The sequence below is a fragment of the Bacillota bacterium genome, assembly GCA_013178045.1.
Lineage (GTDB): Bacteria > Bacillota > Ch66 > Ch66 > Ch66 > Ch66.
Genome location: JABLXP010000002.1, coordinates 1 through 57,671 on the forward strand (window position 1 = coordinate 1; position 57,671 = coordinate 57,671).

Annotated in this window: 61 protein-coding genes, 3 pseudogenes and 1 riboswitch (1 of these 65 running past the window's edge); all 64 genes and pseudogenes read left to right on the forward strand. The window is 52.7% G+C overall.

Features of this window, described 5'->3' with window-relative positions; genetic code table 11:
• The first annotated feature begins 117 nt into the window (after positions 1-117).
• On the forward strand, positions 118-789 hold the full coding sequence (locus HPY81_01710) for an epoxyqueuosine reductase (protein NPV26177.1): 672 nt from the start codon (positions 118-120) through the stop codon (positions 787-789).
• A 47-nt stretch (positions 790-836) separates the two neighbouring features.
• On the forward strand, positions 837-1,376 hold the full coding sequence (locus tag HPY81_01715; GenBank protein NPV26178.1) for a YqeG family HAD IIIA-type phosphatase: 540 nt from the start codon (positions 837-839) through the stop codon (positions 1,374-1,376).
• A 62-nt stretch (positions 1,377-1,438) separates the two neighbouring features.
• A complete protein-coding gene (locus HPY81_01720; GenBank protein NPV26179.1) occupies positions 1,439-2,338 on the forward strand; it encodes a shikimate dehydrogenase in 900 nt (299 codons plus the stop codon).
• Positions 2,339-2,470: 132 nt separating this feature from the next.
• The gene (locus tag HPY81_01725) at positions 2,471-3,037 is read left to right on the forward strand and encodes a MerR family transcriptional regulator (GenBank protein NPV26180.1); all 567 of its coding nucleotides are present in this window, start codon (positions 2,471-2,473) and stop codon (positions 3,035-3,037) included.
• 18 nt (positions 3,038-3,055) lie between these two features.
• The gene (locus HPY81_01730; protein NPV26181.1) at positions 3,056-3,523 is read left to right on the forward strand and encodes a type II transport protein; all 468 of its coding nucleotides are present in this window, start codon (positions 3,056-3,058) and stop codon (positions 3,521-3,523) included.
• Positions 3,524-3,628: 105 nt separating this feature from the next.
• Positions 3,629-4,786, forward strand: coding sequence for a chorismate synthase (gene aroC / locus HPY81_01735; GenBank protein ID NPV26182.1), 1,158 nt, complete (start codon positions 3,629-3,631; stop codon positions 4,784-4,786).
• Between the two features lie 3 nt (positions 4,787-4,789).
• Positions 4,790-5,326 carry a shikimate kinase gene (locus tag HPY81_01740; GenBank protein NPV26183.1) on the forward strand — a complete coding sequence of 179 codons (537 nt, stop codon included), beginning with the start codon at positions 4,790-4,792 and terminating at the stop codon, positions 5,324-5,326.
• Complete coding sequence (locus HPY81_01745) at positions 5,307-6,401, forward strand: 3-dehydroquinate synthase (GenBank protein ID NPV26184.1); 1,095 nt, start codon at positions 5,307-5,309, stop codon at positions 6,399-6,401. Before HPY81_01740 ends, HPY81_01745 begins: the two co-directional genes overlap by 20 nt.
• A 62-nt stretch (positions 6,402-6,463) precedes the next feature.
• Positions 6,464-8,176: a type II secretion system ATPase GspE gene (gspE, locus tag HPY81_01750; protein NPV26185.1), complete on the forward strand. Its 1,713-nt coding sequence runs from the start codon at positions 6,464-6,466 to the stop codon at positions 8,174-8,176.
• A gap of 10 nt (positions 8,177-8,186) precedes the next feature.
• Positions 8,187-9,254: a type IV pilus twitching motility protein PilT gene (locus HPY81_01755; GenBank protein NPV26186.1), complete on the forward strand. Its 1,068-nt coding sequence runs from the start codon at positions 8,187-8,189 to the stop codon at positions 9,252-9,254.
• 19 nt (positions 9,255-9,273) lie between these two features.
• A complete protein-coding gene (locus HPY81_01760; GenBank protein ID NPV26187.1) occupies positions 9,274-10,506 on the forward strand; it encodes a type II secretion system F family protein in 1,233 nt (410 codons plus the stop codon).
• A gap of 269 nt (positions 10,507-10,775) precedes the next feature.
• A riboswitch (cyclic di-GMP riboswitch) is annotated at positions 10,776-10,861 on the forward strand.
• 42 nt (positions 10,862-10,903) lie between these two features.
• Positions 10,904-11,374 (forward strand): prepilin-type N-terminal cleavage/methylation domain-containing protein, encoded by a 471-nt coding sequence (locus tag HPY81_01765; GenBank protein NPV26188.1) that lies wholly within the window; start codon positions 10,904-10,906, stop codon positions 11,372-11,374.
• 148 nt (positions 11,375-11,522) lie between these two features.
• Positions 11,523-12,296 (forward strand): prepilin peptidase, encoded by a 774-nt coding sequence (locus HPY81_01770; GenBank protein ID NPV26189.1) that lies wholly within the window; start codon positions 11,523-11,525, stop codon positions 12,294-12,296.
• Positions 12,297-12,387: 91 nt separating this feature from the next.
• Entirely contained in the window at positions 12,388-13,488 is a 1,101-nt protein-coding gene (pilM, locus tag HPY81_01775; GenBank protein ID NPV26190.1) for a type IV pilus assembly protein PilM, read from the forward strand.
• Positions 13,485-14,111, forward strand: coding sequence for a hypothetical protein (locus HPY81_01780; GenBank protein NPV26191.1), 627 nt, complete (start codon positions 13,485-13,487; stop codon positions 14,109-14,111). Before pilM (HPY81_01775) ends, HPY81_01780 begins: the two co-directional genes overlap by 4 nt.
• On the forward strand, positions 14,108-14,716 hold the full coding sequence (gene pilO / locus HPY81_01785) for a type 4a pilus biogenesis protein PilO (protein NPV26192.1): 609 nt from the start codon (positions 14,108-14,110) through the stop codon (positions 14,714-14,716). Before HPY81_01780 ends, pilO (HPY81_01785) begins: the two co-directional genes overlap by 4 nt.
• Before the next feature lie 130 nt (positions 14,717-14,846).
• Positions 14,847-16,538 (forward strand): type II/IV secretion system protein, encoded by a 1,692-nt coding sequence (locus HPY81_01790; protein NPV26193.1) that lies wholly within the window; start codon positions 14,847-14,849, stop codon positions 16,536-16,538.
• Positions 16,535-17,770 carry a type II secretion system F family protein gene (locus tag HPY81_01795; protein ID NPV26194.1) on the forward strand — a complete coding sequence of 412 codons (1,236 nt, stop codon included), beginning with the start codon at positions 16,535-16,537 and terminating at the stop codon, positions 17,768-17,770. The genes HPY81_01790 and HPY81_01795 overlap by 4 nt, the downstream gene beginning before the upstream one ends.
• Positions 17,771-17,785: 15 nt before the next feature.
• A complete protein-coding gene (locus HPY81_01800) occupies positions 17,786-18,142 on the forward strand; it encodes a prepilin-type N-terminal cleavage/methylation domain-containing protein (GenBank protein ID NPV26195.1) in 357 nt (118 codons plus the stop codon).
• A 109-nt stretch (positions 18,143-18,251) separates the two neighbouring features.
• A complete protein-coding gene (locus HPY81_01805) occupies positions 18,252-18,665 on the forward strand; it encodes a hypothetical protein (protein NPV26196.1) in 414 nt (137 codons plus the stop codon).
• On the forward strand, positions 18,662-19,156 hold the full coding sequence (locus HPY81_01810) for a prepilin-type N-terminal cleavage/methylation domain-containing protein (protein NPV26197.1): 495 nt from the start codon (positions 18,662-18,664) through the stop codon (positions 19,154-19,156). Before HPY81_01805 ends, HPY81_01810 begins: the two co-directional genes overlap by 4 nt.
• Positions 19,157-19,185: 29 nt before the next feature.
• Positions 19,186-20,277 carry a hypothetical protein gene (locus tag HPY81_01815; GenBank protein NPV26198.1) on the forward strand — a complete coding sequence of 364 codons (1,092 nt, stop codon included), beginning with the start codon at positions 19,186-19,188 and terminating at the stop codon, positions 20,275-20,277.
• A gap of 7 nt (positions 20,278-20,284) precedes the next feature.
• Complete coding sequence (gene pilM, locus HPY81_01820) at positions 20,285-21,250, forward strand: pilus assembly protein PilM (protein NPV26199.1); 966 nt, start codon at positions 20,285-20,287, stop codon at positions 21,248-21,250.
• On the forward strand, positions 21,251-21,805 hold the full coding sequence (locus HPY81_01825) for a hypothetical protein (protein ID NPV26200.1): 555 nt from the start codon (positions 21,251-21,253) through the stop codon (positions 21,803-21,805). It begins immediately after the preceding gene.
• Positions 21,798-22,334, forward strand: coding sequence for a type 4a pilus biogenesis protein PilO (pilO, locus tag HPY81_01830; protein NPV26201.1), 537 nt, complete (start codon positions 21,798-21,800; stop codon positions 22,332-22,334). Before HPY81_01825 ends, pilO (HPY81_01830) begins: the two co-directional genes overlap by 8 nt.
• A gap of 224 nt (positions 22,335-22,558) precedes the next feature.
• Positions 22,559-23,944 (forward strand): TldD/PmbA family protein, encoded by a 1,386-nt coding sequence (locus HPY81_01835; GenBank protein ID NPV26202.1) that lies wholly within the window; start codon positions 22,559-22,561, stop codon positions 23,942-23,944.
• 9 nt (positions 23,945-23,953) lie between these two features.
• Positions 23,954-25,303: a TldD/PmbA family protein gene (locus tag HPY81_01840; GenBank protein NPV26203.1), complete on the forward strand. Its 1,350-nt coding sequence runs from the start codon at positions 23,954-23,956 to the stop codon at positions 25,301-25,303.
• Between the two features lie 60 nt (positions 25,304-25,363).
• A complete protein-coding gene (aroQ, locus tag HPY81_01845) occupies positions 25,364-25,834 on the forward strand; it encodes a type II 3-dehydroquinate dehydratase (protein NPV26204.1) in 471 nt (156 codons plus the stop codon).
• A gap of 1 nt (position 25,835) precedes the next feature.
• Positions 25,836-26,894: pseudogene (locus HPY81_01850) on the forward strand (aminopeptidase P family protein).
• Between the two features lie 26 nt (positions 26,895-26,920).
• A complete protein-coding gene (gene efp / locus HPY81_01855; protein ID NPV26205.1) occupies positions 26,921-27,478 on the forward strand; it encodes an elongation factor P in 558 nt (185 codons plus the stop codon).
• A 91-nt stretch (positions 27,479-27,569) separates the two neighbouring features.
• Positions 27,570-27,944: pseudogene (locus HPY81_01860) on the forward strand (AraC family transcriptional regulator).
• Between the two features lie 204 nt (positions 27,945-28,148).
• Entirely contained in the window at positions 28,149-29,180 is a 1,032-nt protein-coding gene (gene spoIIIAA / locus HPY81_01865) for a stage III sporulation protein AA (GenBank protein ID NPV26206.1), read from the forward strand.
• Between the two features lie 34 nt (positions 29,181-29,214).
• A complete protein-coding gene (gene spoIIIAB / locus HPY81_01870) occupies positions 29,215-29,733 on the forward strand; it encodes a stage III sporulation protein AB (protein NPV26207.1) in 519 nt (172 codons plus the stop codon).
• 24 nt (positions 29,734-29,757) lie between these two features.
• On the forward strand, positions 29,758-29,955 hold the full coding sequence (spoIIIAC, locus tag HPY81_01875; GenBank protein ID NPV26208.1) for a stage III sporulation protein AC: 198 nt from the start codon (positions 29,758-29,760) through the stop codon (positions 29,953-29,955).
• Positions 29,956-29,967: 12 nt separating this feature from the next.
• The gene (gene spoIIIAD, locus HPY81_01880; GenBank protein ID NPV26209.1) at positions 29,968-30,354 is read left to right on the forward strand and encodes a stage III sporulation protein AD; all 387 of its coding nucleotides are present in this window, start codon (positions 29,968-29,970) and stop codon (positions 30,352-30,354) included.
• A gap of 12 nt (positions 30,355-30,366) precedes the next feature.
• The gene (gene spoIIIAE / locus HPY81_01885) at positions 30,367-31,551 is read left to right on the forward strand and encodes a stage III sporulation protein AE (GenBank protein NPV26210.1); all 1,185 of its coding nucleotides are present in this window, start codon (positions 30,367-30,369) and stop codon (positions 31,549-31,551) included.
• Positions 31,552-31,559: 8 nt separating this feature from the next.
• On the forward strand, positions 31,560-32,213 hold the full coding sequence (gene spoIIIAF / locus HPY81_01890) for a stage III sporulation protein AF (GenBank protein ID NPV26211.1): 654 nt from the start codon (positions 31,560-31,562) through the stop codon (positions 32,211-32,213).
• Positions 32,214-32,237: 24 nt separating this feature from the next.
• Entirely contained in the window at positions 32,238-32,885 is a 648-nt protein-coding gene (gene spoIIIAG, locus HPY81_01895; GenBank protein NPV26212.1) for a stage III sporulation protein AG, read from the forward strand.
• Positions 32,886-32,894: 9 nt separating this feature from the next.
• Positions 32,895-33,506, forward strand: a complete 612-nt coding sequence (locus HPY81_01900) for a SpoIIIAH-like family protein (GenBank protein ID NPV26213.1) — start codon at positions 32,895-32,897, stop codon at positions 33,504-33,506.
• A 193-nt stretch (positions 33,507-33,699) separates the two neighbouring features.
• Complete coding sequence (locus tag HPY81_01905) at positions 33,700-35,037, forward strand: pyruvate/oxaloacetate carboxyltransferase (protein NPV26214.1); 1,338 nt, start codon at positions 33,700-33,702, stop codon at positions 35,035-35,037.
• Between the two features lie 213 nt (positions 35,038-35,250).
• On the forward strand, positions 35,251-35,637 hold the full coding sequence (locus tag HPY81_01910; protein NPV26215.1) for an Asp23/Gls24 family envelope stress response protein: 387 nt from the start codon (positions 35,251-35,253) through the stop codon (positions 35,635-35,637).
• Between the two features lie 74 nt (positions 35,638-35,711).
• Positions 35,712-36,248, forward strand: a complete 537-nt coding sequence (gene amaP / locus HPY81_01915; GenBank protein NPV26216.1) for an alkaline shock response membrane anchor protein AmaP — start codon at positions 35,712-35,714, stop codon at positions 36,246-36,248.
• Positions 36,249-36,260: 12 nt separating this feature from the next.
• Positions 36,261-36,479, forward strand: coding sequence for a DUF2273 domain-containing protein (locus HPY81_01920; protein ID NPV26217.1), 219 nt, complete (start codon positions 36,261-36,263; stop codon positions 36,477-36,479).
• Between the two features lie 40 nt (positions 36,480-36,519).
• Positions 36,520-36,924, forward strand: a complete 405-nt coding sequence (gene nusB / locus HPY81_01925; protein ID NPV26218.1) for a transcription antitermination factor NusB — start codon at positions 36,520-36,522, stop codon at positions 36,922-36,924.
• A gap of 1 nt (position 36,925) precedes the next feature.
• Entirely contained in the window at positions 36,926-37,888 is a 963-nt protein-coding gene (locus HPY81_01930) for an O-sialoglycoprotein endopeptidase (GenBank protein ID NPV26219.1), read from the forward strand.
• A gap of 28 nt (positions 37,889-37,916) precedes the next feature.
• The gene (gene folD / locus HPY81_01935) at positions 37,917-38,765 is read left to right on the forward strand and encodes a bifunctional methylenetetrahydrofolate dehydrogenase/methenyltetrahydrofolate cyclohydrolase FolD (protein NPV26220.1); all 849 of its coding nucleotides are present in this window, start codon (positions 37,917-37,919) and stop codon (positions 38,763-38,765) included.
• Positions 38,675-39,988 (forward strand): exodeoxyribonuclease VII large subunit, encoded by a 1,314-nt coding sequence (gene xseA / locus HPY81_01940; GenBank protein NPV26221.1) that lies wholly within the window; start codon positions 38,675-38,677, stop codon positions 39,986-39,988. The genes folD and xseA overlap by 91 nt, the downstream gene beginning before the upstream one ends.
• Positions 39,967-40,236 (forward strand): exodeoxyribonuclease VII small subunit, encoded by a 270-nt coding sequence (locus HPY81_01945; protein ID NPV26222.1) that lies wholly within the window; start codon positions 39,967-39,969, stop codon positions 40,234-40,236. The genes xseA and HPY81_01945 overlap by 22 nt, the downstream gene beginning before the upstream one ends.
• On the forward strand, positions 40,236-41,153 hold the full coding sequence (locus HPY81_01950; protein NPV26223.1) for a polyprenyl synthetase family protein: 918 nt from the start codon (positions 40,236-40,238) through the stop codon (positions 41,151-41,153). The genes HPY81_01945 and HPY81_01950 overlap by 1 nt, the downstream gene beginning before the upstream one ends.
• Before the next feature lie 76 nt (positions 41,154-41,229).
• Entirely contained in the window at positions 41,230-43,197 is a 1,968-nt protein-coding gene (locus tag HPY81_01955) for a 1-deoxy-D-xylulose-5-phosphate synthase (GenBank protein NPV26224.1), read from the forward strand.
• A 19-nt stretch (positions 43,198-43,216) separates the two neighbouring features.
• Positions 43,217-44,038, forward strand: a complete 822-nt coding sequence (locus tag HPY81_01960) for a TlyA family RNA methyltransferase (GenBank protein NPV26225.1) — start codon at positions 43,217-43,219, stop codon at positions 44,036-44,038.
• A 421-nt stretch (positions 44,039-44,459) separates the two neighbouring features.
• A complete protein-coding gene (locus HPY81_01965; protein NPV26226.1) occupies positions 44,460-46,577 on the forward strand; it encodes a sigma 54-interacting transcriptional regulator in 2,118 nt (705 codons plus the stop codon).
• A gap of 364 nt (positions 46,578-46,941) precedes the next feature.
• Positions 46,942-48,393: a 4-hydroxybutyryl-CoA dehydratase gene (locus HPY81_01970; GenBank protein ID NPV26227.1), complete on the forward strand. Its 1,452-nt coding sequence runs from the start codon at positions 46,942-46,944 to the stop codon at positions 48,391-48,393.
• Between the two features lie 30 nt (positions 48,394-48,423).
• Positions 48,424-48,711, forward strand: coding sequence for a NifU family protein (locus tag HPY81_01975; GenBank protein ID NPV26228.1), 288 nt, complete (start codon positions 48,424-48,426; stop codon positions 48,709-48,711).
• Positions 48,708-49,076 (forward strand): hypothetical protein, encoded by a 369-nt coding sequence (locus HPY81_01980; GenBank protein ID NPV26229.1) that lies wholly within the window; start codon positions 48,708-48,710, stop codon positions 49,074-49,076. The genes HPY81_01975 and HPY81_01980 overlap by 4 nt, the downstream gene beginning before the upstream one ends.
• Positions 49,030-50,316 (forward strand): acetyl-CoA hydrolase/transferase family protein, encoded by a 1,287-nt coding sequence (locus tag HPY81_01985; GenBank protein NPV26230.1) that lies wholly within the window; start codon positions 49,030-49,032, stop codon positions 50,314-50,316. The genes HPY81_01980 and HPY81_01985 overlap by 47 nt, the downstream gene beginning before the upstream one ends.
• A gap of 154 nt (positions 50,317-50,470) precedes the next feature.
• Positions 50,471-51,856 (forward strand): hypothetical protein, encoded by a 1,386-nt coding sequence (locus HPY81_01990; GenBank protein NPV26231.1) that lies wholly within the window; start codon positions 50,471-50,473, stop codon positions 51,854-51,856.
• A gap of 650 nt (positions 51,857-52,506) precedes the next feature.
• Positions 52,507-52,986 carry a Na+/H+ antiporter subunit E gene (locus tag HPY81_01995; protein ID NPV26232.1) on the forward strand — a complete coding sequence of 160 codons (480 nt, stop codon included), beginning with the start codon at positions 52,507-52,509 and terminating at the stop codon, positions 52,984-52,986.
• Positions 52,979-53,254, forward strand: coding sequence for a cation:proton antiporter (locus HPY81_02000; GenBank protein NPV26233.1), 276 nt, complete (start codon positions 52,979-52,981; stop codon positions 53,252-53,254). The genes HPY81_01995 and HPY81_02000 overlap by 8 nt, the downstream gene beginning before the upstream one ends.
• Positions 53,255-53,557 (forward strand): monovalent cation/H(+) antiporter subunit G, encoded by a 303-nt coding sequence (locus tag HPY81_02005; protein ID NPV26234.1) that lies wholly within the window; start codon positions 53,255-53,257, stop codon positions 53,555-53,557. It begins immediately after the preceding gene.
• A gap of 40 nt (positions 53,558-53,597) precedes the next feature.
• Positions 53,598-54,581, forward strand: a pseudogene (locus HPY81_02010) (DUF4040 domain-containing protein).
• Entirely contained in the window at positions 54,578-54,946 is a 369-nt protein-coding gene (locus tag HPY81_02015; GenBank protein ID NPV26235.1) for a cation:proton antiporter subunit C, read from the forward strand. Before HPY81_02010 ends, HPY81_02015 begins: the two are co-directional and overlap by 4 nt.
• Before the next feature lie 146 nt (positions 54,947-55,092).
• Entirely contained in the window at positions 55,093-56,457 is a 1,365-nt protein-coding gene (locus tag HPY81_02020) for a monovalent cation/H+ antiporter subunit D family protein (protein NPV26236.1), read from the forward strand.
• 13 nt (positions 56,458-56,470) lie between these two features.
• Positions 56,471-57,671 carry the 5' portion of a monovalent cation/H+ antiporter subunit D family protein gene (locus tag HPY81_02025; GenBank protein ID NPV26237.1) on the forward strand. It continues 395 nt past the right edge of the window, so only the first 1,201 of its 1,596 coding nucleotides appear in the window; its start codon is at positions 56,471-56,473; its stop codon lies off the right edge, out of view.

The window sequence follows — 57,671 nt, forward strand, 5'->3', positions numbered from 1 at the left end:
TCCGGGTGGGACTCCCGGGGCCGAGGTCTCCCTGTCACCCCAGGAAATATTTCAAACGGAGGTGTAAAGCCTGGTCATGGGGAGGCCGCTTAACTGGATTAAAAACAGTTAAGTTTTTTGAACCAGGAACTAACCATGAACCTGAAGAGTGAGCTGCGGGAAATCGCTTTTGCCAACGAGATGGATTATTTTGGGGTTGGCTCCGTCGACCGCTGGGCTAACGCTCCCGAAGGCCGCCGCCCCAATGACTTGCTGCCAGAGGCTAAATCGGTGATTGTGCTGGGGATACGTATTCCAGAAGGCGCGATTGAATCGAACCACCGAGCGTACGAGGGGCTTAGACACGGGATTTTTACCTACATGATTTTTGGTTACAACAAGCTTAATGAGAGACTTGATTTCGCGGCCATGAAGATTGCTCAGCACCTTGAGAGAAAAGCTAAGGTCAAAGCCTACCTCTTACCCTCCAGCATTCCGCGCGACGAGTACCTGATGATGGGCGAAATGTCGAATCGCCATGCTGCTGTCTGTGCCGGCCTAGCGGAGTTTGGTTGGAACGGCCTCGCCCTGACCCCAGAGGCTGGTCCCCGGGTCCGCTGGGTGCCAATATTAACGGAGGCGGAATTAGAACCTGATCCATTATATAACGGGCCGAAGCTTTGCGACCACAGCAAATGCAGTGTTTGCGTTGACATCTGCCCGGTCCATGCTCTAAGCGATGATCAGGCGGTGCAAGTAACTATTGGAGATCGTACATTCTCATACGCTTTGTTAAATAAACCGCAGTAGAATAAGATACAATAAATAAACAACGTGTCCCACAGGAGGGATTCGGTTTGCACCAGCTGCTTAAGCCGCACATGTTTGTCAATTCTGTCTCGGAGATAGCCCTGGATGCTCTAGAAAAGAAGGGGATTCGCGCCCTGATTATTGATCTCGATAATACGATCACCGAGTGGCAAGACGACCGACTTAGCCCGGAGGTTCTGGCCTGGTTTTCCCGTTTAAAAACCAGGGGGTTTTGCGTGTGTCTGGTTTCTAATAATAAAGAGAAACGGGTAGCCAGGGTGGCCCAGGTGCTGGATATCCCCTACATCTTCAAGGCGACGAAGCCCCGCCGTCGGGCCTTTCGTCAGGCAATGGTGATTCTCGGGACGAGTCCGGACGAGACGGCGGTGATCGGGGACCAGATCTTTACCGATGTGCTGGGCGGAAACCGACTTGGTCTGTTGACGATTCTGGTGGCCCCGATCAGTCGACGTGAATTTATTGGGACCAGGCTTATGCGCGTGATTGAAGGTTTAATAATCCGCCATTTCCTGAAAAACCATCCATGCCAGCAAGGCACAACCAGTAATGAAAATAAGTTTAGGTGATTGCAAAGGTCTGATTTTTTGCTACATTGGAATTATCAGGGACAAAGGTTGAATAAATTTTGATGGTACGTTATTTTGGAAAGGAGAGAAACCAGGAATTGCTATCGCTAACCGCCAATACCCGGCTGCTTGGTCTGCTCGGCTATCCGGTTGAACATTCCCTGTCGGCAGTGATGCACAACCGTGCTTTTACGCATTTGGGTTTAGACTGCGTCTATTTGCCTTTTTCTGTCCAGCCGGCCAATTTAGCTGCAGCCGTGGAAGCCATTCGGGCGCTCGGGATGCTGGGGGCCAATGTGACTATTCCCCACAAAGAAAAGGTCATGGATTATCTGGATGAGGTGACCGAGGATGCTCAGGCCGCCGGGGCTGTGAACACCATCCATCATCAGCGCGGGCGACTGGTGGGACACAATACCGATGGCCTCGGGTTTATTCGCTCAATGCAGGAGGAAACTGGCCTTTCTCCCCAAAAGAAAACTATTGTCTTGGTGGGAGCGGGCGGAGCGGCCCGCGGGGTTGGTGTCGCTTTGGGACGCAGCGGGGCCAGGTTGATCTACATCGCGAATCGCACCATAGAACGAGCGGCCAGGGTAGCGCAAGATATCCAGGACAATTCAGGAGTTTCCGTGGAAATAGTCGAACTGTCGCCGGTAAAACTAAAACCGGTCTTGGAGCAGGCGCAGATTCTGGTACATGCCTCTGCAGTCGGGATGCATCCCCACGCCGACGTGCCGCCACTGGTACCACCGGAACTGTTACACCAGGGACTACTGGTTTGTGACCTTGTCTACCGACCGCGGGAAACCTCGTTAATCAAGGCAGCCCAACAGCGCGGGTGCCGGGTTTTGCCGGGCTGGGGGATGCTGGTTTACCAGGGAGCAGCGGCCTTTGAACTGTGGCTTGGTCAGCCAGCTCCCGTCGAGGTGATGCGTGCTGCTGTCCTCGAACACCTTGGCTAGCGGCGGGGAAAGAAGTGAATTCCGTCGGAACATGAATGAATTTGTTGGAAAAAAATCCAGCAGATGGGAAGGAATTCTCCTCCCCGGGTGGAAGTAGAATTGAGGCTTTATATTTGTGGGGAGTGAGCAGATATGAGCGAGCAGTCGACTGGGAAAGCAGACGGTCAGAGTGGTAGCAATGCGCGGGTTAGAAGAACGATTAAACCGGTTGAAAAGAAGACAGAAACCTTAACGATTCAGCAAATGAGTCAAATCCTGCAGGTTGAGCCGAGCACCCTGCGGTTTTGGGAGAAGGAGTTTGCCGAATATCTGCATATAAATACCAAGGGAAAGCGGCGTCGCTACAACCAGCAACATTTAGAGATATTGACCCAGATTAAAGAGTTGCTACAAACCGAGCAATACACGATCAAGGGGGCAAAGCGGCGGCTGGAGCTTGACCGGTCTTTAGCTAGTGCCCTGGGGGTAGAAAATAATCTGAAGACCACGATTTTCTTCATGTTTTCGGCAATCATGCAGGAACTGCAGGCTGCCCGGGAAGAGAGCCGCCACCTGGCCCGTCAGCTGGAGTTGCTACGGAACGAAAAGACGGCGATCGAAGAGCGCCTGGCCGTGGAGCAGAGTAAGAGCCTGCTTGAATTCCTGCGGGATAAGTTTCAGGCCAGAAAGGGAGCAGAACCAGAGTTTACTGAACGCTAGTGAAACGAGGAGATGTACATGCTTGGCCCGACCAGGTCAACTGAAATGGGCTATACCTTTATTGAAGTAACTGCTGTGCTCTTGATCAGCAGTTTAATTTTTCTTTTAGTCGCCCCCAGGTTTGTTCATGGCTTGGCTGACTATCAGCTACAGAAGAGCGCGGAAGCTTTAGTCTGGCAGTTGCGTCATGAACGACAGGCGGCGATCGCCGAAGGAACAGCGCATCAAATCGAATTCTTTGTCTTTGGCAACAAGTATCGTCTTTTTCAGCCGACGCTGCGCGATGTTCCCCTGGATGCTGGTATTGAATACGCATATATTTCCCTGCCTAAAGATCAATTCGGTCGGCTCACCTTGATCTTCAATCCCTTAGGCACTCCCAATGTAGGCGGGACGATCGCCCTGAAGAACAAATACAATCAATATCGGTACGTGGTGGTCGCGCCAGTGATCGGTCGCGTGCGCCTGTCTGATACTCCTCCCTAAGCAGATTTAAACGGCGAGGAGAGAGGAATTTATCTGTCCAGGAAGGGAAAACTGCTGATGACGTGGAAGGAACATAACGACTAGTGTATAGAAAGGGTGAAGTCAGTGTTGCGTTTCTTAACCGCTGGCGAGTCCCACGGCCCATGCTTAACAGCCATCATTGAAGGAATGCCAGCTGGTCTGCCTATATCTACGGCAGAAATCAACGAGCAGTTAACCCGCCGTCAGGGGGGATACGGCCGTGGTGGGCGGATGTGCATTGAGCAGGACCAGGTGCAGATCTTGTCTGGAGTACGCGGGGGGCGGACCCTGGGCAGCCCGATTACTTTGTTGATCACTAATCGAGACTGGCCGAACTGGGCCGAGATCATGGCTCCTGAAACCGGTGCCCGGTTGGAAGAGCGGGTGGTCAGTCGGCCCCGACCTGGTCATGCTGATTTGAGCGGAGCGGTAAAGTACCGGCAGGCTGATATCCGGAATATCCTGGAAAGGGCCAGTGCGCGGGAAACTGCGGCCCGGGTCGCGGTAGGCAGTGTTGCCCGTCAGCTGTTGGCGACGCTGGAGATTGCTGTTGCGGGTTGGGTTGTCCGCATAGGCGGGGTTGATTATGCGGTGAGCGAATATACCCCGACACTGATCAAACAGGCGCGGCTGTCACCGGTTTACTGTCCCGATGCCGAGGCCAGCCAGCGGATGATGGTGGAGATCGACGCCGCTAAAGCGGCGGGGGACACCGTAGGCGGTTTGTTTGAAGTGGTGGTGTTTGGCTTGCCGATGGGTTTGGGCAGCCATGTGCACTGGGACCGGCGCTTGGACGGGAGGCTGGCTGGGGCCCTCATGAGCATTCCCGGTGTAAAAGGGGTGGAAGTCGGCCTGGGGTTTCGGGCGGCCCAACTTCACGGTTCGGCTGTTCATGACGAGATTTTTTACTCGCCGGAGCGTGGCTTCTACCGCGAAACGAATCGAGCCGGCGGGCTCGAGGGAGGGATGACCAACGGGGAACCGGTGGTGCTCCGGGCAGCCATGAAGCCGATTCCGACCCTGGTTAAGCCGCTGCGCAGCGTGGACCTGGTCACAAAAGAGCCGCAGGAGGCGGCCTTCGAACGGTCGGACGTTTGTGCCGTGCCGGCAGCCAGTGTGGTTGGGGAAGCGGTGGTAGCCTGGGAAATCGCGCAAGCCGTGGTGGAAAAATTTTCCCATGATACCCTGGCTGAGCTTGCAGAAAGCTGGGGAAAATACCGTGACTATCTGAGGCAGGTGTGACGCATGAATGACAATATCGTTCTGATCGGTTTTATGGGAACGGGAAAGACCGCCGTAGGACGGCGCCTGGCGAAGGAACTGGGTAAGAAGTTTATTGATACGGATAAAGAGGTGGAAAAAGCCACCGGGTTAACGGTGGCGCAGGTTTTTGCCAAATACGGGGAAACCCGCTTCCGTTCGGAAGAGGCTTTGGTGATCCGCAAGGTGGTGGAGGAGACCAACTGCGTGATTGCTGCCGGGGGTGGAGTTGTCCTGCGGCGGGAGAATGTCGAACTGCTGCGGTCAGCCGGGGTGGTGATCTGTCTGACTGCCGACCCGGCAGTGATTCACGAGCGGGTTAAACGGCGGAATAACCGTCCACTACTGAAAAAAGACAAGTCATTGAAACGGATCGAAGAGCTCTTGCGGGAGCGGAACGGCCTTTACCAGGTGGCCGACTACTACCTTGACACTACCCACGCCAGTGTGGAGGAATTGGTCCAACAGATCATCGACTATCTCAGACAAGGTGGTGGACAGAATGATCAGTCTACCCCTTAACCTGGGGCCTTCCAGTTACGAGATTTTGCTCGGACAGGGCCTGCTCGGTGACCTGGGAAAATTTCTCCAACCCCTGGTCACCGGCCGGCAGATCCTGGTGGTCAGTAACCCCACCGTGGCGGAACTGTACGGCCAACCGGTGGTGGACAGCCTGGCGCAGGCGGGATTCCAGGTGGTGACCGTCCTGGTACCAGACGGGGAAGAAGCTAAAAGTCTGACGGTCGCTGGTTCTCTGTATGACCGGCTGGTGGAGGCGCAGTTTGCCCGGGACTCGGTGGTGGTGGCCTTGGGCGGCGGAGTGGTTGGCGATCTGGCCGGCTTCATCGCGGCCACCTATCAGCGGGGCGTCAACTTTGTGCAGGTCCCGACCACCTTACTGGCCCAGGTAGACAGCAGTGTAGGAGGAAAGGTGGCGATCAACCATCAACGGGGGAAAAACCTGATCGGCGCTTTTTATCAACCCCGGCTGGTGGTTGCTGACCTAAATACTCTGAATACCCTGCCGCCGCGTGAGTTGCAGGCGGGGCTGGCCGAAGTAATCAAATACGGGGTGATCTGGGACGAAGACTTTTTTATTTTTTTAGAGGACCATTTACCCGCGATCCTGAACAAACGTCCTGCTGAATTATTGGAGGTTGTCCGGCGTTCGTGTGCCATCAAGGCGCAAGTGGTGGAACGGGATGAACGTGAACATGGCTTGCGGGCGATCTTGAACTTTGGCCACACCGTCGGCCACGCCGTCGAAACAGTCACGGGCTATCAGAAATATCGGCACGGCGAAGCTGTCGCCGTGGGCATGGCGGCGGCGGCCTACCTGGCAGAGGACCTGGGCCGGTGGAGTAGCAAAGAGACCACGCGGTTGATTGGCTTATTGAGAAGGACTGGATTGCCCACCGCTGTACCTGAGCTTGAACCGGCTGTCCTCCGCCGCGCTCTGGAACACGACAAAAAAATCGCCAGCGGCCAGATCCGCTTTGTTTTACCGCATCATTTGGGACGGGTGGAAGTGGTGGGGGGTCTGCCAGAAGCCGCCTTGATGGCGGCCCTGACGCGGGTTTGTTCGGTTGTTGGATAATTTCATAAAGCTCAGCAGGAAAAGGCGATTAAAGGGAGAAGAATTATTATTTACGTAAAGAAATTCGGGGTGATAGACTCTTGAGGCGGAAACTGCTCGGAGAGATCCTGAAAGAAGCCGGTTTGATCAAGCCAGAAGAACTGGAGGAAGCCCTCCAGGTCCAGCAGCAGACGGGAGAGCGGCTGGGAAAAGTGCTGGTCAAACTGGGATATGTGACTGAACAGCAGATCAATGAGGTCCTGGAATTCCAGCTGGGCATACCCCAGGTGGCCTTGCACCGCTATCACCTTGACCCACAGCTGGTGACCAGCCTGCCGGAACAGCTTGTCCGCCGGCACAAGGTCATCGCCCTGAAGAAAAACCAGAACCGCCTGACGGTCGCCATGGTTGATCCCTTAAACGTGGTGGCCATTGATGACCTGCGTCTGGCGACTGGCTGTGAGATCGAGCCGGTGATTGCCACGGAGGAAGAGGTAGACGCGGCCATCAAGCGGTATTTTGGCCTGGGTGATGACGTGGGCCGGGTACTGAAAAATTTTGTCGCCGCAGAAGACGCCCGGCCAGTGGAAGTGTACGCCCTCAACAGCGCCGAGGGGTTAGATGACGAAGCCCCGATCGTGCGGGCGGTCAACACCATTATTCAGCAGGCCATTAGCGAAAAGGTCAGCGATATTCATCTTGAAGCCCATGAGGGAAAAGTGCGCGTGCGTTACCGGAGCGATGGTGTCCTGCGCGATGTGATGGACCTACCCCGGCAGACTCATGCGTCATTAATTTCCCGCCTCAAGATCATGGCCAGGATGGACATTTCCGAAAAGCGGCTCCCGCAGGACGGCCGCATTCAGGTCAGGGTGGGGAATCGGACGGTGGACCTGCGGGTTTCCTCGATCCCGACTGTATTTGGTGAGAAGATCGCGATCCGCATCCTGGACAAGAGCAACCTGCTGTTGAAACTCAATCAGCTGGGATTCGAGCAAAGTAATTTACAAAAATTTAACCGCCTGATCAAACAATCGTATGGGATGATCCTGCTCACCGGTCCGACCGGCAGCGGGAAGACTACGACCTTATACGCGGCCCTAAGTGAAATCAACAGTCCTGAGAAAAATATCATCACCATTGAGGACCCGGTTGAGTACATCCTGCCGGGAATTAACCAGATCCAGGTTCTCCCAAAAGTTGGTCTGGATTTTGCCGCGGGTCTGCGGTCGATCTTGCGGCAGGACCCCGATGTGATCATGGTGGGGGAGATTCGGGACAGCGAAACGGCGGAGATCGCCGTGCGGGCGGCGACCACCGGCCACCTGGTTTTCAGCACCTTGCACACGAACGATGTGGCCGGCGCCGTTACCCGCCTGTTGGATATGGGAATTGAGCCGTTCCTGGTAGCTTCTTCCTTGACCGGGGTGGTTGCTCAGCGGCTGGTGCGGATGATCTGTCCTCAATGCCGGACCCCTTACGAACTGCCGCCGGATGCCCCGGAACGAGTCTTCGTCAATTTACCCACCGATAAGCCAGTGACTTTGTACCGCGGTCGTGGGTGTGGGTACTGCAACCAGACGGGCTACCGGGGACGGATGGCGATTCACGAGGTGCTGGTCCTGGGTAGCCGCGAGCGGCAACTGATTATCGAGAAAGCCCCAACCGAGACCATTCGGGAGGCAGCGGTGAGCCGCGGGATGGTCACACTCTGGGATGATGGCTTTAAGAAGGCGATGGATGGGCTAACTACTTTGCAGGAAGTGATTCGGGTGGCCAGTGGCGAGTTCAACTGAGGAGGGCAAGATGTTGATTCAGCACTTATTAGAGATGGTCATTGCCCAAAACGCTTCCGACCTGCACCTGACGGTGGGTGTGCCGCCGGTGCTGCGCATTGATGGGCACCTCACGCCTATTGAGAGTGAGGCGTTAACACCGGAACACACGGCCGAGCTGGCGAACCAGTTGTTTACGCCCAAACTGCGGGAAAAGTTCAACCAGGATGGCCAGGTGGATTTTTCCTATTCCCTGCCCCAGCGGGGGCGGTTTCGGGTGAATGTGTACAAACAGCGGGGCTGTACCGGGCTGGCCATTCGGCTGATTCCGTACCGGGTTCCGACTTTAGCAGAACTGGGTCTGCCCGAGGTGTTAAAGACGTTGACCAGGAGGCCCAAGGGCCTGGTGCTGGTCACCGGTCCGACGGGCAGCGGCAAATCAACCACCCTGGCGGCGATGATAGAGCAGATCAACACCGAACGTAGCGGGCATATTATCACTCTGGAAGACCCGATTGAGTATCTGCACCGGCACAAAAAGTGCGTTATCAACCAGCGGGAAATCGGGCTGGATACCCCGTCGTTCGCTCAGGGACTGCGGGCGGCGTTGCGTCAGGACCCCGACGTGATCCTGGTCGGCGAGATGCGCGACCTGGAAACGATCGCGACGGCGATAACGGCAGCAGAGACGGGACATTTGGTCCTGGCGACCCTGCATACGGTGGATGCGGCGCAGACGATTGACCGGATCATCGATGTTTTTCCGCCCAACCAGCAGCAGCAGATCCGGGTCCAACTGGCGGCCACGCTGCAGGGGGTGGTGGCCCAGCAACTATTGCCCCGGGCGGATGGCCGGGGACGGGTGGCCGCGCTGGAAATCATGCTGGTGACCCCGGCCATCAGAAACTTGATTCGGGAAGGGAAGACCCACCAGATCATTTCCAGCCTGCAGACCGGCGGAAAATTGGGGATGCAGACAATGGAACAGGCGCTGCGCAATTTGGTGCAGAGCGGCCTGGTGACGCGCGAGGAAGCGATGCTGCGGACCAATAATCTTGATGCCTTGACGAGTCTGCTTTCACCCCGGCCGCCATTCTGAGCAAGGAGCGTGGTGAACAGTGGCCCCGCAATACGTCTACAAGGTGCGCGACCGCGCCGGCCAGCCGTTTACCGGGAGCTTTGAAGCACCGAGCTGGCAGGATGTCGTCGAGCGCTTGCTGGCCAGCGATTATTTCATCGTGGACATCCGGGAAAAGCCGCGGCGCCTGTGGGAGATCGATATCCGGGAAATTGATTTCAAGCAATACCTGCAACCCCGGGTCAAGACAAAGGAGCTGGCTTTGTTCTGCCGTCAGCTGGCTACCCTGCTCAACACGGGCGTCCCGCTGTTGACCGGCCTGCAGCTCCAGGCCCAGCAGTTACCGAACAGCACCCTGCGGGAAACGGTCCGCGGGGTGATCCATGAACTGGAAGCCGGCCGAACCCTGGCGGAATCGCTGGGCAAATTTCCCCGGGTCTTCCCGCCGCTGTTTGTGCATATGGTGGAAGCGGGTGAGGTTGGGGGCGTCCTGGACAGTGTGCTGGAGCGGCTGGCCAGCCATTACGAAAAGGAGTACGACTTGAACGAGAAGGTTAAATCGGCGATGACTTATCCCGCGATTGTGCTGGTGGTAGCGCTCCTGGCGATCGGTTTTATGACCGGCTTTGTTTTGCCTACTTTTGCCACCATGCTGACTGGGCTGGGCACAGCGTTACCGCTGCCCACCAGACTGGTTTTGGGCTTCAGCCGTTTGGTGCAGCAATACTGGCTACCCCTACTCGGTTTAATTGCGGGCGTGGTGTTGGCGGGGTACCGGTACAGCCGCAGTCAGCGCGGCCAGGCCCGGTGGGATGAATTGATTCTGCGTCTGCCGGTGCTGGGGCAACTGCAGCAGAAGCTCCTGGTTTCCCGGTTTACCCGGACCCTGGGCACCCTCCTGCGCAGCGGTGTGCCCATCCTGCCGGCCCTGGAGGTGGTCAGGCGGACTACCGGTAATAAAACGGTGGACCGGGCCATCCAGGCCGCCCAGGAGAACGTGCGCGACGGTTTTGGCATCGCCGAACCGCTGGCCAGTTGCTGGGTTTTTCCTCCGCTGGCAATCCAGATGATCAAGGTGGGGGAAGAAAGCGGCGAACTTGATGCCCTCCTGGAGCGGATCAGTGATTTTTACGACCGCGAGGTTGATGCCCTGGCCAGCCGGCTGGCCTCGATGATCGAGCCGCTGCTGATTGTCGGCCTCGGTGGGATCATCGGCTTCATGATCATTTCGCTCCTGCTGCCGATGTTCAACCTGATCGGTGCGGTGAAGTAACCGGCGACTGTCGCAAGAAACAGGATAAAATGCGGGTGATTTTGGCAAAAAGTACTTTACAAAGTCGGAAATTTATGATTAATTAAAATTACAGAGCATTAATTATATACTTATACACATATACATACATTACACATATACATACATACACAGCATATTAATTTTATTTGCGTATTAATTATTAAAGTATATTAGAATATCAATAAGTATCAATCATAAAATTAATGAGGCTGGATTGGGAAAGTTGAATCTGAGGGGATTTGAAAAAAGGAAAAATTGGCGGCGAGGAAACTTCACCCATCACCTGGGCACCTGGGGTGGAGAGGAGCCAGTGGTGCAACCGGCCAATTTGGAATTATCAACACCAGTAAATTTTAGGAGGAAAGGGGGTGCAATGATGATTCGGAAATTGGCCAATATTTTTGCCCGCTGCCGGGAGGAAAAGGGCTTCACCCTGGTGGAACTGATGATCGTGGCGGTGATCATCGGGATTTTAGCGGCTATCGCCGTGCCCCAGTTTGTGAACGCCACGGACAAGGCGAAGGAGAGCCGGGTCCAGGCTGACCTGAAGATGATCGCCGATGCGCTGGAGCGGTATCAGGCTGCTCAACCCAACAGCAAATACCCAGCAACTGGTAGCATTTGGTCAGAACTGAATGGAACATATCTGAAAGGTGCATCTGGAACTGCGCTTGTAGATCCGTGGGGTCATGATTACCAATATGTAGCGGATACCAATAGAAAGCAATATATAGTTTATAGTTACGGCCCGGATGGTTTGTGTAGTACTGCCAGTGAACGCGAGGATGACTGGTATGTTATGCATAATAAGGGCGTAACAAAGGGAGACCATGTTCTAAGTTTCTAGACTAAATTTTTAGCGGTTAATGAATAAATAATAGTTAATTGCTAAACCAATCAGATTCAAACAAAGCAGGGTACAAGCCCTGCTTTAAACCATTCTTTTTAAGAAGGAGTTAATTTATAATAACATAACTGCTACCAGGAGCGTTACTATGCCCAATTGGCTTGACTATCCAAATTATCTCAACTATATCTTCATCTTCCTCCTCGGCCTGATCATCGGCAGTTTTCTCAATGTCTGCATCTACCGCCTCCCGCGGGGGGAGTCTATCGTGTTCCCGCCCTCCCACTGCCCCTACTGCCAGACCAGGCTGAAACCGTGGGAACTGGTACCAGTTATCAGCTGGCTGTGGCTGCGCGGCCGGTGCCATTATTGTGGAGAACCGGTTTCGTGGCGTTACCCGGCGGTAGAGTTGTTGACCGGCCTTATTTTTTTGCTTTTATTTGCCCGCCAGGGATTAACCTGGTCCCTGCTGGAGCAGCTTGTCCTGGCTTCGTTTTTGCTTGTGCTGACGATGATCGATCTTGAGCACTGCTTGTTGCCAGATAAGCTGACTATTTCGGGACTGATGGTGGGCTTTGCTTTCAGCGCTTTGACCCCGGGCGTTGGCTGGCGGTCTGCCCTGGTAGGCTTGCTCGTGGCGGGAGGCAGCCTCCTGCTTGTCGCGGTGGTCAGCCGGGGCGGTATGGGTGGGGGAGACATCAAGCTGGCGGCGATGATCGGGGCGTGGCTGGGCTGGCCCCAGGCGATCCTGGCGGTATTTTTGGCGTTCGTGGTGGGTGGTCTGGCAGGAATTTTGCTGCTGGTCACGAAAATAAAGTCGAGAAAAGACCTGATCCCTTTCGGGCCATTTCTGGCGGTGGGGACATTTATCGCCATGTTATGGGGGCAGGGGGTTGTTCGCTGGTATCTTTCCTTATTCTAAAATCTTCTGAATTCTGATATCTGCTGACCAAAAATATTGATCAATTTGAACAGCCGGGGATTAACTACGTAGCAACTGGAGGACCAGCAGGATGTTTTTTGGACAAAGCTCAATTCTAGGTTTGGACATCGGGAGCAGTCAGATTAAAATCGTCGAGATCAAGAAAGGTCGTCGATGGCCTCGCCTGCTCAAGGTTGAGGTGGCGCCGACACCAGGGGGGGCGATTCTTGATGGCCAGATCGTGCAGCCGCGGGAACTCGCTGAACATTTGCGTCACCTGCTGGTTACGGCGGGAATTAAAACCAAGCGGGTGGTCGGATCAATCGGGGGGAAAAACGTTATCACCCGGCTGATCAAGGTGCCGGTGATGCCGACGAAGGAATTGCAGACGGCCTTGCGCTTCGAGGCGGAGAAATACATCCCGGTACCGATAAATGAGCTGATTCTTGATTACCTGGAGCTGGGTGAAGTTTTGGCCGAAGGGGTGCGGCAGAAACAGATCATGCTGGTGGCGGTGGCCCGGGCGGTGGTGGAGACCTACTGCCAGGTTTTGCTCGGGGCAGGGCTCCGACCGGTAGCGCTTGAAATTGAGCCCCTGGCGCTCTGGCGGTCTGTTGGCGGTATGGGTAAGTTCAGCAGCCCAGAGGCGACCCCGGACATCTTTTGTCTGGCCTGCCTGGACCTGGGAGCGACCATTACGAATCTGGTGATCTGCCGCAACAAACAGCTTCAGTTCAGCCGTGTGTTGTCCTGGGGAGGGAACACCATCACCGAAAACCTGATGCAGACATTTGGCTGGGACTTCACCCGGGCAGAAAATGAGAAGCGGTCAGGGCGAGTGGCCCAGCCCACCGGGTTAGCCGGGGATGAGGCGGTGCTGTCAACCCAAATTCGCGTAGCCATTGAAAATACCCTGTCTGACCTTGCCTACGAGGTGCGGCGTTCCCTGGACTATTACCGGGTGCAAGCCCGGGATGAAGGGGTGCAAAAGATCATTTTATGCGGCGGAACAGCCAGTCTGACTGGTCTGGATACGTACTTAGAAAGGGAATTGGGACTGCCAGTTAAAGTGGGAAATCCCTTGCTGTCATACGACGATGATCTGCCGATCCGACAGCGCAAAGAGGCCCAGAAGATCGCTCCAGCCACCGCGGTTGCGCTCGGTTTGGGGCTGCGTGAGGTGATCGGATGATGCCCCGCATTAACCTATTACCGGAACGGCTGCGCGGCGTTTACGAGTACGATTGGCGGCGGTCGCTCCGGCGGTTCCTGCTGGTCACCGTGGTGCTTATTTTCCTGGTCGGGGCGGGCGGCTTTTGTGTTTGGGCGGGAAGGCAAGTCCTGGACCAGACTGCTCAGTTAAACGCTGTCAATGCCAGGCTGCAGGCCCTGGCGCCGACGCTGGCGAAGATCGAGGCCCTGGAAAAGGACCGGGTGCAGACAGAAGAAAAAGTGACCTTTTTTCAAAAGTTGATGGACAACCGTCAGGTTTGGCCGAAGGTCCTCACTGAGGTCAAAACCAAGATGCCCCGGGAGATTTGGTTGACTGAAATTGCCCTGAATGATAAAGGGGTGCTTGAGATAAAGGGGTACGCGGCCTCGTTTACTTCTGTCGGCGAGTATCTGCTGAGCTTGTCGACCGGGCCGCTGGTGAATGAAGCGGCTTTGAAAATAGCGCAGGAAGAAACCTTGGACCAACGTCAGGTAGTCTACTTTGAGATTGTTTGCTCCCGGGTAGCTAATTTAACGGCTGATCAGGCTAAAACGGCGGCTGGTTCAATTCCGCCGAATGGGAGGGGGGCTGGACGGCCGTGACCAGATTCAAATTGGCCAAACGGGAAAAAATATTGCTTGGCCTCCTGCTGGTAGTAGCGGCGGGGGCTTTGGTTTACTGCTTCTGGCTGGGTGGTGCGGTGAACAAGTTTTTTTCGACTCGCCAGACCCTGGCTGCCCAGCAGGCCCAGCTGGCTCAGGCGGAGAAAATGGCGGCTGACCTGCCCTTATACGAAACGCAGAATCAAGCAGCCCACCGGAAGCTGCAGGCGCTGGTGGTAAATTTCCCTAACAAACTGGAGGCGGGGAAGGTTTTGCTCCGGTTGGAGGGCTGTGCCCGGCAAAACGGGGTCAGACTCCAGGTTTACCAGCCTCTGGCCAGTGTGGATAAGCAGGAGTATCTAGAGCTTCCCGTGCGCGTTGTCGTCGCCGGGACGTACAGCCAGATCGTAGGTTTTTTACGGACGATGGAAGGCTTGCCTAACCTGATGGGTATTCGCACCTTCAGCATTCAACCGGAGGTGCCGAAACAGGGAAGCGCGGCCAAAGCCCAAAGCAAAACCAGTCTGGGCGTGAAACCAACGGAGGCCCAACCACTGACCGCTGATATAACCGTTCTGTTCTACGGCACGGGCACGAAAAAATAAATCAAACTTGGCTTAAAGCGAGCCTTACCCCTTGTGGCAAGGCTTTTTTGTCAAATTTACAAAATTTTAACAGGGTATGGCAGGAATTTACAATATATTACGCGAATATAGAATCACTTTGGTGATAAAGATGAACGAACTGAGCAAGAAGTTACTGGGGCAGGTCCTATGTGAGACGGGCCTGATCACGGAAGGTCAACTGAAAGAAGCTCTGCGGGTACAAAAAAATACAGGTCAACAACTGGGCCGGCTATTAGTTCAGCTGGGTTACCTGAAAGAAAGCGACTTACTGAATACCCTTGAGCACTACCTGGGTATTTCCCAGATAAAATTGCCTAATAGTGAAATTGATCCCAATGTACCCCGACTGATTCCCCGGCACCTGGCTGAGCGCTATCTGGTGCTGCCGATCGAGCGAGTGGGTTCGCGTCTGACCCTGGCGATGGTCGAACCGATGAATGTGATGGCTATTGAGGACGTACGGCTGTGTACTGGGTTGGAAATTACTCCCGTCCTGGCGATGGAGAGTGAAATCATCGCGGCGATTGAGCAGCATTATGGCCCAGCTGATACTTTTTCTGAACTGCTGGCCGACGTGAAAACTGTTCCTTCTAGTGGCGATGAAGATATCCCGGCAGTGCGCCTGTTGGAACTGGTTCAGGAAGCGCCAGTCGTCCGGTTGGTCAACTGGATCATCGGGCAGGCCGTGAACCGGCGAGCGAGTGACCTCCATGTTGAACCCCAGGAGGCCGATATTCGGGTGCGTTATCGTACAGACGGTATTTTGTTTGAACTTCTGACTTTGCCCAAGCAGCACCAGGCGGCGGTGGTTTCGCGGCTGAAGATCATGGCGAATCTGGACATTGCTGAAAAAAGGCTGCCGCAGGATGGGCGCCTGCGGCATAGTATTGACGGCCGGGTTATTGACTGCCGGGTTTCGACTCTACCGACTATTTTTGGGGAGAAAGTAGTCCTGCGCATTCTGGATAAGAGTTTAGGATTGCTGAAAATCGGCGAATTGTCGTTTTTGCCGAATAATTTTCAACGATTTCTTGAACTAATCAACCGACCGCACGGCATTATTTTATTGACTGGCCCGACCGGGAGCGGAAAGACAACCACGTTGTATGCGATCTTGAACCACCTTAGTTCGACAGAAAAGAATATCGTGACGATTGAGGACCCGGTTGAATACACCCTGCCCGGGATCAATCAAGCGCAGGTTAATCAAAAGGCGGGGTTTTCTTTTGCCAATGGCCTGCGGTCGATCCTGCGACAGGACCCGGACGTGATCATGGTCGGTGAGATTCGGGACCGGGAAACTGCTGACCTAGCGGTGGAAGCGGCTTTGACCGGGCACCTGGTGCTCAGTACTTTACACGCCAACAGCGCGCCGGGAGCGGTGGTCCGGCTCCTGGAAATGGGGATTGAGCCTTTTCTCATCGCTTCAGCGATGCGCGGTGTAGTTAATCAACGCCTGGTGCGAACAATTTGTGGCGAATGTCGGGAACGACAGGAAATCTCGTCCGGGATCATCGAGAAATATAACCTGAATGCCGACGGCACTTTTTATCTGGGCCAGGGTTGTCCCTACTGTCAGGGTACGGGTTACCGTGGAAGGTTAGCTATTCAGGAAGTGCTGGTGATGAACCGCGATCTGCAGGATCTGGTAATCCGCAAGGCCAGTGAGGACCAGATTAATCAGGCGGCTATTGCGGCGGGGATGACTACGCTCTGGGAGGATGGACTTTGTAAGGCGGAGTTGGGACTAACTTCGCTGGCGGAAGTAATTAAAACCGTCCGGGGGATGCAAAGTACATGACACCTCGTTTCCGCTACTGCTTGCGTGACCAGTCGGGTCAGCTTATCCGGGGTTGTGTAGAGGCCGACGACCGCCTGAAGACGTTGCGGCGGTTACTGGAAAGTGGCTACGTAGTCACCGACCTGGTGGAAATCCCAATTAGTCCCTTGAAAGCATTTTTCGCAAGGCAATCGGGGTCATGGCATTGGTCTCCACTGGTTTCCGGTCGGGACGTGGCAGTGCTGTGTAGACAGTTGAGCACCCTGCTGCAGGCGGGTGTCCCGCTTCTTTCGGCCCTGGCCACCGTAGAAAAACAGACCGTGCATCGTCATCTGCGGCGGATCGTCATCGAGATCCGCCAGCGGGTTCACGACGGAGCGGAACTGAGTGAGGCTCTGGCCGGTTATCCGGCGGTTTTCCCCAGTTTCCTGGCCCAGATGGTGCGGGCCGGTGAAGTAACGGGGCGAGTGGACCAGGTGTTTGCGCAAGTGGCTCGCTACCTGGAGCGCAGCTTGAGAGTTAAACAGAAGCTGTTGACGGCCACAATTTATCCCGGGCTGCTTAGCCTGTTTGCCATATTGGTTGTGATTTTTCTCCTGACGGTAGTTATACCCAATTTTGCCAGCGTGTTTCATTCCGTTGGCGCGACATTACCCTGGCCAACCCGGTTGCTGATGCGACTGGGGGATTTAACTCGGACTTATCTGGCTATAATTGGCGGGGTTGGTTTGACGACTGGTTTATTCGCGGGTCTGCTCCGCAAGATATGTCCTCCCTTTCAACTTTGGTGGGATCAGATCTGGTTGCGGTTCCCACTGATCGGCTGGGTGAACCGTCAGCTGCTGGTCGCCAGGTTCTGTCAGCTGCTCCACCTGTTGATTGGGGCGGGGGTCGGCCTTTCAGTTGGCTTGCGGGTGGTGGCGGAAAGCGTTGGTAATCGGGCCGTTGCCCGGGAAATCAGGCGCCTGGAGGAGCGGATTGCGGCGGGAGAAGATTTGCGTCAACCCTTGAGTGAATCGGTGATTTTTCCCCCAATGGTGGCACAGCTGGCTGCAGTTGGGGAAGAGAGCGGGTCACTGGAGGAGATGTTCTCCCTGCTGGCGGCTTACTACGAAGGGGAGGCCGAGTACTGGCTTGAAAGCATGATTGGGCTGGTTGAACCAGGCTTGATTCTGCTCCTTTCGGTGGTGGTGGGGTTTGTGGCGATAAGCATGTTCTGGCCGATGTTTGAGGCCCTGGAGTTGATCCAATAGGAGGGGGGTGGTGTGATGAGTGAGGTGAGAACATTAGTTAAAAGCATATCAGGGTTCACCTTGGTGGAGATATTGGCGGTCGTGGTGGTGCTGACCATGCTCAGTGGTTTGATGCTGCCCAAGGTGTTCAAAGGGGTTGAGGAGTCCAAAGCAAAGGGCTGTTCGGCCAACGTCAAAATGCTGCAGGCCGAGGTGGATCGCTATTACCTGGATGTGGGGAGTTACCCTTCCTCCTTGACTGAACTGAAAAGCAGCAGCGCACCGGGATGGGCCGGCCCTTACATCGAGGAGGTACCCTCCTGCCCGGTGAAAAGCACGGCTACCTACTCAATTACTAATGGCAAAGTGTCCTGCAACCATGCTACCCAATAGTCAATAGTTTCGGCAATGCGGCGGAACGGAAAAAGCCGGTCTACGAGCACCCGGTTGACGAAGCAGGAATCCTGGAATGGAGATATTATTCCATGAAAGGAGGAACGGATTGGCGGTGAGAAACGCTCTTTTTCTGATTTTCAGCAGTCAACAGGGGCTGATTTTACTCGAGATTCTGGCCGCCTTACTGCTGATCGCCATCAGTTTCACCATGGTGTTAGGGTTGTTCGGTCCGATGTGGCGCAGCTATACCAGCGCGAAAAACATTACGGTAGCGACTAATGTTGCCCAGGGTATTGTTGATGGGTTAAAGCATAATCCTAATCGCCTGATTCCTGGCGTGTATGATTCGGTGGCGGAATTAAACCTGCCGGTGGTGGTTCCCGTCGGTTTTTCCGTCGAGGTGGAGATTTCTCCGAAGGCTGATGAACCTGGACTTTTTAAAGTGATCGTGACTGTTACCTGGCAAGAAAAAGAACGACCGCGGCAGGTGACGGTGATGAACTATCTGGCTCGACCATGAGGCGGATTAAATATAAGCAGTGGCATCAGTACGGTTACACCTTGCTTGAGGTTCTCGCCACGTTGAGTATTATCGTTATACTCTCCACGGGTATCGCGGGTCTATTTAGCAGTGTCGCCCGTACCTGGTGGACCGGCGCCAGTCAGGCCGAGGCGCAGTATGCGGCGCGTCTGGCCGTGGAACGATTGAGCAGCGAAATTCGGGCGGCCACAAAACTGGTGCTGGTTGAGAGTAATCGGTTGGTGTTAATTAACCCAGATGGAAATAAGATTGAGTTTATCTTGACCAACCACACCCTGTACCGCCGCTTTTATCGGCGAGAAAGTTCTCCTTATCCGGAGACCGCTCACCCGGTGACGGAATCGGTGGAAGAACTCAAATTTCAGCTGATTGACGGGGGGCTGGTGCAGATCCAGGTAACCGTGAAGGTTGGGCCATGGGAAAACAGGCTATCAACACAGACAATGGTGCGCGCTCAAGCCGTGCCTTGAGAAAGAGTCAAAGGTGTGAGGGCAACTTGATGGGGAACTTGAGCGGTAGGGTGGTAACCAGTGAAGGTGGATACGTTTTGGTTATAGCCCTTTTTGTTTTATCGCTGGTGTTTATCGTCGGATCGACGCTGCTATTTATCGCGCAGATGGAGGAAAGGATTGCCATAAATTACCAAAATCAGACCGTCTGTCTATACCTGGCGGAAGCCGGTTTAGAGCGGGTGCGACTGGCGATTAATCAGCAACCCTCCCTGCTTAATGCCGACAACGCCAGCCAGACGCCCGATTACACCTGGAATGAATCAGTGAGCGCCGGCGACTGGCTGGGACAAACGGAAGCGAAAGTGTTTTTCCCCAATAACCGGGGATTGATCGAGGTGATCGCGACTGGACGGTGTTCCCCAGGAATAAGGACGATCAAGGCGGAGATTCGTCCTCCCTTTGATTTTGCGGCTTTTGCCCGGGATAACTGGGTGGTGGACAGTCATACTCCAACGTCGATCACGATTAATGGCCACCTCCATGCCCCTTGTCCTTTAAGTTCACAGCTGCCGGAACTAATCACCATTAACTCCGGGATGGTGCGGTCGGGGTACTATTTTCCGGAACTGCGTTTGGATGATTTACGGCTGATGGCCCAGGTCAACGCTGACCTTTCCTGGGTCTATATTCCCGGTTCGGTTATGCTCAACGGGCGTGAACTGAGGCCAGGACACCATGTCTTTGTCGAAGGGAGTGCCGACGTGTCGGGTTTCCTTCCCGCCGGGGTCGTGATCGTGGCGACTGGTGGTCTCAATCTGACCGTAGAAAATGGCGGACCGGCCGGTCTGGTGGCCGGCGGAGAAACCCGGTTAAGTTGTCCTCCTGGTGGTCAGGTCAGCCTGGAGGCACTGCTGTATTCGTTAACGGAAGTTCACCTGGAGGCCCCGGAGGGAGCGGTGATTGAGATCAATGGAGCAGTGGTGGCCCCAAACCTGGAATTGACAACGCGAACTTCGGATACGGGTATCGGGGCGATAAAGCTTAATTTCGCATCTGCCGTGCTGCCACCGGTCGGTGAAGTCGTCAAATTCACCAACTACGGTGGTACGGTAGCGTCCTGGAGAGAAACCGTACAGTAAATGTGAGGTGGATACTATGAAGTGGTGGGGCAAGAAATATCGGGTAGGGCTTGATCTTGGTAGCTGCCAGATCAAGCTGGTGCAATTAAGGCGAGAGAAAAGAGGCTGGACGGTTGATTTGTACGGAATAAGACCTACACCAGCCGGAGCGATTAGCGGAGGAGTTATCCAACAAGTGTCGGTAATGGCGGCAGCGATTCGGGAAATGGTTAATAAACTCGGTGTGACAGAACGCCGGGTAGTGGTAGCCATTCCTGGACAGCAGATCTTGCTCCGGCATCCAATTCTCCCGCCAATGTCGAGACGAGAAACTCGCCGCGCTCTCAAACACTACGCAGAAGTCAATCTACCGATTCCTCTGGCCGAAGCGGTAATCGATTTTACTTATCTTGGTCATGTGCAAAATGAAACTGGAGCTAAAGATGAGTTTCTCCTGGTGGCCACCAGACGGCCGGTCCTGGATAGTCTGGTGCAAAGCATAACCGCAGCCGAACTGATGGCGGAGGCTGTAGAGGTTGAGCCTCTGGCTTTATACCGGGTTTTTAGGCAATGCCAACCAGACCCGAACACGGGCTTGACCTTGCTTAATCTAGGAGCGAGCGGCACTCAGGTCAGTTTTTTTACCGGTGACCGCTGGCGGTTTCACCGCAACCTGCCGTGGGGAACTAAGGAACTGGTAAATAGCGCACCCGGTCATGAAAAGATAAATGTTACGATGGTGGCCGAAGTTGCCCGGTCCTGGGAGTTCTGTCAGGGACTGCTGACCAGCACCCCTGTTCCACCGCTGGTGTTGATTGGGGGAGGCACCAGGTTGCCGGCTATCCGTCTAATTTTGGCTAATAACTTTACCGTGGTCGAGGATGGGCCGGAAGTACCAGGAGTCAATTTTCCTGAGGAAATTGGTGAATCGCGCTCTTCCTGGTTAGCCACTTATGGAGTAGCGCTGGGGCTGGCCTTGAGGGGTGTGAGTTGAGTGGCGGAGATTAATTTTCTGAAGGCAGCACGCCTGGAAACTGAACAGCAGCTCTGGTGGTTAAGTAGAAGGCTTTGGTTAATTATGGTGGCGGGCTTATTGATCTTATTAATCCTGATTGGTGGGCGTCAGATATTATTGTTCCACCGGTTGAAAATTGAACGCGCTGCCTGGCAGGCGAGAGTGGCATCGGTTGAGGGTTTGCTGGAGGAAGTAAATGCCCTCGAAAGTTTAATGGTCGAAACCTCAGTTAAGCAGGCCAGGATAAGTCAGCTTGCCCTGGAGCCAGGTATTCAGGTTAATGTTCTCCGCCAATTAGGTTCGGGTATACCGTCACCGGTAACCATCCAGCAAATCCATGGTTCAACCCGCGGCTTGACGGTCCAGGGCTACTGTGATGCTTACCGTTCCCTTGAACAGTTAGTCCAAAGCCTGAAGGTACGGGGGGTTTTCTCATCGGTTGAATTAATCACTGCCCGTCGCACTGCAGAAGGTCGCCTACAATTTGAGCTCTGGTGCGGCTTAGCTGGCGAAGGGAAGGGGAAAAATGAGTAAACCGGGATGCGTGGTCGCGGCGGTGATGGCTATTTTCGTCAGCGGTAGTTTCTGGTGGCTGCAGGATGCGTCGCGCCGGCTGCAGGGAGAACTCCAGGCGCTGCAATTTGCTTACGAGAAAGTCCAGCCATATCGACTGGATGGGACCAGACTGGCGCGAGAGCATAATCAGTTAATGGGAGAGCGGACGAAACTGGCGCAGCGGTTACCAGCCCAACCCCAGGTCAGTACGTTTTGCTGCGAACTGGAAACGGTAGCTCAGCAAACCGGGGTTGTTCTGCGAGAGGTCAAAGCCGAAAAGGCAACCGCGAGTGATGAGGCGGGGCGCGTTCCCCTGCGGGTGGGCTTCAGCGGGACGTTTCCCCAGTGTGTGCAGTGGTTGGATGGAGTGGCCAAGCTGAACCGTTTGAGCCGATTGGACGAAATTGACCTGAGTCTGGAGCTTGACGGCGAGCAAGTGCGTGGCGAGGCGAAGCTGATCATTTTTATGGAGGCGCGGCATACATCCCAGGAAAAAAGTAGACAATAAAATATTAGTAGGCTAATATATATATCGGTATTATTTGGTATGGAAAAACCTGATTAAAGAAAGCACATGCTGGAAGTCTTTTTTGTCGTCTTGGAAACTATGCTTAAACGCTTACTGTGGATAAGTTTCCTGGACGAAGGGATTATTAAGGGGTGTGCCCCTTAATGTTAATGTCGAACAAGAAAATTGACCACCCAAAATATGCCGGTAGGAGTGAAGTATGGTTGATCGCCAAAGATGACCTGCAGGAAGTTTTGACCATTGCCTTAGCCAATGGCGGCGATTTCGCCGATATTTTTGTCGAGCGCAAACGGACAACTGCTATCTTCTGTGAAGACAACAAGATTGAACGGGTGAATACCGGGTTGGATATCGGCGCAGGTATTCGTGTCTTGTCCGGGGAGAACACGGCTTATGCCTATACCAACAACCTCACCAGGGAAGACTTAAGCAATGCCGCCCGGATTGCCAGCCACGCGGCCACGGGTGAAAAGAAGGAAGTGAAGCTGGACCTGCGGAAGGCCAGGGTGGTTCCGCCGTTTGAGATCAAACAGCGGCCGGATGAAGTCATGATCGAAAAAAAAGTTGAACTGGTAGCCGAGGCGAACCGCGTGGCCCGGATGGTCGATGGCCGGATTAAACAGGTTGGCGTGTCCTATGGCGATGTCATTCAAGAGGTGGTGATCGCCAACAGTGAGGGCACGTATGTCGAGGATGAACGGATCCGCACGCGGTTTGTGGTCAATGCCGTGGCGGTCGAAGGAACATCTATCCAAACGGGTTACGAGGCCCTGGGCGGTCACATTGGGTTTGAGTTGTTTGACCATGACGCGACCCTTACTCTGGCGGAGACAGCTGCGAAGCGAGCGGTGATGCTGTTGTCGGCGAAACCGGCGCCAGCGGGGAAAATGGCTGTGGTTATGGCCGGCGAGGCCGGCGGGACCATGGTTCATGAGGCCTGCGGCCATGGCTTAGAGGCTGACCACATCCAAAAACAGTTATCGGTTTACGCCGGCAAATTGGGACAACCGGTGGCGGCTGATGTGGTCACGGTAATCGATGACGCTACTTTGCCTGGCCAATATGGTTCGTTACGCTTTGACGACGAAGGCACACCCGGTCAGAAAACAGTTTTGATCGACCGGGGGATTCTCAAGGACTTTATGTACGATCTGCTGACCTCAAGGAAAGAACAGCGCGAATCGACTGGCAACGGGCGGCGGGAATCATTTCACGATAAGCCGATTCCGCGCATGACCAACACCCTGATCGCGCCGGGTAAAACTGACCCGGAGAAGATCATCAAAGAAACGCAGAACGGGTTGCTGGTCAAAAAGATGGGTGGCGGCCAGGTCAACACCGTTAACGGAGACTTTGTCTTCGATGTGGCTGAGGGCTACCTTATTCAGGACGGCCAGATCGGAGCACCCGTCCGTGGGGCCACTCTCACCGGAAACGGCCCGGAGGTCTTACAAATTATCGATATGGTTGGCCAGGACCTGGGATTTACGATTGGGACGTGTGGCAAGGATGGTCAGGGGGTGCCAGTTTCAGACGCGCAGCCAACGATTCGGATTCCTGAACTGATCGTTGGCGGGATTCTGGACTAGGGAGTGAAGATAATGGACGGGCAGCAGTTTCAGATTATTGCCCAACAAGTGATCGAGAAGGCCCAGCAACGCGGGGCCTCAATGTCGGAAGCCTTTTTGGCCAGTTCTAAAGAACTGTTGATCGAAGTCAGCAACCAGGTGGTTGAAACTTTGAAAATGGCGGAAGAGCGCGGTCTAGGTGTGCGGATTTTCAAAGATGGGCGCATGGGATTTGCTTATACAGCCGACTTGAATCCCGCGCAGATTGACCAGATCATTGACGAAGCCCTGGCCAATTCACGCCAATCCACAGTCGATGACGGCAATGTTCTGCCCAAACCGGCGCCAAAATATCCGGCCCTTGACCTCTATGACCCGCAGATCAATTCGGTTCCAGTTGAGCACAAGATCGAGCTCACCAGACAGATCGAAAGGATTGGCCGGCAGTATGACCCCCGGGTCAAGATCACGGAAAAAGCCGGTTACGAAGACAGTGAATATTACGTTACCATCGTCAATTCTTACGGTCTGAACGTGTCCTACCGGGGCGCCTACTGCGGCGCATATTTGATGGTGGTGGCCGAGGAAAACGGGGATAACCAGACCGGCTTTGGGATGCAGTACCGGCGCAAGTTTCGGGACCTGAACGCCACGCAAATCGGCCAGGAGGCGGCTGAAAAAGCGGTGCGTATGCTGGGGGCCAAAAAGATCAACACGCAGAAGGTGCCGGTGGTTTTCGATCCGTACGTGGCAACCAACTTCCTGGGGATTTTAGCCCCGGCTTTGAGCGCTGAGGCTGTGCAAAAAGGCAAATCGTTGTTTGCGGGCAAGGTTAATCAATTGGTTGGTTCAGACAAAATTACCCTGATTGACGATGGCATGCTGCCTGATGGGATTGCCTCATCGCCTTTCGACGGCGAAGGCGTGCCAACGGCGCGCACTGTTTTAATTGAACGGGGACAGTTGAAGGGTTTTTTGCACAATACCTACACAGCGGCGAAAGACGGAGTAGTCTCGACGGGTAACGGGATGCGTAGCTCGTATAAGGGCACCCCGGAGATCGGGACGACTAACTTCTATATCCTTCCTGGTGAGCTTTCGGTAGAAGAACTGCTCAAGGACATCGCCAGCGGTCTGTACGTCACCGAAGTGATGGGGATGCACACCGCCAATCCGATCTCGGGTGATTTCTCGGTGGGAGCGGCCGGCCTGTGGATCGAGAATGGGCAACTGGCTTACCCGGTACGGGGAGTGGCTATTGCGGGTAATATCCTGGACCTCCTGGCGTCTATCGACGCCGTCGCCAGCGACCTGACGTTTTTCGGCGGTCGGGGCGCCCCAACATGCCGGGTGGCGAAAATGACGGTCAGTGGGTCGTAGAGCACACCCCGCTGACAAAATTGGCCAGACTATGGTAGAATACATTTTGAGGTGACTGATGTGCCGAGGGTTCTGGTAATACATGGCCCCAACCTTAATCTGCTGGGGACCCGCGAAACCCATGTTTATGGTCAAATCACTTTGGCTGAGCTTAATCAGGTTCTAGTCAAGGTGGCCAAAAAGCATGGGCTTGAGCTGGAGATATTTCAGTCAAATCACGAGGGCGAATTGATCGATACCATTCATGCCGCCCGTGGGCGAATTGACCTGATCATCATCAACCCTGGGGCGCTGACGCACTACAGCCTGGCCCTGCGCGACGCGCTAAGCGCCGTCAGTCTACCGGCGATTGAGGTGCATTTGTCTAACATTTACGCCCGGGAGGAGTTCCGGCACCGTTCGGTCATTGCCCCGGTGGTTTTGGGTCAGATCAGCGGTTTGGGCCAGTTGAGTTACGAACTGGCTTTGGTGGCAGCAGCGAAATATTTAGAACGCACCGCGGGAGGTGAGCCGCCTGTCGACGACCCATAACCGACTGACACGGTTGCGTGAACTGCTGCAGCCGGCGGCTTTGGATGCCCTGCTGGTGATGCGGCCGGAAAACAGGGTGTATCTCAGCGGTTTTACCGGCTCGGATGGGGCCCTGCTGGTGACCAGCGATAAGGCGTTTGTCATCACTGATTTTCGCTACACCGAGCAGGCCCAGCTGGAGACGGAAGGCTGGCTGGTTATCCAGCACAATGGTCCGCTCGTAGAGATCATCGCGGCTCTGGCCGCGGAAGAAAAAATTGAACAACTCGGGTTTGAACCCGATTATGTTACATATCAGCAGTATACCGAGTATACGGAGAGGATGAGGGGCGTCCAACTCCGGGCCAGCGCGGGTCTGGTAGAAAGGCTCCGCTTAGTCAAGGAACCAATGGAAATTGACCTGATCCGGGCGGCGGCCAATCTGGCTGACCGTGCCTTCACCCGAATCCTCTCGTTAGTCAAGCCCGGGGTACGGGAACTGGATCTGGCGGTAGAACTGGAATACCTGATGCGCCGGGAGGGGGCCGCGGGGATGGCTTTTGAAACAATTGTGGCATCGGGTCCGCGCTCTTCACTACCGCACGGAACCGCAACCAATCGCCAGCTTAATGCCGGTGATTTCGTGACGTTTGATTTTGGTGCGGTATACCGTGGATACTGTTCAGACTGTACCCGGACGGTAGTGGTTGGTGAGCCGAGTCGCAAGCAGCGCGAAATCTACGCCATCGTGCGTGAGGCGCAGGCAGCCGGGGTAAGGGCAATCCGGCCGGGCGTACGGGCGAACGAAGTTGACCGGGTGGCCCGGGCGATTATCGAAGACCACGGTTATGGACAGTATTTTGGCCACTCGCTGGGGCACGGCGTGGGCAAAGTTGTGCACGAAGAACCGCGTCTGGCGGCCAAAGATGAGACAGTCCTGGCGTCAGGCATGGTGTTAACCGTTGAGCCAGGGATTTACTTGCCTGGGTGGGGCGGGGTACGAATCGAGGACCTGGTGGTGGTTCGCGAGCAGGGAGCCGAGGTCATCACCCAGTTGACTAAAGAACTCATCATGGTTTAAACGTTGAGGGGGGGCAAAAAGAACAAATGATTTCAACCAACGATTTTCGCACCGGTCTAACCATTGAACTTGAGGGAGAGGTCTGGGTGGTCACGGACTTCCAGCACGTGAAACCAGGCAAAGGAGCGGCTTTTGTTCGCTCTAAGTTGAAGAACGTCAAAACCGGCGCTGTCGTGGAAAAAACCTTCCGCGCGGGTGAAAAACTCCCGCGGGCCCGCCTGGATCGGCGAGAGATGCAGTACCTCTACAATGACGGCGAAAACTACGTCTTTATGGACAACGAGAACTATGAACAGATCACCATGGATAAGAAGCAGCTGGAGGACGCTATCAAGTACCTTAAAGAGAACATGACCCTGTACGTCCTGTTTTTCCAGGGGACAATTATCGGGGTTGAGCTGCCCAACTTTGTTGAGCTGGAAGTGGTAGAGACGGAGCCGGGAATTAAGGGTGATACGGCTTCGGGGGGCTCGAAACCAGCGGTCCTAGAAACTGGCGCGGTGGTCCAGGTGCCCTTCTTTATCAACGTCGGCGACAAGCTGCGGATTGATACCCGTACTGGACTGTACATCGAACGGGCGTAATTTTTCTGTGTTTAATTCTCCTTTGGTAGAGGCATAATAATTTTAGCTACATTGCTGCCTGACGAAAGTACTACCAAAGGGGGTTTAAATTGTGCATGAGTTAAAAGAGAAGGTGGCTTACCTCCAGGGCCTGTCTAAGGGGCTTGAGCTCAGCCCGGCTACCAAGGAAGGACAAATCCTCACCAACATGATCGATGTATTGGAAGATGTGGTGAGCAGTCTCGATCACCTTTGGGAGGCCCACCATGAACTGGAAAATTACATCGAAAGCATTGATGAGGATCTCTACGACCTGGAGACTGGTGGCGCTGACCTGGACGATGAGGAGGAATACATTGAAGTGGAATGTCCGCGGTGCCACGACGTGGTCTACTTTGAGGCTGATATTGTGGAGGATGACGATGTGATTGAAGTCACCTGCCCCAACTGCGATGAGGTCGTGTTCGTCAATGACGGTTCATTTGACTTTAACCACGCGGTCATCGATAACGAGGTTGAGGACCGGGTTAAGCGGACTGTTGACATCTAGAAATTGTTAAAACGCAATGAAAATAAGATTAATGGTTTTAGCGCGGAGAGGTTAGGAAAAGCCTCTCTTTTGTTTTCATTTGGCATAAAACTGGTATACCAACAATATCTATATAAGAGAAGATAAGGGAGGGGGCAATCGATGAGCATCGGACTATTCACCAGTTCTTCCCAGACAATCCGCTCGGTTAAAGCAAAAATTTTTCTCTCCCGGTTTCAGGAACAGGTCTTGAGCATGCTGGCGCCAGAAATTCGCCAGCTCGTGGGACAACTTCCAGAGCGGGTAGTGGACGAACTGGAGGAGATTCGCTTGCGCCAGTCCCGTCCCCTGATCCTGCGCGTTGGTCAGCATGACCTGGGGCTGTTGCCGGACGGTCGGCTAAGCCCTGATCTTGAGCGCAGTTACCGCGTGAGCGCGGAGGATATGCACAAAACTTTGCAACTGCTCAGCAACAGTTCGGTGTATGCCCTGGAAGAGGAGTTCCGTAATGGCTATATTACCGTCCGCGGTGGACACCGCATTGGTTTGGTTGGTCGCGTGGTGATGGATAAAGGTAGGATTAAAACTCTCAAACATATCGCCGGCCTAAACTTTCGGATTGCCCGTCAGGTGATCGGGGCAGCTGACCCGGTGATGCCATTTTTACTTTCCCCAGGTGAGGCCAGACCATATCATACCCTGATTATTTCACCCCCGCAGTGCGGCAAGACGACTCTGTTGCGAGACATCATCCGGCAGATGAGCAATGGAGTGCCGCGGCTAAATTTCCCGGGGGTAAATGTTGCCGTAGTGGATGAGCGGTCGGAAATCGCGGGCTGCTATGAAGGTGTGCCGCAGCATGATGTGGGGATACGGACAGATGTGCTGGATAACTGTCCGAAGGCGGAGGGGATGGTGATGGTCATTCGGTCCATGTCCCCCCAGATAATCGCCACCGATGAAATCGGCCGGGCGCAGGATGTCTCAGCCATCGAAGACATTTTGAGCGCGGGAATTACCCTGGTGACGACTGTTCACGGGAGGAGTTTGGCTGAACTAGAACAGCGCCCTGCCCTGCGTTCGCTCCTGGGCCAGCGGATTTTTGAACGCTATGTTATTCTCAGCCGGCGGCGGGGTGCCGGCACGGTGGAAGCGGTTATTGATGCGAAATCGCTGAAAACCTTATCTGGATAACGCTTGACCGATTGTGAGAAAGGGGGTGATGGCTTTGCTGAAGGTGTTGGGAGCAGCCCTGGTGGTGGTGGCGAGCGGAATGATCGGGCTGACCATTTCCAGAGAATATCAACAACGCCCGGGGCAGCTCAGAGATTTACAGGCGGCGTTACAGCTCCTGGACACGGAGATCGGTTATGCATCCACACCACTGCCGGACGCGGTTGTCAAGGTGGGAAAGTGTGTGGGACCACCAGTCGCCGGTCTGTTTTCTGAAGTTGCCCAACTGCTCAGAACCCGTAAGGGTTATACCGCCACCGAAGCATGGCAGGAGGCACTGAAAAAGCTTCAACTTAATTCTGCTCTGCGGCCGGCCGATCTGGAGATTTTGTTTACTTTTGGCCATACCCTGGGAGGAACGAACAAGGAGGAACAGCGGAAAAGCATCCAGCTGGCTTACCAGCAATTGAAGCAACAACAAGGGCAGGCCGAAGAAGAGCGCGCAAGAAACGAGACGCTTTGGCGGTATGCGGGATTTTTGGTCGGGATGCTGCTAGTCATTCTCATTTATTAGCTTACTGGTGAAAGGAGAAAAGAAATGAACACCGATCTCATTTTTAAAATCGCGGGACTGGGGATCTTGATTTCTGTCCTGAACATCGTGCTCAAGCAGGCGAACAAAGAGGAACAGGCCCAAATGCTTACCCTGGCCGGCGTGGTCGTGGTATTGATCATGGTTGTTCAATTGATCACTCAATTGTTTACCATGGTCAAGTCTGTTTTTAACCTCTATTAAGGGGTGGGGCCTTTGGAAATCCTGCAGATTGTTGGTCTGGCTTTAGTTGTCACCATTTTGACTGTTCTCCTTCGCCAGCAACGGCCGGAACTGGCGGTCCAGATTAGCATTGCCTTTGGCGCTCTGGTCTTCATCTTGATGATTGGCAAAATTTCCGCCGTGGTTGATGTTATGTCGGAATTGACCGAGCGGGCCAACGTCAATGTTTTCTATATATCTACTATTTTAAAGATTATTGGCGTCGCCTATATTGCTGAATTCGGCGCCCAGGTCTGCCGGGATGCCGGGGAAGGTGCGGTAGCGGCTAAGGTAGAGTTTGCGGCCAAAATTATTGTGATGATGCTGGCTGTCCCGATTATCGTGGCGATTCTGGAGTCTCTGATCCGGCTGCTACCATAAGGTGAGTGATTTATGAAAAAGATTTTTTTATTGCTTTTCCTTTTTTCCCTCTGGGCTTGGCCATCCAGCGGTCTGGCTTTAACGGCCGATAGTCAGCCGGCGGCTTCGGCCCAGATCCTGGAGCAGCAAATCCAGAAATTAGATTTTTCCCAGGTGGAAAAAGTTATCAACGAAATCGACCGCGAGATGGGTAATTATTTGCCTAAGTTCAGTTTCCGCCAAATGATTGATGACTTGAAAAACGGTCGATTCAGTTGGGACTTGAAAACTGTTCTCGCTGGGATTGGCAAATATTTTATCGAGGAGCTGATTGCTAATTCCGCTTTGCTGGGTAAGTTGGTTGTCCTGGCGGTAGTGTGTGCCGTCCTACAAAACCTACAAAGCGCTTTTGATAAAGGAACCACGGGGAAGTTTGCTCACGCCGCCTGCTATTTAGTGTTGTTTACCATCGCTCTGGGTTCCTTCAGCCTAGCGGTCGGGATCGGTCGTGAAGCGATTGACCGCATGGTCGGCTTCGTGTTGGCATTGCTACCGATTCTTCTGACCCTGCTGGTGGCTGTGGGGGGGATGACCTCAGCGGCGGTGTTTCACCCGTTTATCATGGGTTCCCTTAGCGTCATCAGCGTCATCCTCAAGAACGTCATCTTTCCCTTGATCTTTTTTGGCGCAATTTTGAGTATTGTCAGCCAGTTATCAGAAAGGTTCAAGGTTTCCCGGCTGGCCGGCCTGTTTAAAGAACTCAGTGTCATCTGTATTGGGCTGATGTTAACGATTTTCATCGGGATCCTTACTATTCAAGGGGCAATCGGCTCAGTGGCTGACAGTGTGACCTTACGAACAGCCAAGTTCGCGACTGACACCTTTGTGCCAGTAGTCGGGGGGATATTTTCTGATGCGCTGGAAACGGTTGTCAGTTACTCTTTGCTGCTGAAAAATGCGGTTGGGATTGTGGGACTGGTCATTATTTTTCTTCTCTGCACCTTCCCCGTGCTTAAGATTTTCGCCATTACCCTGGTGTATAAAATTGCGGCCGCGCTGGTTCAGCCGCTGGGTGATGCGCAGATTGCGGAGGCTCTGGAAACCATGGGCAGTTACCTGGTCCTGGTGTTTGCTGTAGTGTCCGGGGTTGGACTGATGTTTTTCGTGGCCATCACGATCATCATCGGCACGGCGAACCTGACGGTGATGTTAAGGTAGGTGAAGACATGGAGGTAATTCGGGATCTGGTTCGAGAAATTGCGATCATCGTGTTGCTGGCCAGTTTCCTGGAAATGCTGTTGCCGAACAGCAACATGAAGAGCTTTGTCAAGGTGGTGATGGGGCTTTTCGTAATTGTGACGGTCCTGGGGCCGGTTGGCTCCCTCCTGAAGCGGCCGGTGGCGTTTGAAGTGAATGCCTGGCGGTACCATGAACAGGACTTTGGCCAATCCTGGCAGACAATCATGACCAGGGCGGAGTCTTTTCGCCGGGAGACGCAAACCACAGCGGTTCGAGAATATGAAAAGCGCCTGGCCCAACAGGTTGAAGCCGTGGCCAGGCTTGTGCGCGGGATAGACCAGGTAGAGGCCCGGGTTAATGTTTGCTGTGACCAGAAAACTGGCCGGTACGGCGCGATTGAGCACATCGTTTTACTGGTCAGTGCTGGTGCCAGGGAGAATCAGCTGGCAAAAAACCAGCCGGGCCGGGGACTGGTGGAACCGGTGGAGATTCAAGTCAGCCAGGGGGCAGGAGGCCAGCCAGAGCCGCCCAAACAGCCGCCGGCCTTCGCTGTCCAGGGGGCATTAAAAACGCAGTTACAGCAGACGGTGGCCAATTTCTACGGCCTGAAGCTCGAACAAATCGAGGTGATCTTTAAATAAAATAACTTACGGAGGTGAAGGTAATTGCTTAAACTACCCAACCTGGTGGAATTGTTGAAAGGTGGAACAGAACGTGGTGGACCCTGGTGCAAAACGAGCCAGCCAGCCAGATCTTCCCTAACTCCTTTCGTCTTAATTGGCGTCCTGGGCCTGCTGCTGATTCTGGTGGCCAACACGTGGCCGAAAAACGAAGCTACTCCGGCGCCAGCCCAACCCGTATCACCAGCCAAAACTCAGGTCAAGTCAACACCCACATCAGATGTGGCCTCGCTGGAAAATTGGCTGGAGCTGCGTTTGAGCCAGGTCCTGCAGCAGATCGATGGTATTGGCGATGTCTCGGTTTCCGTCACCCTGGCTTCGGGGCCGGAATACCAGTATGCGGTTAACCAGAAAACTGACAAGCGGGAGATCACGGAAAAGGATGAACGGGGAGGCACCCGGACCACGACGGAACGCAATGAAGACGGCCAACTGGTCCTGGTGCAGCAGGTAGATACCGGGAAACAGCAGCCGCTGGTGGTGAAGGAAATGCGGCCGTTGATCAAGGGTGTGCTGGTGGTGGCAACGGGTGCCAGAGACGCCCGCGTGCGGGAGGAGTTGACTCATGCCGTGCAAACGGTGCTGGATATACCAGCCTACAAAATTAAGATTTTGCCGAAAAAAGAAAGGTAGGTGGACACTATGTCAACCCTGGTGATCCGGAAACAATCGATCAAACTTTTTCTCCTGTCTTTAGCCGGTCTCCTTTTCATCTATCTGGGTTATCAGCACATCTATGTTACTCTGCCCGCGTGGAGCATTACGAACAAGCCCGCGGGTCAACCAAACCCGGTACCGCCGCCGGCCACCACCCCGCCTACCTCGGTTGGTGGGAGTATTGCTTCAGCGGGACAGCCGGCTGATATTCCGGTGGCGGCGGTCGGGGTGAGTGCCAAGAATAACGGGCCGGAGTTTTTTGCCGAATACCGGCTGGAGCGCGACCGGATCCGTAGCCAGCAGGTGGAAATCCTGCGGGAGGTGATCAACAACCCCAGTTCAACCACGGAAAACCGCCGGGACGCTCAGCAGAAAATGATTAATCTCACCAATTCGCTGCAAAAGGAAATGGAACTGGAGAACCTGCTCATGGCCAAAGGATTTCGGGATGCGGTGGCCATGTTGCAGCCGAATAACGTTACCGTGGTGGTTCTGGCGAAAAGTCTAACCCCGGAAGAGGTGACCAGAATCTCTGACCTGGTTTGTCGGACAACCAGTTGCAAACCAGAGCAGGTTGTCATCATCCCCAAGGGTTAAGGCAAAATATTGTATACCTGGGAAGTTATTGTTGCCATTTAGAGCGGAAATAAATATAATATATATTAATTATCAGTGGCGAGGATTATGTATAATCCAGCCTTCGGCTCAGGCTGTACCAGTTAATAGCCTGAGTTTCCTTATCCTGGAAGTATCTTTCCAGGTGCGAATTGCTGTAAAAGGGGGAGCAGAAATGAAAGCTTTAAAGATCACCGATACCACTTTGCGGGACGGACACCAGAGTTTGTGGGCAACCCGGATGAAAATCGAGGAAATGCTGCCAATCCTGGAAAAGATCGACGCGGTGGGTTATCATTCCCTGGAGGTCTGGGGCGGGGCGACTTTTGACGTGTGCCTGCGCTTTTTGAATGAAGACCCGTGGGAGAGACTGCGCACAATCAAGAAGCACGTCAAGAAGACCCCGTTGCAAATGCTGCTGCGGGGGCAGTCGCTGGTAGGATATTCCCATTACCCGGATGACATTGTCGAACGTTTTGTGGCTAAAGCGGCGGAGAACGGCATCGACATTTTCCGTATTTTTGACGCGCTCAACGATATCCGGAACCTGCAAAAGGCTATGGAGTGCGCGAAGAAGACGGGGAAACACGTGCAGGCTTCGGTTGTCTATACCATCAGTCCGGTCCACACCCTTGATCACTATGAGGAAACGGCGTTAAAGCTGCAGGACCTGGGCGCCGATTCAATCTGTATAAAGGACATGGCGGGTTTGCTGGCGCCGTTTGCTGCTTACGAGTTGATCAAAGCCTTGAAAGAAAAGCTCAGCATCCCCGTGCAATTACATACCCATTATGTTGGTGGAATGGCGATTGCAACCTATGTTAAGGCGGCGGAAGCAGGTGTTGATGTTGTTGACACCGCCTCGGTTCCTTTGGCATTTGGTTCTTCTCAACCGCCAGTGGAGACGGTGGTCCGGGTGATGCAGGACAGTGGTCGCGATACTGGCTTGAATTTCACCCAACTCTTCGAGATCGCTAACTACTTTGACGAGGTCCGCAAACAGCGAGGTTTTGACCGCGGGACAACACGGATCTCGGATATGCAGGTGTTCGAACACCAGGTGCCGGGGGGCATGATCTCCAATCTGGTTTCGCAGTTAGAAGAACAGAAGGCCTTACATCGCCTGAACGAGGTGTTGGCGGAAATTCCGCGGGTGCGTGCAGACCTTGGTTTTCCGCCGCTAGTGACGCCAACCAGCCAGTTGGTTGGGACCCAGGCGGTAGTCAATGTCTTGATGGGTGCCCGTTACAAGATGATCATTGGGGAAGTGCGGAAATACGTGCAGGGTTACTATGGTAAGGTGCCTGGCGTTATTAATGAAGAACTCAAAAAGAAGATCTTGAAGAATCATCCTGCGATTGAGTGCCGGCCAGCAGATTTGCTGGAACCCAAGTGGGAGCAGATGAAAGCCGAAATTGGCGACCTGGCCAAGAGCGAGGAAGACGTCCTTTCGTATGCCCTTTTCCCGCTGGTAGCCAGGAAATTCTTCGAAGATCGAGCGGCGGCCAGGTAGTCCACAAGTAGGGAGAAACAATACAAACAATCAATTGTGCAGGACCGGTGATCGCCGGTCCTTTTTTTGTTGACTTATATATTTTGTGTACCTATATATTTCGCCCAGTATTGTAGACACTAAGAACTAATTTTTGGTATAATATGCATACAAGACCAGATAACGGGTTATCCTAGGGCTAGAAGCCCATATTAAAAATATGGGGGTATTGTGATGGAAGAACACGAACGGACTAATATCGGGTCGATCAGGATCGCCGACGAAGTTGTGGCCATTATTGCTGGATTGGCGGCTACCGAAGTGGAAGGGGTCGCCGGGATGAGTGGCGGAATAGCCGGCGGCATCGCGGAGATGCTTGGCCGCAAGAACCTGTCCAAAGGGGTTAAAGTGGAAGTTGGAGAGAAGGAAGCGGCGGTAGACTTGTTTGTGATTGTTGATTTTGGGGTCCGGATTCCTGATGTCGCCCTGAAAATTCAAGAGAACGTCAAGCGAGCGATCGAATCGATGACCGGGCTAACGGTTGTCGAGGCCAATGTTCATGTGCAAGGTGTAGCCATGCATCAGGGTGAGGCTAAAGAGGACGAACCGCGTGTCAAATAGTTGAGTCTGAACATTAATCGTAACCCCCTGAACATCCAGGGGGTTATGCATGCAGCTGGTGAGGTGATGAAAAGGTGAAGCTCAGAGACCGTATCGTAGTGGCCCTCTGTTCAATTCTGCTGATTGCCGCCGCCGGGGTAGTTATCCTGCAGATATTTGGCTGGATCTTCCCGCTGGAATATCTGTTGACTACGGTTGCCGATCCGAACGGGCGCTGGGTGGCCGGCCTGGTCAGCGGAGCCATCTTACTTATTGGCCTGATTTTATTCTTTGACAGTCTGCGGTACAGCGAGCCAGTTGAGGCGATTGTTCATGAGACCGCCATGGGGCAGGTGCGGACCAGCATTACTGCCCTGGAAAATGTCGTGCGCAAAGCCGTGCGTCAGGTCCGGGGAGTACGGGAAGTCAAGCCCTTGGTCCGGCCGTTGGAGCATGGGGTGGCTGTTTTACTTCGCGTGATCCTGATCCCCGAAGTCAACGTCCCTGAGGTGGCGGAGCAGATTCAGAATAATGTCCGTAAATATTTACGGGAGATTGTGGGGACCGAAGTGTTAGAAATAAAGGTCCTAGTGGATAATATTACATACGATGTCAACGCAAGAGTAGAGTAGGTGGTGATCACCATGTGGGAGAAATTATTGATTGATATCGTGGAAAAGCATCGAGGAAAAGCGCTGGGGATATTGGTTGGTTTTATCCTGGGTATTCTAATTATCTCTTACGGCTTCTTCAAGGCCCTGTTCATTTCCCTTTGTATGGCCGGCGGCTATCTGATTGGCAAACGTATTGATGATAAAGGAGATCTGCGTGAGATGATGTCGCGGGTCTGGCGTGATCACTAAACTAATAAAAACACCCAGAGTTTTAAAGGAGGCAACATTCTTGACAAGACGCCGGGCGAGAGAAACGGCTTTACAGATCTTGTTTCAGATTGATGTTGGCCAGGCTAGCCCCGAAGCCGCTATTGAGCACGTCTTGACAGAATTCCCGCTGTCCGAGCCGGCCAGTGAGTTCGCGGTGACCCTTGTGCGGGGTGCCCTTAAACACCTGAGGGAAATTGACCAGGTGATCAAGGAGCTGTCCCGGGAATGGAATTTGGACCGCATGGCGAAAGTGGACCGCAACATTCTCCGGTTGGCGATCTATGAGATCTTGTATGTGCCGGAAGTGCCCAACAACGTGGCAATCAACGAAGCCATTGAAGTGGCCAAGAAGTTCGGAGGAGGAGATTCAGGCCGATTTGTTAACGGGATTCTGGGCAAACTCGTGGAGAGTAGAGAAGATTGACATGGAACTGATCGTTGGCATTGACACCAGTGCTTACACCACTTCGGTGGCGGTGATTGATTCCGAACAGAAGGTTTGGTTCGATGAGAGACAGCTTCTGAAGGTTCCGGCCGGGTTACGGGGGCTGAGACAGTCAGAAGCTGTCTTTCAGCATGTGCAGAATCTGCCTGACCTCGTCGAGCGGATGAGCCGGCAGGTTGATCCCCGGCAAATAGTGCGGGTTGTCGCCAGTGGCCGGCCCAGGCCAGTAGCGGATTCGTACATGCCGGTCTTTACCGTGGGAGCGGGTTTGGCCCGCAGTCTGGCGGCCGCTCTGAAAGTTACCCCAATAATGGTCAGCCATCAGGAGGGTCACCTGGCGGCTGGGATCTGGTCGGCCCAAGGTCCCCGAGAGGAAAAGTTTCTGGCCGTGCATCTGTCCGGCGGAACTTCCGAATTACTAGTGGTGGGCCGGGCCAGCAGCCAGGACCAGGTGTTTGCCATCGACCGACTGGGGCAGAGTAACGACCTCCACGCCGGCCAGTTTGTTGACCGTCTTGGGGTACGGCTGGGTTTAAGCTTTCCTGCCGGCGCCGCCCTGGAGAAACTGGCGGCCCAGGCGGAGGGCGAACCGTTGGTGCGATTGCCCTCGGCGGTGCGGGGATATGATTTCAGTTTTGCCGGGCCGGCCGCTGCCGCGGAGCGTCTGCTGGATCGCGGCGTCCCGGGACCGCTGGTGGCCCGGGCGGTAGAAGCCTGTCTGGTAAAGACCCTGGAAAAAGTGCTCCGGCGGGCCAGGGAGCAGCTTGGACTAACTGCGGCCATACTGGTGGGCGGGGTGGCGGCCAACCACTACCTGCGCCAGCGTTTAACCGAACGGCTCAGTCACCCAGCGGTGGGGATGAAGCTTTATTTTACCGACCCAAGGTACAGCACAGATAACGCGGTCGGGGTTGCCCTCTGTGGTACGTACATAAAGTATTAGCAATAATTCTGAAGAAGGGGGATACAATTTGGCAGCACAGATAATTGATGGGAAAAAGATTGCCCAGGAGATTAGAAATAGTCTTAAACAAGAAGTGGCCGAACTAAAAGAGCGTGGAATCACTCCCGGTCTGGCGGTGGTTCTGGTTGGCGAGGACCCCGCCTCTCAGGTTTATGTTCGTTTAAAAGAGCGAGCCTGTGCGGAGGTAGGTTTGTATTCGCGCAGCTACCGGCTGCCGGTGGCTAGCACACAGACTGAACTGCTGAACCTGATCGATGAATTAAACCGGGATCCCCAGATTCACGGGATACTGGTTCAGTCACCCCCTCCAGCTCACATCGATGAGCAGGCAATTCTGAAGCGTATTCGGCCGGACAAGGATGTAGATGGTTTTCATCCAGTAAATGTGGGAAAATTGATGATTGGCGAACCCGGCTTAAGACCCTGTACTCCCCTCGGCTGTTTGGAATTACTCGACCGGATTGGCTGCGACTTGACGGGGAAAAAAGCGGTTGTCATTGGCCGGAGCAATATTGTCGGCAAGCCGATGGCGGTGTTGTTGCTGTCGCGCCATGCGACGGTGACCATTTGTCATTCCCGGACCAGGGATCTGGCGGCGGAAGTTCGGTCAGCCGATGTCGTGGTGGTGGCGGTTGGTCAGCCGGGTCTGGTGACGGGCGAAATGCTCAAGCCCGGGGCGGTGGTCATTGATGTCGGCATAAACCGTCTGCCCGACGGCCGGCTGGTGGGGGATGTTGATTTCACCAGTGCCGTTGAGGTAGCGGGATGGATCACGCCGGTTCCGGGTGGCGTTGGGCCGATGACGATCGCGATGTTATTGAAGAATACCGTGGAGGCGGCCAAACAACAGTGTTAACGAGGCGGATTTTCAGCGTGGGGGAACTAACGAGTTACCTGGCCAGCTTAATGGAGCAGGATCCCCTTCTGCAAAATGTCTGGGTCCGGGGTGAGGTCTCTAACCTCCGGCTGCATTCTTCTGGGCACCTGTACCTGACCCTCAAAGACAGCACCAGTACCATGCGGTGCGTAATGTTTCGGTCTCGCGCCGCTCGTCTAACTTTTGCACCGCAGAATGGGATGCGCGTTCTGGCTCGCGGTTACGTGGCGGTTTTTGAGCGGGACGGCCAGTACCAGCTGTACCTGGAAGAATTGCAGCCCGATGGGGTAGGTGCTTTATTTATCGCATTTCAGCAGCTCAAACAAAGGTTGAGCGAGGAGGGGTTATTCGAACCTGCCCGCAAACGCCCTTTACCCTGGCTGCCCCGCAAGATTGGCATTGTAACTTCCCCGCAGGGGGCGGTACTGCAGGATATGCTCACCATCATCCGGCGGCGCTGTCCCGGGGTTGACATCGTAGTCGCCCCGGCTGCAGTCCAGGGAGAACTGGCGCCGGCGCAAATCGCCGGCGGTCTGGCCCGACTTAATGAACTGCCTGACGTGGAAGTAATCATTGTCGGGCGAGGTGGGGGGTCTTTAGAGGAACTGTGGGCGTTTAACACCGAAGAAGTGGCGCGAGCCATTTTTCAATCCCGCGTCCCGGTCATTTCCGCCGTTGGGCATGAAACCGATTACACCATCGCTGATTGGGTGGCTGACTGCCGGGCGCCGACGCCATCTGCGGCGGCGGAGTTGGTGGTACCCAATATCACTGATTTGTACGCACGGCTGACGGATCTCCAGATACGGTTGGGGCGAGGGATACGCTGGCAGTTGGCTAAACAAAGGCAAAATTTAATCTCCCTGGCCAACCAGGCCAGCCTGGTCTTGCAGCAAACGGTAAAGCAGCAGCGGCAGCAATTAACTCATTTGGAACGTCAATTGCGGTCAAATATGGCTGGTTTTTTGGCACGGAAAGGTGCTATACTAAAGGTATTGACGGGACGTCTGGAAGCCTTGAGTCCGCTGGGAATATTAAGCCGGGGATACTCGATTTGCCGTGATTACTACTCTCAGACAATTATACGGGCCAGTCATCAGACCGCGGTAGGCGGTAGGGTAGAAGTGATTTTGCACCGGGGAGGTTTAATCTGTAAGGTTGAGGAAGTGAAGGAGGAGCCATGGTGCCAGAAAAACATGTAAGCGGTCTGGCGAGTGAACCATCATTTGAGGAAGCGATTGGCCGGCTGGAACGGTTGGTTGAACAACTGGAAAGCGGCGAGTTATCCCTGGACGAAGCGCTCTGCTGCTTTGAGGAAGGGATTGGTTTGGTGCGGATTTGCCACCAGAGGCTGCAGGCGGCTGAGGGTAAGGTCGAAGTCCTTCTTCAGACGCTGAACAAGGGGAACTTAAAGGTGGTCGGAAGTTTAACTGAAGGAGCTGAGGAATAATGAGCTGGCCAAAATCTCCAGCCTATCAGGATTTACCCCGTCGTCTGGCCGAAAAAGCCAGATTAGTTAATGCGGCTTTGGAGGAGCTGGTGCCAGCGGAGCAAACCTATCCCACGGTGATCCATCAGGCGATGCGCTACAGCCTGTTTGCCGGCGGAAAAAGGCTGCGCCCCACTTTAACCATGGCGGCGGCGGAAGCCTTAGGCCACCCCAGCGATCTGGTACTGCCAACGGCCTGTGCGTTAGAACTTATTCATACTTATTCTTTGATTCATGATGATCTCCCGGCAATGGACAACGATGATTATCGGCGGGGACGGCTAACCTGTCACAAAGTTTATGGTGAGGCGATAGCGATCCTGGCTGGTGATGCCCTGCTTACCCTGGCCTTTGACCTGATCGCGCGTAATGCCGAATATCCGGGAGTTCGGGCAGCAGATGTGCTGCAGATTATCCGAGAAATCAGCACCGGAGCCGGTACGCAGGGCATGATCGGGGGACAGGTGGTGGACATCCAGTCAGAAAATCAGCCACCGGAAATCAAAACCCTGGAGTATATGCACCGGCATAAAACGGGGGCCCTAATCCGCGCCGCGGTACGTGCCGGGGCGATTTTAGCCCGGGCTTCATCAGTCCAGCTAGTGGCTCTGACCAGATACGCGGAAGAGTTCGGTCTGGCTTTTCAAATTACCGATGATATTCTTGACCTGACCGGTGATATGGCTGTACTGGGCAAACCCGTGGGGAGCGATGTGCGGAATCAGAAAGCGACCTACCCCGCCCTGTTTGGTGTGGACCAATCACGACAGATGGCGCAGGACTGTATTTCGCGGGCCCTGAACAGTCTGACCATATTCGACGAACGGGCCGATTTCCTGCGCGATCTGGCAATTTTTATCCTCGAGCGGGAACAATAACTTTTAACGAATAAAATGTTTGTATTTGGTGACGATGACAGTAAACGTATGTTCAATACGAGAGAAGGTGACCGGGGTGACCCAACTGCTCGAACGAATTAACAGTCCAGCAGATCTTAAACGATTATCCCTGGGTGAACTAAACCAGTTGGCTAAAGAGATCCGCACGGTGTTGATTGAAACCGTCGCGAAAAACGGGGGACACCTGGCTCCCAATCTGGGAGTTGTTGAACTAACTTTGGCTTTGCACCTGGTGTTTGACTCCCCACGTGACCGGCTGATCTGGGACGTGGGTCACCAGAGCTACATTCACAAGCTGCTGACCGGACGACGAGAAACTTTTTCGACGCTCCGGCAGTACCAGGGACTGAGTGGTTTTCCTAAGCAGCGGGAGAGTGAACACGACGTCTTTGAAACGGGGCACAGTTCTACCTCGATTTCCGCCGCGGTTGGGATGGCATTGGCGCGTGATCTGAAGCGGGAAAAGCATCACGTGGTAGCGATCATTGGGGATGGGGCGCTGACCGGTGGCATGGCCTTCGAAGCGCTCAATTACGCCGGCCACTTACATACTAACCTGATTGTCGTGCTTAATGACAACGAGATGTCGATCGCCAGTAATGTTGGTGCCTTGTCCAGTTATCTTACCAAGATGCGGACTGACCCGATGTACTTTAAAGGTAAAGAAGAAGTCGAATCACTGCTCAGGCGGATTCCAGCTATCGGTCCAACCATGGTCAAATTAGCGGAAAAGCTCAAGGATACTTTAAAGTATCTGGTTGTGCCGGGCATGATTTTTGAAGAACTGGGCTTTACCTATCTTGGTCCAATTGATGGACATAATTTAGCCTCGATGAAATCGGTCCTGCAAAACGCCAAAGCGACCAGTGGGCCAGTTTTAATTCATGTTTTAACCAAGAAAGGTAAAGGCTACCCCCCGGCCGAAACTAATCCGGATAAATTCCACGGTATTGGACCTTTTGATGTGGGCACCGGCCAGTCGATAAAAAAGAATGCGCCGCCCACCTACACCCAGGTATTTGGCGAGACCCTGATCCGCTTAGCCAGAGATGATGAGCGTTTGCTGGCTGTTACTGCCGCCATGCCAGATGGAACTGGTTTGAACGGTTTCGCCCGTCAGTTTCCCCAGCGTTTCTTTGATGTGGGCATTGCGGAACAACATGCGGTCACGATGTCAGCTGGTCTGGCCAGAGACGGCTTTCGGCCGGTGGTGGCCATCTATTCCACCTTCTTGCAGCGGGCCTATGACCAGGTCTTGCATGATGTTTGCCTGCAGAAACTGCCGGTAGTATTTGCCATTGACCGCGCCGGCCTGGTAGGTGAAGATGGAGCGACCCACCAGGGGCTCTTTGACCTGGCGTATCTCAGGCATATCCCCAATATGGTGGTGATGGCTCCCAAGGATGAAAATGAGTTACAGCACATGTTAAAAACGGCTGTTGGCTATGACGGGCCAATCGCCATCCGCTATCCCCGTGGTACGGGAGTGGGGGTACAGCTTGAGGAAAAACTCAGGAACCTGCCGATCGGTCAAGCGGAGTTGCTGTGCGACGGAACCGATATAACAATTCTGGCAGTTGGCCCCCTTGTTTATACCGCCCTGGAGGCGGCTAACCGGCTGCGGGAACAAGGAGTAAAGGTGGCGGTAGTGAACGTCCGTTTCATTAAACCACTTGATGAAGAATTAATTTTGCGCCTGGCCCGGCAGACGAAACACCTGGTGACCCTGGAAGAGCATGTACTCGCGGGTGGGTTTGGTAGCGCGGTTCTGGAATTGCTGGCCAGGAAACAGCATAGCGAAGTCAAGGTCATCAACTTGGGTATACCTGACGAGTTTGTTGAGCACGGGCCAATCGAGGTCTTGCGGACCCAGTACGGATTGACGCCAGAGGGGATTGTCGCAACGATTCGGCAGCAGTGGCCACTGCGGGTTGGTCCATGGACCAAGCCGCGGTCTCCGCACTGGGCGAAAGAAAGGGCCGACCTCCATGCGATTGTGGCTCCGGCAGAGGGACGAAAATAAAATTTCAAAGGGGATCATCATGAATAAGACCAAAGAGCGGCTAGATATCTTACTTGTTCGGCAAGGCCTTTTTCCCAGTCGAGAACGGGCCAGGTCGGCCATCATGGCTGGCCTGGTCTTTGTCGCTGGTCAAAAGATCGAGAAGCCGGGAACTCAGGTGACATTGGATGCGGAGATCCGCGTGCTGGGGGAAGACATTCCCTACGTCAGCCGGGGCGGCTTGAAGCTGGCTAAGGCCCTGGAGGCATTTAAAATTGACTTGCAGGATCGGGTGGTGCTGGATATCGGGGCTTCCACCGGCGGGTTTACAGACTGTGCCCTGCAGCACGGTGCCCGCAAAGTGTATGCGATTGATGTCGGATACGGGCAGTTAGCCTGGAAGCTGCGTCAGGATCCCCGGGTGGTCTGCCTGGAACGGACCAACATCCGGCATCTTTCACCTGTGGTGCTGGATGAGCCAGGTGACGTAGCCACCATCGATGTTTCCTTTATTTCCCTGGACAAGGTTCTGCCAGCAGTCCGCGAATTGCTCGCCCCGCACGGACAAGTAATCGCCTTAATCAAGCCTCAGTTTGAGGCTGGTCGGGAAAAGGTGGGGAAGAAGGGAGTTGTCCGCGATCCCGCTGTCCACCGCGAAGTGATCGAGCAAGTGGCCAGGACTGCCCAGCGGCTCGGGTTCAGGGTGTGTGGACTGTCGTTTTCACCTATCACGGGCCCAGAAGGCAACATTGAATATTTGCTCCACCTGTCACTGGTTAACGAGGGAGTCGGTGGTGCTGATTGGGCAGGGTTGCTTGATGCCACGGTAGATAATGCGCACGCGCTCTTAAATAGAAGATAAATGCAGAAATATTAAAATTTACCAAAAGGGTTTGTGTCGTCAAAGACGAAAATTATTATTGGTAACGATGATAAATAGCATCAATCGATGCGCAACAACATCGCGATTAGCGCGATTAGGGAGTGGGGATGAAGAAGATTATACCTGACATGATATCCCTGGGCAGACCGATGTAGAAATGCATCAGTTATTTTGTCCTAATTGTATTTGGATCCGCGTTAACAGTATGATTACCACCAAAAATTTTTTGGTGGAAAAAGCTGGCGTGAATTTTGCATTTATTATAAAAAAGCGGGAATTACCATTGGTCTTGATCGATTCTTGTTTTTTAGGAGCCTGCGGTTGGCCGGGGCGCTTCCTGCAGTTAAGACCAGATAGCCTGAGAGCTATACACTGGTTAATCCACAAGGAGGGATTTTCGTTGAAGGTGAAGGACGTAATGACCCGTGATCCGATCACCCTGGACACTCGAATGAACATCCGAGAGGCAGCGCGTATCCTGAGCGAACACAGCATTGATGGAGCGCCGGTAATAGAAGACGGGTGTATAAAAGGGATTTTTACCAAGAGCCATGTCCTGCGCGCGGTTGCCAGTGGTATTGACCTGCAGCAGACTTTGGTCAGAGAGGTCATGACCCAAAATGTGGTGACTATTTCTCCTGAAGTTACTTGCGAAGAGGCGGCACAAGCTAATTTTGGCCGGTTGCCGGTAGTGGATGAACAGGGAAAACTGGTGGGCATTTTAACCGTGTCTGACCTCTTGCGGGCTTTTGAGGCCGAAAACAAGGACACCCTGACCAAACTGAACACAATTCTCAATTCGACGTATAACGCCATTATCGCCGTAAATAAGGAAGGCGTGATCGAAATTTTCAATCTGGCGGCCGAACGGCTTACCGGGGTGAAGGCCGAAGAGGCGATCGGACTGCGAATCGATCAGATTTTCCCCAACACCGGGATTTATGAGCAGTTGCAGACGGAGAAAGCCCAGTACAGCCAGAAACTGATTTACCATGACCGGAAATTGCTCAGCAATCGTACCCCGATTATCGTGGACGGAGAGATTATCGGGGCAGTGGCGGTCCTTCAGGACATGTCTGATTTGGAGAGCATTTCGAAGGAACTGGCGGCGACTAAGGAACTGAGCCACGAACTGGAAGCGATTATTGAGTCATCTTTTGACGGGATCTACGTCACGGATGGTCGCGGGAAGACGTTGCGGGTCAACCGGGCGTATGAGCGCTTAACCGGGGTCAAAAGGGAAGAAGTGCTCGGGAAAACCATGCGCGAATTAGTTGACGCGGGAGTGTATTCTCAGTCGGTTTCTCTGCTGGTGCTGGAGGAGAAGAAGCCAGTCACAATTACCCAGAAGGTGATTACCGGTAAGAGTGTGCTGGTTACTGGCAATCCGATTTTTGACCAGAATGGTAAAATCTTTCGAGTGGTTACCAATGTCCGCGACATTACGGAGTTGAACGAACTGCGGCGTCAGCTCGAACAGGCGCAGGAAATGGAAAAATGGTACCACTTGGAACTGAAACAGCTCCGCAGCGCGATTAATTCACAGTGCGATGCAGTGGCGGTAAGTGAGCCGATGAAAGAGGTAGTGCAACTGGCGACGCGCGTCAGCACGGTGGACGCCACGATCTTGATCCTGGGCGAATCAGGGGTCGGTAAAGAAGTGGTCGCGAAGATTATCCACAAGAACAGCCGCCGTAAGAACGGTCCATTTATCAAAGTGAATTGCGGTGCCATACCCGAGCAACTCCTCGAATCAGAGTTGTTCGGGTATGAGGGGGGTGCCTTCACCGGGGCGAAGAAAGAAGGAAAAGCGGGGCTCTTTGAGCTGGCCAACCGCGGGACGCTGTTTTTAGATGAAATCGGGGAATTATCGCTTAATCTTCAGGTCAAACTGCTGCGTGTCCTGGCTGAGCGGGAGATCATGCGGGTTGGTGGCGGGAAACCCATTCCTGTTGATGTCCGCATTGTTGTAGCTACCAATCGCGATTTAGAGGACATGGTAAAGCGCGGCTTGTTCCGCGAAGACCTGTATTACCGGCTCAATGTCGTGCCGATTGTCATTCCGCCGTTGCGGGAGAGAAAAGAGGATATTCCCTCGCTGGCCCTCCATTTTCTCAACCAGTTCAACTCGCACTACGGACTGCAAAAAAAGCTGTCCTATGAGGTGTTGGAGCGCCTGATGCTTTATGATTGGCCTGGCAACATCCGTGAACTGAAAAACGTGGTCGAACGGATGGTGGTAACCACGACAGATGACCTGCTTGGCGTGGAACACCTGCCGAAATATCTGGGTAGCGAGACCAGTAAAAATGATGCCCGCATCAGTGTCAAGGGCGTGATGCCCCTCAACGACGCGATTGAGGAAGTAGAAAAACAGATTATTCAAAATGCGTTGAAGAAACACAAAACCAGCCGCAAGATGGCGGCCGTCCTGGGAGTTAATCAGTCGACGATTGTCCGGAAGATCAATAAATATGGTTTTAAGTTAAGTGATGCACAGTTGCCAGGGGCGATGTAATGCAGCATCGGAGTTGGTGAGTTGAGTGCTGGTAGTTTAGGGGATACCGCGACGGGAAATTGCTATCCGGATTGATGAATTCAGGCATCACTGTATGTTTGGCCAAGCCAAAAGCGTCTAACGACGGGAAAGGATTCTTCCTTTCCCGTCAATTTGTGTTGAGGCAAATTACAGCGAGAAGGGCGATAATGGATGGAATGATAGACTAACTTTTGTTGACTGGCCAGAAACGTCATATCGATTGGCACGATTATTGCTTACTAATTCTTAGGGAGCGCTCGAACATTGATCCCTTTGCATGGAACTACTGTAACCCTGGCAATGATCTGGTACCAGAAAGTAAAAAATTGAGGAGGGATTTTCCATGGCTTTAAAAACCCCGGAACAGTATCTGAATAGTCTGCGGCAGCTAAAACGGAAAATTTATGTCATGGGAGAATTGGTTGAGAACCCGGTTGACCATCCGATTATTCGTCCGTCAATTAATTCTGTGGCGATGACCTATGAACTGGCCTTCGACCCCGAGTATGAGGACCTGATGACCTGCACTTCCAGTTTGACTGGTGAGAAGATTAATCGGTTTAATCATCTGCACCAGAGCACTGATGATCTGATCAAAAAAGTTAAGATGCAGCGGTTGCTGGGACAGAAAACTGGGGCGTGCTTCCAGCGCTGTGTGGGGATGGATGCGTTTAACGCGGTATACAGCACCACTTACGAGATGGACCAGAAGCTGGGGACGAAGTACCATGAACATTTCAGAGAGTTTTTACGGTACGTGCAGGAAAACGACCTGGTGGTTGATGGGGCGATGACTGACCCGAAGGGTGACCGGGGGTTGAGCCCCAGCGAACAGGCTGATCCCGATTTGTACTTGCGGGTGGTGGAAAAGCGGGAAGATGGTATCGTGGTTTGTGGTGCCAAGGCCCACCAAACCGGCATGGTTAACTCGCACGAGATTCTGGTGATGCCCACAATTTCCATGACCGAGCAAGATAAAGCATATGCAGTGGCCTTTGCTGTCCCGACAGATGCGGAAGGGATCATTTACATCTATGGACGTCAGTCGTGTGATACCCGCAAGCTCGAGAACGGGAGCATTGACGTGGGTAATGCTAAATTTGGCGGTCAGGAAGTGTTGACGATCTTTGACCACGTTTTTGTTCCCTGGGAACGGGTTTTTATGTGCGGAGAATGGCAATTCTCCGGCATGCTGGTTGAACGATTCGCGGGGTACCACCGGCAGAGTTACGGGGGTTGTAAAGTCGGGGTCGGCGATGTTTTAATCGGGGCGACTGCTGTGGCGGCTGACTATAATGGAGCGGCGAAAGCTTCCCACATCAAGGATAAATTGATTGAAATGATCCACTTGAACGAAACCCTGTATGCCTGTGGTATTGCTTGCTCAGCTGAAGGTAGAAAAACAGCATCGGGAAACTACCTGATTGACCTACTGTTAGCCAATGTCTGCAAACAGAACGTGACCCGGTTCCCGTTTGAGATCGCCCGCCTGGCGCAGGATATCGCCGGTGGAATTATTGGTACCATGCCATCTGAACGCGATCTCCATCACCCTGAGATTGGCAAGTATGTAGACAAATACCTGCGCGGTGTGGCCAATGTACCTACGGAAAATAGAATGCGGATCATGCGGCTGATTGAAAATTTAACCATGGGCAGTGCTGCTGTGGGTTATTTGACAGAATCAATGCACGGCGCTGGCTCGCCGCAAGCTCAGCGAATTATGATTGCCCGTCAGGGTAACCTCGAGCACAAGAAAAAGCTGGCGAAAGAGCTGGCTGGGGTTCAAGAATAACTGATGTGGAGGGGGAGTACGGTGCGTTGTCTGGTCGATGAAGTGATTACCAGTCAGATTCGGCCCTGGTTGCAGGCTGATGGTGGCGATATCGAGCTGATTGAGGTAGCCACCGATGGTACGGTTAAAGTCAGACTGATGGGAAGATGCAGCAACTGCCCGGCCTCCCAGTTTACGCTGGAAAATCTGGTTGAAACAGTCCTGATGGAAAAGGTGCCGGGGGTAACCCGGGTAGTGACGGTGGTGCAGACTGTCAGTGATGATTTGATTCAAGATGCCCTGAAGATTCTACGCAAGGGGCAGGTCTGGGAAGCATGAAGCAGATCGGTGTCAAATACTGTGGTGGCTGCAATCCTCAGATTAACCGGGCCAAAATAGTGCAAGAAGTGGGGCAACGGTTGCCCGAAAATTACCGCTTGGTCAACGGCCCGCCGCAGCGGGAATGGGAGGCCGCCATCTTAGTGTGTGGCTGTCCGGTGGCCTGCGCTGACCGCCTGGAGACCAGGAAGTTGGCGCGGCGCTGGATCCTGGTAAGCGGACCCATGGTTGATTTGTTCCCTGTACCTGTAGACCAGGTGGCCAGCGTGATCGCGAGCAAAATATTACAAATGACATACCAGAAAGAGGAGGCTTCGCATGAATTGGCAGGAATATTATCAACAACGTCTCGTGACAGCAGCTGAAGCGGTCAAAGTAGTGCAGTCAGGTGACCGGATCGTGTTGGGCCATGCCTGTGGTGAGCCACAGTTGCTGCCAACGGCCCTGGTAGAACGGGCAATAGAGCTCCAGGATGTGGAAATTGTGCATATGGTGGCGATGGGGCAAGCTCTTTACTGTGCTCCTGGTATGGAAAGACACTTTCGTCATAACTCCCTCTTTGTGGGTGGATCGACCCGGGCAGCCATAAACGAAGGGCGAGGTGATTATACTCCTTGCTTCTTTTCTGAGGTGCCTCGGCTGTTCAGAGAAAAGGTTCTCCCAGTTGACGTGGCGATGATCCAGGTTTCGCCGCCAGACAAATTTGGTTTCTGCAGCCTGGGGGTATCAGTTGACTACACTAAACCACTGGTGGACTGCGCGGCGACGGTGCTGGCGGAAGTAAACCCGAATATGCCGCGAACCCTGGGCGATTCCTTTGTCCACGTCACAGAGATTGACTATTTTGTGCCTTCCGAACAACCCTTGATTGAATTGCCCCGCCCAAACATTGGACCGGTTGAAGAAGCGATCGGCCGCCATATCGCCGGCCTGGTTGAAGATGGGTCAACCCTGCAGCTTGGCATCGGCGGGATCCCGGATGCAGTTTTAATGTTTTTGAAAGATAAGCACGACCTGGGGATCCATTCGGAGATGTTTTCGGATGGCGTGGTTGAATTGATCGAGGCCGGGGTCGTCAATTGCCGCAAGAAAACCCTGCACCCGGGCAAGGCAGTGGTGACTTTTCTGATGGGGACCCGCAAACTTTATGATTTTGTTCACCAGAATCCGATGGTGGCCATGTACCCGGTTGATTATGTGAACGACCCTTTTGTCATCAGCCAGAACGACAAAATGGTAGCAATTAATTCCGCGCTGCAGGTTGACCTGATGGGGCAGGTCTGTGCTGACACCATCGGTCCACGGCAGTACAGCGGCGTGGGTGGACAAATAGACTTTGTCCGTGGGGCAGCCCGTTCGAAGGGGGGCAAATCGATCATTGCTCTGCCGTCGACAGCAGCCGGCGGTAAGGTGTCGCGTATTGTCACACAACTGGATGCCGGGGCCGCTGTGACGACGTCCCGGAATGATGTGCATTATGTGGTGACGGAGTACGGAGTAGCGGACTTACGAGGCAAGACCCTGCGCGAAAGGGCGGAAGCATTAATTAGTATTGCCCATCCTGACTTTCGCGAAGAACTGAGGAAAGGGATGCGGCGGGTATAATTATCTCCACGTTGCCTGTAAATATGCTACAAAAAAGGGGGTGACTTGGAACAGGAGTTAAAGAAAGGGCCTACTTTTTCCACCTTTGTTCATTAACCATAAGGTTCGTATTATTAATTTTAAACTGATTTAAACTAAAATGGAGGGTAAATGAATGGACTGGGTTAAAAGAAGACCTAATGGTGTTGAATCTCCCTACTGGCCGGTCGGACCGTTTAAGATGCGGCTACCAGGGATCCACTACCGGTGGGAATGGCCAGATTTTATTCAGGGTCTGGATATGTGCGCGGTGTGTTTATCCATTATTCCCGTGCTCCAGGATTCGCTTGGCATGCCATTTGAGGTTGCCCTGGCGATTGTGGTTTTGAACGGTATTCTGTACTGCTTTCATGCCTGGTTGGGTGACCCGGTCGTACCTGGCTGGGTTACACCGGCGATCCCGTTGCTAATCGCTTACGTGGGCACGTTTCCCGCTGGACCGGCCCGGATGCATGCTCTGATCGCCTTTGAGTTGACCTTGGGGATCTGGTGTCTCTTTCTGGGGATTACCGGCCTGGCGAACAAGGTCATTTCATCGATTCCACGTGCTATCAAGGCAGGGGTTATCCTGGGCGCGGGCGTAGGGGCGATCAACCTCATCTTCCAAAAAGGTGGCCGGTTTGATATGTTCCCGCTGACCATCACGATTTGTATCGGTTTTGCCTTCTACATGATGTATTCGTCAAAGTTCAAGCAATTGGCCGAGCGTAACCCGATCGCGAAAACGTTGTCTAATCTGGGAATCCTACCAGCGATACTATTAGCGGTCATTGTCGCGCCGCTCGTGGGTGAAGGGCCGTGGCCACAGATTCAGTGGGGCTTTTCTCAGCCAGACTTTGGTCGGTTGTGGACAGACTGGGTACCTTGGGGCACGCTGGGGTGGCCAAGCTGGGACATGTACCTTAAATCGCTCCCGATGGTGTTAGCAGCCTACATCGTTATATTTGGTGATGCTGTGCAATGTCAGGCGATTATCCGGGACGCCCAGCAGGAGCGGCCTGATGAACCGGTTGATTACAACCCCAACCGAACCCATCTGATCGTGGGAATCAGAAACAGTGTCATGAGTATTTTTGGTCCGGATATTTCGATGTGTGGGCCAATCTGGGCAGCTATGACGGTCGTGACCTACGAGCGGTGGAAAAAAGGCCGCGAGTCGATGGACAGCATCCTCGGCGGAGTTGGCTCCTTCCGCTTTGGGACTTTGACTGGGTACTTCCTTCTGCCCATTGTCAGTATTGTTAAGCCGATTTTGGCGGTGGCCATGGCCTCGACCATGTTGATCCAGGGCTTTGTCTCGGTCTATGTCGGGGTTAGAGAGGCCCGGAGCCTAAGAGATCTGGGAATTGCTGGTATTGTGGGGGGCGTCTTGCTGGCCAAAGGGGCAGCCTATGGATTTGCCGCTGGAATTGTGCTCTGTCTTCTCTTCTACGGTCGGAATTTCTTCAAGGGTGATGTAGAATCGGCTCCGATCTGGGCAGATCAGCATGCCAGTGTGTAATTGGGTGAGCAAGCATACTATGGACATTTAAAATACCACGGCAGAATGTATATTCACCAATTTTATGTTATGTCAAAGCAGGCAAATTTAACAAGAAAATACAAAGGTATTTTCATTACTGGGTGTGCTTTTCTAAACATGAGTGGTTTGTGAGAAAATGAGGCCTATAAGTGGCCACATTTTCTCACAAAATCAACTTCTAAATACAGTAACTATTTGGTTGTTAAATTAGTTGATAGACAGAAAAAGATACTCTAGTGTATAATTATTCAAAATACCTCCGAGCCAAGATCTTGTATTAATTAAGTGTATGTGTCCACTTATTTTTAAATATTATGGCATTTTTCTAGTTATCTTGACAGATTTTAATGCTGTGTTATAAAATAATTATTGAGCCATTTACTTGGCTTTACTGCATAAAATCTACAATATTATTCTCATATCTCTAAGTATACATTTTTAATTATTTATCGAGAGTTAACGCCAACTGAAAAGATATGCCCAATAGATATGCCATCTCTTTTTAATACTAATCGTAGCCTTGATTATTGCAAATCCTATTCTTAATTAATACTGCAGAGCAAAAATGGCTACATAGTGATAAGGGATGGTTTATACATTATTTAAGATAATAAATTGGGGGATAGGATATGAGCTTCTGGCTGACGGCAATCCTCATGTTTTCCTTTTGGATACTTCTTTCCGGGGAGTTTGATTTGTTGCTGTTATTACTGGGAGTAATCTCGAGTTTATTGGTAGCGTACTGGTCGCATGATTTACTAATAGATAGATTCGATTTCAGAGTTTTTCTGGAAAAAACTTGGCGTTTTTTGAAATATTTGCCCTGGTTGCTCTGGCAGATTGTGTTGGCCAATATTGAACTGGTCTATCTTACGCTGCACCCCAAAATGCCGATTGAACCCGAAATAATAACATTTAATCCAGATTTAAAGACAGACTTTGGGATTATCTCTCTGGCTAACTCGATTACGCTTACCCCTGGCACTGTGACCATTGTGGCTAGTAAGGATGAGTTTATCGTGCACGCTATTACTAAAAGTGCTGCTGAAAGTCTCATATCTGGTGAAATGCAGGCCAGAGTGAAGGAGGTTGAGGGAAAAGATGTTTGAATTGGCCGGTATCGTGATCATCCTGGCAGCTGTACTTGTACTCTACCGGGTTATTGTCGGCCCACTGGTTTTTGACCGTATCCTGGGGGCAAACATGATCGGAACAAAAACGATTATACTGCTTGCTCTGATTGGGTTTATCTATAACCGCCCTCATTTCTTAGATATTGCGCTTGCCTATGCGATGATTAATTTTATTGCCTCGCTGGCTTTTTTAAAGTATATCCAAACAGGAGGACTTGATGAGCAAAAAGAGGGTGGCAAATAGATGGAGATAAAAACAATCGTTACGGGCGTATTGTTGGGCATAGGCTGTTTTCTAATTGTGGTTGCGTCATTGGGGGTAGTCAGGTTTCCTGATTTTTATTCACGGATTCACCCGGCCGGTAAATGCGATACGTTGGGACAGATGTTTATTTTGCTCGGTCTCATGGTCTACAATGGATTTTCGCTGAACAGTATTAAGCTTTTAATCATCATGGTGTTTATGTACGTAGCTAACCCAACGGCGACCCATTTCATTGTCAGAGCTGCTTATCTTGCCGGTGTCAAACCGTGGAAAAGGACTTAGCTGCTGCCCCCTGGAATGGGTCAATAATAAATTATGGGGAATGGATGATTCAGTTATGTTGGATTTAATACTACTGGCTTTTTTGGTGGTTTGTGCTATTGCTACGGTGCAGACCAAAGATTTATTGAGTGCGATTATGCTTTTATCAGTATACAGTTTGTTAATGGCAGTGGTCTGGACACGTTTGAATGCGGTTGACGTGGCTTTTACAGAAGCATCGGTGGGTGCTGGTATCACCACAGTGCTTATGATCGCTGCCATAAGCCGAATTGGCCGGTTAGAAAAAAATCGCCAACGTACTTTTCTGAGTTCCTTGCCATCTATACTGGTAGTTGTGCTGGTGACCTTGGTGTTGATTTATGGAACAGTGGATATGCCAGCATTTGGGGATCCGTTGGCCCCACCCCATGTTCATGTTGCCCCCAGGTATATTGAGCACTCTCTTGACGAAGCAGGTGTGCCAAATTTTGTTTCCGCTATCCTGGCTGCTTATAGAGGCTACGATACCCTTGGTGAAACGACAGTTATATTCACCGCAGGAATCTGTGTAATCATGCTTCTAAGGCGAACGAAGAATAAAAAAGAAAAGGCGTGAGGTGCTATGCAAGACCAGGTTATAGCCAAAACAATTGCGAAAATATTGATCCCATTTATCCAGCTTTTCGCTCTTTATGTTATCGCTCATGGTGAAAGTTCGCCAGGCGGTGGGTTTCAGGGCGGGGTCATTCTGGGTTCCAGTTTGATTCTTTATATGCTTGTCTTCGGACTTGAGGCCGGCAGGAGAAGAATTGCGGAAAAAACCAGTGACCTGTTAAGCTCGATGGGGGTTTTGATCTATGCTGGGATTGGCTTATTGTGTTTGCTGGTGGGAGGAAATTATCTCGAATATGATGTGCTTCCACTTGGCACGCCACAAACCGCTAGTCACTTAGGCATTCTGGGAATCGAGATCGGAGTCGGGATCGCTGTCGCGTCTGTGATGACTACATTATTTATTGAAATAGCAAGGCGAGATGAAAAATGATGGAGTTTATTTTTGCGAAATATCACTACTGGATATCAATATTGTTGATGATGATCGGATTCTATGCTGTCGTGGCTAAATCGAATCTGGTCAAGAAGATAATCGGTTTGAACATCTTTCAAACGTCGGTATTTCTTTTTTATGTTTCCATGGCTAAAGTGGAAGGGGGGACAGCACCGATATTATGGGCGGGGGCCCAAATCTATGATAACCCGTTGCCGCATACCTTGATGCTTACCGGCATTGTCGTGTCTGTGAGTACAACCGCGGTCGCCCTGGCGATCATTATCATGATCAAAAGAGCGTTTGGAACAGTTGAAGAAGATGAAATACTTGAGATACAGGAGATGAATAAATATAAATGATTATTACGGATCTCCCAATACTGGTTATTGTTATCCCCCTATTATCCGCTCTGATTGTTCCAATCGCAGGTAGATTCAATTATATCTTGAGTTGGTACCTGACGGCAATCACCAGCCTAGTTTGTTGCGTGCTTTCCTGGCTTCTTATGCAGGCTGTTCTAGAAAGCGGGAAAATTAGCTATCGATTGGGAGGCTGGGAGCCACCTTGGGGGATTGAATATGTTGTTGATTACTTAAATGGATTTGTCCTATGTATAGTTGCCTTTATCGCTTTTATCGTCACCATTTATGCCAAGAAAAGCGTGGCAGTGGAGATCGAAGAGGGCAAGGAGCCCCTTTTTTATGCCATCTACTTGCTGTTTATTACCGGGCTGATGGGGATTGTGATTACTGGCGATATCTTTAACTTATATGTTTTTCTGGAGATTGCTTCATTAGCTGGTTACGCCCTGATCGCTATCGGTAAAAGAAGAGAGGCTTTGTTGGCCAGTTTTAACTACCTGGTTATGGGGACAATCGGGGCAACTTTTATTCTGCTGGGAATTGGTCACCTGTATATGGTGACCGGAACACTGAATATGGCTGATTTAGGAGCAAGATTGCCGGCACTGTACCAGTCCAAAGTTGTCCATACAGCCTTTGCCTTTTTCATTACTGGCTTAAGTATCAAGATCGCTCTCTTTCCGCTGCATAACTGGTTGCCTAACTCATATACCTATGCTCCTTCTACCGTAAGTGCTATCATGGCTGCTACCACAACCAAAGTTGGTGCGTATGTCCTGATTCGGATAATGTTTACCGTTTTTAAACCAGATTTTATTTTCTCAGGAGTTAAGCTTCATCAGTTGTTATTATTTCTCTCTATTCTGGCCATCCTGGCCGGCTCGATACTGGCGATCGCCCAGAAAGATATCAAGAAGATGTTGGCCTACTCCAGTATTGGACAGATCGGTTATATTGTACTCGGGATAGCACTATTGAATCTGACCGGAGTACAGGGGTCGCTCTTGCATATTTTAAATCATGCCTTAATGAAAGGATGCCTCTTTTTGGCGGTTGGTGCGGTTGTTTACAAAATGGGAATCACCAACATCGCAGATTTCAGAGGGCTGGGGCCGAAAATGCCTGTCTCGATGGTCGCATTTACCATTGCTGCGCTGTCAATGATCGGTGTACCGTTAACAGTCGGTTTCGTCAGTAAGTGGTATTTGGCCATCGCTTCGCTGGAAGCGGGAATGTGGTTTGTGATTCCCGTAATTCTGCTCAGTTCATTGTTGATGATCGTTTACTTTTGGCGATTAATCGACATTATTTGGTTTCAACCCCGGGAAGAAGAGAACAAGGCAAGCGATATACATATTTGTGCTGAGAGTTCCCCAGTACTAAACGATGCCCCTCCATTAATGTTGGGGCCGGTAGTTATCCTGGCTTCACTGTGCATTATTTTCGGTACCTTCCCTTCACTGCCGTTGTCTATCGCGGAACAGGCTTCCTCTATTTTACTTAGGTAATGGAGTGATCACTATGGAAGTCTTGACATCAGCAAGACCAATCTACGCTGTACTCGTCTCTCTAGGGGCAGTTGCGCTTATCGGAGTTTCCAGCAAGAGACCTAATTTAAGAGAGTTTTGGACCCTTATTGCCGCTGTATTAAAATTTTCTATAGTTGTCTCGATGCTGCCCATAATCCTGCAGGGGAAGATAATTGAATATTTTCTGTTAACTGTTGTTCCAGGGCTGGAGGTTAAGTTCAGAGTTGATGCCTTGAGTATGATTTTTGCTCTAATTGCCACCGGTCTTTGGATAGTCGCCTCTGTTTATTCTATTGGGTATATGCGTTCTTTAAATGAACATGCCCAAACTCGATTCTACATGTTTTTTGCGGTTGCTTTATTGGCGGCCACGGGAATCGCTTTTTCGGGTAACCTTTTTACCATGTTTATCTTTTACGAAATTCTTACGCTCAGCACTTACCCGCTGGTTGCCCATCAGCAAACGAGGGAGGCTACCGAGGGGGCTCAAAAATATCTGGCCTATCTCCTTGGGACATCGATCTTGTTTTTACTACCAGCAATATTCTTGACTTACTATTATGCGGGCTCACTTGAATTTTCTAACCACGGCATTCTGGTCAACCATGTTCCAAACGTAATGGTTGGTATTATCCTGGTCCTGTTCATCGCCGGCCTGGCTAAAACAGCGCTGATGCCCCTGCACTCATGGCTGCCAGCAGCGATGGTTGCCCCTACCCCGGTCAGCGCCCTGCTGCATGCTGTTGCTGTAGTCAAAGCCGGGGCCTTTGCGGTGATTAGAGTGGTGCTCTACGTATTTGGGGTGGATTTGCTCAAAAACCTAGGGCTGGGAGTTATATTGGCATATTTCGCTTCCTTTACGATTATCGTGGCTTCAATTGTGGCTTTGAGGCAGGACCGCCTTAAGTTAAGGCTGGCCTACTCGACGATCAGTCAACTGGCTTATGTTGTCCTGGGAGTGGCTTTGCTGACGCCAAGTTCTATTGTCGGAAGCATTTTGCACATCGTTGTGCATGCATTTGGCAAGATTACCCTCTTTTTAGCGGCTGGGGCCATCTATGTGGCGACCAAGAAGGTATATGTCAGCGAACTTGATGGCATCGGTCGGAAGATGCCCTTGACGATGGGTGCGTTCGCCGTTGCTGCGATTTCGATGATCGGGATACCACCGCTGGGTGGTTTTATCAGTAAAT

Coding starts and splice junctions, on each gene's coding strand:
- HPY81_01720 (NPV26179.1), top strand. CDS start 1,439: ATGGTACGTTATTTTGGAAAGGAGAGAAACCAGGAATTGCTATCGCTA.
- HPY81_01725 (NPV26180.1), top strand. CDS start 2,471: ATGAGCGAGCAGTCGACTGGGAAAGCAGACGGTCAGAGTGGTAGCAAT.
- HPY81_01730 (NPV26181.1), top strand. CDS start 3,056: ATGCTTGGCCCGACCAGGTCAACTGAAATGGGCTATACCTTTATTGAA.
- HPY81_01740 (NPV26183.1), top strand. CDS start 4,790: ATGAATGACAATATCGTTCTGATCGGTTTTATGGGAACGGGAAAGACC.
- HPY81_01745 (NPV26184.1), top strand. CDS start 5,307: ATGATCAGTCTACCCCTTAACCTGGGGCCTTCCAGTTACGAGATTTTG.
- HPY81_01755 (NPV26186.1), top strand. CDS start 8,187: ATGTTGATTCAGCACTTATTAGAGATGGTCATTGCCCAAAACGCTTCC.
- HPY81_01765 (NPV26188.1), top strand. CDS start 10,904: ATGATTCGGAAATTGGCCAATATTTTTGCCCGCTGCCGGGAGGAAAAG.
- HPY81_01770 (NPV26189.1), top strand. CDS start 11,523: ATGCCCAATTGGCTTGACTATCCAAATTATCTCAACTATATCTTCATC.
- pilM (NPV26190.1), top strand. CDS start 12,388: ATGTTTTTTGGACAAAGCTCAATTCTAGGTTTGGACATCGGGAGCAGT.
- HPY81_01780 (NPV26191.1), top strand. CDS start 13,485: ATGATGCCCCGCATTAACCTATTACCGGAACGGCTGCGCGGCGTTTAC.
- HPY81_01790 (NPV26193.1), top strand. CDS start 14,847: ATGAACGAACTGAGCAAGAAGTTACTGGGGCAGGTCCTATGTGAGACG.
- HPY81_01795 (NPV26194.1), top strand. CDS start 16,535: ATGACACCTCGTTTCCGCTACTGCTTGCGTGACCAGTCGGGTCAGCTT.
- HPY81_01800 (NPV26195.1), top strand. CDS start 17,786: ATGAGTGAGGTGAGAACATTAGTTAAAAGCATATCAGGGTTCACCTTG.
- HPY81_01810 (NPV26197.1), top strand. CDS start 18,662: ATGAGGCGGATTAAATATAAGCAGTGGCATCAGTACGGTTACACCTTG.
- HPY81_01815 (NPV26198.1), top strand. CDS start 19,186: ATGGGGAACTTGAGCGGTAGGGTGGTAACCAGTGAAGGTGGATACGTT.
- pilO (NPV26201.1), top strand. CDS start 21,798: ATGAGTAAACCGGGATGCGTGGTCGCGGCGGTGATGGCTATTTTCGTC.
- efp (NPV26205.1), top strand. CDS start 26,921: ATGATTTCAACCAACGATTTTCGCACCGGTCTAACCATTGAACTTGAG.
- spoIIIAA (NPV26206.1), top strand. CDS start 28,149: ATGAGCATCGGACTATTCACCAGTTCTTCCCAGACAATCCGCTCGGTT.
- spoIIIAC (NPV26208.1), top strand. CDS start 29,758: ATGAACACCGATCTCATTTTTAAAATCGCGGGACTGGGGATCTTGATT.
- spoIIIAE (NPV26210.1), top strand. CDS start 30,367: ATGAAAAAGATTTTTTTATTGCTTTTCCTTTTTTCCCTCTGGGCTTGG.
- spoIIIAF (NPV26211.1), top strand. CDS start 31,560: ATGGAGGTAATTCGGGATCTGGTTCGAGAAATTGCGATCATCGTGTTG.
- HPY81_01900 (NPV26213.1), top strand. CDS start 32,895: ATGTCAACCCTGGTGATCCGGAAACAATCGATCAAACTTTTTCTCCTG.
- HPY81_01905 (NPV26214.1), top strand. CDS start 33,700: ATGAAAGCTTTAAAGATCACCGATACCACTTTGCGGGACGGACACCAG.
- HPY81_01910 (NPV26215.1), top strand. CDS start 35,251: ATGGAAGAACACGAACGGACTAATATCGGGTCGATCAGGATCGCCGAC.
- HPY81_01920 (NPV26217.1), top strand. CDS start 36,261: ATGTGGGAGAAATTATTGATTGATATCGTGGAAAAGCATCGAGGAAAA.
- HPY81_01930 (NPV26219.1), top strand. CDS start 36,926: ATGGAACTGATCGTTGGCATTGACACCAGTGCTTACACCACTTCGGTG.
- xseA (NPV26221.1), top strand. CDS start 38,675: ATGGATCACGCCGGTTCCGGGTGGCGTTGGGCCGATGACGATCGCGAT.
- HPY81_01945 (NPV26222.1), top strand. CDS start 39,967: ATGGTGCCAGAAAAACATGTAAGCGGTCTGGCGAGTGAACCATCATTT.
- HPY81_01950 (NPV26223.1), top strand. CDS start 40,236: ATGAGCTGGCCAAAATCTCCAGCCTATCAGGATTTACCCCGTCGTCTG.
- HPY81_01960 (NPV26225.1), top strand. CDS start 43,217: ATGAATAAGACCAAAGAGCGGCTAGATATCTTACTTGTTCGGCAAGGC.
- HPY81_01970 (NPV26227.1), top strand. CDS start 46,942: ATGGCTTTAAAAACCCCGGAACAGTATCTGAATAGTCTGCGGCAGCTA.
- HPY81_01980 (NPV26229.1), top strand. CDS start 48,708: ATGAAGCAGATCGGTGTCAAATACTGTGGTGGCTGCAATCCTCAGATT.
- HPY81_01985 (NPV26230.1), top strand. CDS start 49,030: ATGAATTGGCAGGAATATTATCAACAACGTCTCGTGACAGCAGCTGAA.
- HPY81_01990 (NPV26231.1), top strand. CDS start 50,471: ATGGACTGGGTTAAAAGAAGACCTAATGGTGTTGAATCTCCCTACTGG.
- HPY81_01995 (NPV26232.1), top strand. CDS start 52,507: ATGAGCTTCTGGCTGACGGCAATCCTCATGTTTTCCTTTTGGATACTT.
- HPY81_02000 (NPV26233.1), top strand. CDS start 52,979: ATGTTTGAATTGGCCGGTATCGTGATCATCCTGGCAGCTGTACTTGTA.
- HPY81_02005 (NPV26234.1), top strand. CDS start 53,255: ATGGAGATAAAAACAATCGTTACGGGCGTATTGTTGGGCATAGGCTGT.
- HPY81_02015 (NPV26235.1), top strand. CDS start 54,578: ATGATGGAGTTTATTTTTGCGAAATATCACTACTGGATATCAATATTG.
- HPY81_02020 (NPV26236.1), top strand. CDS start 55,093: ATGCAGGCTGTTCTAGAAAGCGGGAAAATTAGCTATCGATTGGGAGGC.